57 protein-coding genes and 1 pseudogene (2 of these 58 running past the window's edge) are annotated in these 56,076 nt (G+C 72.9%); 40 read left to right on the top strand and 18 right to left on the bottom strand.

The genetic code is table 11. From position 1 onward, the window contains the following. Positions 1-504 carry the 3' portion of a DUF2252 domain-containing protein gene (locus M8542_RS25195; RefSeq protein ID WP_257922694.1) on the top strand. 855 nt of this gene lie to the left of the window's left edge, so 504 of the gene's 1,359 nt are visible here — the last part of the coding sequence; the start codon falls outside the window, past its left edge; it ends in the stop codon at positions 502-504. Between the two features lie 85 nt (positions 505-589). Continuing rightward, positions 590-1,888, top strand: a complete 1,299-nt coding sequence (locus tag M8542_RS25190; RefSeq protein WP_257922693.1) for a glycoside hydrolase 5 family protein — start codon at positions 590-592, stop codon at positions 1,886-1,888. Here M8542_RS25190 and M8542_RS25185 read toward each other — a convergent pair. Beyond that, the gene (locus M8542_RS25185) at positions 1,875-2,753 is read right to left on the bottom strand and encodes an FAD-dependent oxidoreductase (protein ID WP_257922692.1); all 879 of its coding nucleotides are present in this window, start codon (positions 2,751-2,753) and stop codon (positions 1,875-1,877) included. The genes M8542_RS25190 and M8542_RS25185 overlap by 14 nt on opposite strands. A gap of 80 nt (positions 2,754-2,833) precedes the next feature. On the opposite strand from M8542_RS25185, the gene M8542_RS25180 reads away from it, so the two are divergent. Beyond that, complete coding sequence (locus M8542_RS25180) at positions 2,834-3,385, top strand: phosphatase PAP2 family protein (protein ID WP_257922720.1); 552 nt, start codon at positions 2,834-2,836, stop codon at positions 3,383-3,385. Here M8542_RS25180 and zapE read toward each other — a convergent pair. Beyond that, a complete protein-coding gene (gene zapE / locus M8542_RS25175) occupies positions 3,339-4,358 on the bottom strand; it encodes a cell division protein ZapE (RefSeq protein WP_257922691.1) in 1,020 nt (339 codons plus the stop codon). The genes M8542_RS25180 and zapE overlap by 47 nt on opposite strands. Before the next feature lie 89 nt (positions 4,359-4,447). Between zapE and M8542_RS25170 the strand changes: the two genes are divergently transcribed. The 10 genes from M8542_RS25170 (at position 4,448) to M8542_RS25125 (ending at position 11,102) form a co-directional block, all read left to right on the top strand. Next, positions 4,448-5,185 (top strand): pyrimidine reductase family protein, encoded by a 738-nt coding sequence (locus M8542_RS25170; protein ID WP_257922690.1) that lies wholly within the window; start codon positions 4,448-4,450, stop codon positions 5,183-5,185. After that, positions 5,182-5,736 carry an RNA polymerase sigma factor gene (locus M8542_RS25165; RefSeq protein WP_257922689.1) on the top strand — a complete coding sequence of 185 codons (555 nt, stop codon included), beginning with the start codon at positions 5,182-5,184 and terminating at the stop codon, positions 5,734-5,736. The genes M8542_RS25170 and M8542_RS25165 overlap by 4 nt, the downstream gene beginning before the upstream one ends. Beyond that, the gene (locus tag M8542_RS25160) at positions 5,736-6,149 is read left to right on the top strand and encodes an Asp23/Gls24 family envelope stress response protein (protein ID WP_257922688.1); all 414 of its coding nucleotides are present in this window, start codon (positions 5,736-5,738) and stop codon (positions 6,147-6,149) included. Before M8542_RS25165 ends, M8542_RS25160 begins: the two co-directional genes overlap by 1 nt. Before the next feature lie 89 nt (positions 6,150-6,238). After that, positions 6,239-6,676 carry an Asp23/Gls24 family envelope stress response protein gene (locus tag M8542_RS25155; RefSeq protein WP_257922687.1) on the top strand — a complete coding sequence of 146 codons (438 nt, stop codon included), beginning with the start codon at positions 6,239-6,241 and terminating at the stop codon, positions 6,674-6,676. A 44-nt stretch (positions 6,677-6,720) separates the two neighbouring features. Beyond that, positions 6,721-6,897 carry a hypothetical protein gene (locus M8542_RS25150; protein WP_013224542.1) on the top strand — a complete coding sequence of 59 codons (177 nt, stop codon included), beginning with the start codon at positions 6,721-6,723 and terminating at the stop codon, positions 6,895-6,897. Then, entirely contained in the window at positions 6,894-7,244 is a 351-nt protein-coding gene (locus M8542_RS25145; RefSeq protein WP_257922686.1) for an Asp23/Gls24 family envelope stress response protein, read from the top strand. Before M8542_RS25150 ends, M8542_RS25145 begins: the two co-directional genes overlap by 4 nt. A 2-nt stretch (positions 7,245-7,246) precedes the next feature. Then, a complete protein-coding gene (locus tag M8542_RS25140) occupies positions 7,247-7,783 on the top strand; it encodes a DUF6286 domain-containing protein (RefSeq protein WP_257922685.1) in 537 nt (178 codons plus the stop codon). Further along, positions 7,780-8,379, top strand: coding sequence for an alkaline shock response membrane anchor protein AmaP (locus tag M8542_RS25135; protein ID WP_257922684.1), 600 nt, complete (start codon positions 7,780-7,782; stop codon positions 8,377-8,379). The genes M8542_RS25140 and M8542_RS25135 overlap by 4 nt, the downstream gene beginning before the upstream one ends. Before the next feature lie 26 nt (positions 8,380-8,405). Further along, positions 8,406-9,485: an ATP-dependent DNA ligase gene (locus M8542_RS25130; protein WP_257922683.1), complete on the top strand. Its 1,080-nt coding sequence runs from the start codon at positions 8,406-8,408 to the stop codon at positions 9,483-9,485. 69 nt (positions 9,486-9,554) lie between these two features. Continuing rightward, the gene (locus M8542_RS25125; RefSeq protein WP_257922719.1) at positions 9,555-11,102 is read left to right on the top strand and encodes an alpha/beta hydrolase; all 1,548 of its coding nucleotides are present in this window, start codon (positions 9,555-9,557) and stop codon (positions 11,100-11,102) included. Positions 11,103-11,245: 143 nt separating this feature from the next. On the opposite strand, the gene M8542_RS25120 is transcribed toward M8542_RS25125, so the two are convergent. Further along, the gene (locus tag M8542_RS25120) at positions 11,246-11,488 is read right to left on the bottom strand and encodes a DUF2630 family protein (RefSeq protein WP_003068842.1); all 243 of its coding nucleotides are present in this window, start codon (positions 11,486-11,488) and stop codon (positions 11,246-11,248) included. Positions 11,489-11,572: 84 nt separating this feature from the next. Here M8542_RS25120 and M8542_RS25115 point away from each other — a divergent pair, with 84 nt between their 5' ends. Beyond that, positions 11,573-11,944 (top strand): thioredoxin family protein, encoded by a 372-nt coding sequence (locus tag M8542_RS25115; RefSeq protein WP_257922682.1) that lies wholly within the window; start codon positions 11,573-11,575, stop codon positions 11,942-11,944. Positions 11,945-11,992: 48 nt separating this feature from the next. Here the strand turns inward: M8542_RS25115 and M8542_RS25110 are convergent, their stop codons facing one another. Then, entirely contained in the window at positions 11,993-12,922 is a 930-nt protein-coding gene (locus M8542_RS25110) for a proline dehydrogenase family protein (protein WP_257922681.1), read from the bottom strand. A 13-nt stretch (positions 12,923-12,935) separates the two neighbouring features. Then, positions 12,936-14,564, bottom strand: coding sequence for an L-glutamate gamma-semialdehyde dehydrogenase (pruA, locus tag M8542_RS25105; protein WP_257922680.1), 1,629 nt, complete (start codon positions 14,562-14,564; stop codon positions 12,936-12,938). 107 nt (positions 14,565-14,671) lie between these two features. On the opposite strand from pruA, the pseudogene M8542_RS25100 reads away from it, so the two are divergent. The 3 genes and pseudogenes from M8542_RS25100 (at position 14,672) to M8542_RS25090 (ending at position 17,433) form a co-directional block, all read left to right on the top strand. Beyond that, positions 14,672-16,224, top strand: a pseudogene (locus tag M8542_RS25100) (PucR family transcriptional regulator). 19 nt (positions 16,225-16,243) lie between these two features. Beyond that, positions 16,244-16,885 carry a maleylpyruvate isomerase N-terminal domain-containing protein gene (locus M8542_RS25095; RefSeq protein ID WP_257922679.1) on the top strand — a complete coding sequence of 214 codons (642 nt, stop codon included), beginning with the start codon at positions 16,244-16,246 and terminating at the stop codon, positions 16,883-16,885. Continuing rightward, complete coding sequence (locus M8542_RS25090; protein WP_257922678.1) at positions 16,882-17,433, top strand: ATP-binding protein; 552 nt, start codon at positions 16,882-16,884, stop codon at positions 17,431-17,433. The genes M8542_RS25095 and M8542_RS25090 overlap by 4 nt, the downstream gene beginning before the upstream one ends. Here the strand turns inward: M8542_RS25090 and M8542_RS25085 are convergent. The 3 genes from M8542_RS25085 to M8542_RS25075 all read right to left on the bottom strand — a co-directional run bounded on the left by M8542_RS25085 (position 17,414) and on the right by M8542_RS25075 (position 19,242). After that, positions 17,414-17,632 (bottom strand): S1 RNA-binding domain-containing protein, encoded by a 219-nt coding sequence (locus tag M8542_RS25085; RefSeq protein ID WP_257922677.1) that lies wholly within the window; start codon positions 17,630-17,632, stop codon positions 17,414-17,416. The genes M8542_RS25090 and M8542_RS25085 overlap by 20 nt on opposite strands. Positions 17,633-17,835: 203 nt before the next feature. Further along, on the bottom strand, positions 17,836-18,801 hold the full coding sequence (locus M8542_RS25080) for an MsnO8 family LLM class oxidoreductase (RefSeq protein ID WP_257922676.1): 966 nt from the start codon (positions 18,799-18,801) through the stop codon (positions 17,836-17,838). Between the two features lie 48 nt (positions 18,802-18,849). After that, complete coding sequence (locus tag M8542_RS25075; protein ID WP_257922675.1) at positions 18,850-19,242, bottom strand: DUF6221 family protein; 393 nt, start codon at positions 19,240-19,242, stop codon at positions 18,850-18,852. A gap of 327 nt (positions 19,243-19,569) precedes the next feature. Between M8542_RS25075 and M8542_RS25070 the strand changes: the two genes are divergently transcribed. After that, entirely contained in the window at positions 19,570-20,184 is a 615-nt protein-coding gene (locus M8542_RS25070) for a hypothetical protein (RefSeq protein WP_257922674.1), read from the top strand. A 2-nt stretch (positions 20,185-20,186) separates the two neighbouring features. Here the strand turns inward: M8542_RS25070 and M8542_RS25065 are convergent, their stop codons facing one another. Further along, positions 20,187-21,206 (bottom strand): DNA polymerase domain-containing protein, encoded by a 1,020-nt coding sequence (locus M8542_RS25065; protein ID WP_257922673.1) that lies wholly within the window; start codon positions 21,204-21,206, stop codon positions 20,187-20,189. A 65-nt stretch (positions 21,207-21,271) separates the two neighbouring features. Between M8542_RS25065 and M8542_RS25060 the strand changes: the two genes are divergently transcribed. From M8542_RS25060 to M8542_RS25025, 8 genes are all read left to right on the top strand, one after another. Continuing rightward, positions 21,272-21,946, top strand: a complete 675-nt coding sequence (locus M8542_RS25060; protein ID WP_257922672.1) for a TVP38/TMEM64 family protein — start codon at positions 21,272-21,274, stop codon at positions 21,944-21,946. Positions 21,947-22,064: 118 nt separating this feature from the next. After that, positions 22,065-23,726, top strand: coding sequence for a serine/threonine-protein kinase (locus tag M8542_RS25055; protein ID WP_257922718.1), 1,662 nt, complete (start codon positions 22,065-22,067; stop codon positions 23,724-23,726). A gap of 53 nt (positions 23,727-23,779) precedes the next feature. Next, positions 23,780-24,085 carry an aminotransferase class IV gene (locus M8542_RS25050; RefSeq protein ID WP_257922671.1) on the top strand — a complete coding sequence of 102 codons (306 nt, stop codon included), beginning with the start codon at positions 23,780-23,782 and terminating at the stop codon, positions 24,083-24,085. Positions 24,086-24,104: 19 nt separating this feature from the next. Continuing rightward, positions 24,105-24,542 carry a peptide-methionine (R)-S-oxide reductase MsrB gene (gene msrB / locus M8542_RS25045; protein ID WP_257922670.1) on the top strand — a complete coding sequence of 146 codons (438 nt, stop codon included), beginning with the start codon at positions 24,105-24,107 and terminating at the stop codon, positions 24,540-24,542. A gap of 74 nt (positions 24,543-24,616) precedes the next feature. Beyond that, the gene (locus M8542_RS25040; RefSeq protein WP_257922669.1) at positions 24,617-25,543 is read left to right on the top strand and encodes a TIGR04222 domain-containing membrane protein; all 927 of its coding nucleotides are present in this window, start codon (positions 24,617-24,619) and stop codon (positions 25,541-25,543) included. Positions 25,544-25,609: 66 nt separating this feature from the next. Further along, entirely contained in the window at positions 25,610-26,524 is a 915-nt protein-coding gene (locus M8542_RS25035; RefSeq protein ID WP_257922668.1) for a TIGR04222 domain-containing membrane protein, read from the top strand. Next, on the top strand, positions 26,517-27,317 hold the full coding sequence (locus M8542_RS25030; RefSeq protein ID WP_257922667.1) for an MbnB/TglH/ChrH family RiPP precursor modification enzyme: 801 nt from the start codon (positions 26,517-26,519) through the stop codon (positions 27,315-27,317). Before M8542_RS25035 ends, M8542_RS25030 begins: the two co-directional genes overlap by 8 nt. Further along, positions 27,314-27,652, top strand: coding sequence for an SCO6045 C-terminal-like domain-containing protein (locus M8542_RS25025; protein ID WP_257922666.1), 339 nt, complete (start codon positions 27,314-27,316; stop codon positions 27,650-27,652). The genes M8542_RS25030 and M8542_RS25025 overlap by 4 nt, the downstream gene beginning before the upstream one ends. Positions 27,653-27,778: 126 nt before the next feature. Here the strand turns inward: M8542_RS25025 and M8542_RS25020 are convergent, their stop codons facing one another. The 4 genes from M8542_RS25020 to hemE are packed head-to-tail and all read right to left on the bottom strand — an operon-like array spanning position 27,779 to position 32,338. Further along, positions 27,779-29,122: a CoA transferase gene (locus M8542_RS25020; RefSeq protein WP_257922665.1), complete on the bottom strand. Its 1,344-nt coding sequence runs from the start codon at positions 29,120-29,122 to the stop codon at positions 27,779-27,781. Then, the gene (gene hemQ, locus M8542_RS25015) at positions 29,122-29,814 is read right to left on the bottom strand and encodes a hydrogen peroxide-dependent heme synthase (RefSeq protein WP_257922664.1); all 693 of its coding nucleotides are present in this window, start codon (positions 29,812-29,814) and stop codon (positions 29,122-29,124) included. The genes M8542_RS25020 and hemQ overlap by 1 nt, the downstream gene beginning before the upstream one ends. Positions 29,815-29,870: 56 nt before the next feature. Beyond that, the gene (gene hemG, locus M8542_RS25010; RefSeq protein WP_257922663.1) at positions 29,871-31,271 is read right to left on the bottom strand and encodes a protoporphyrinogen oxidase; all 1,401 of its coding nucleotides are present in this window, start codon (positions 31,269-31,271) and stop codon (positions 29,871-29,873) included. Next, on the bottom strand, positions 31,268-32,338 hold the full coding sequence (hemE, locus tag M8542_RS25005) for a uroporphyrinogen decarboxylase (protein ID WP_257922662.1): 1,071 nt from the start codon (positions 32,336-32,338) through the stop codon (positions 31,268-31,270). The genes hemG and hemE overlap by 4 nt, the downstream gene beginning before the upstream one ends. Before the next feature lie 88 nt (positions 32,339-32,426). Between hemE and M8542_RS25000 the strand changes: the two genes are divergently transcribed. From M8542_RS25000 to M8542_RS24990, 3 genes are all read left to right on the top strand, one after another. Further along, positions 32,427-32,990: a DUF3000 domain-containing protein gene (locus tag M8542_RS25000; protein ID WP_257922661.1), complete on the top strand. Its 564-nt coding sequence runs from the start codon at positions 32,427-32,429 to the stop codon at positions 32,988-32,990. A gap of 745 nt (positions 32,991-33,735) precedes the next feature. Beyond that, complete coding sequence (locus M8542_RS24995; protein ID WP_033261886.1) at positions 33,736-34,452, top strand: response regulator; 717 nt, start codon at positions 33,736-33,738, stop codon at positions 34,450-34,452. Between the two features lie 98 nt (positions 34,453-34,550). After that, the gene (locus tag M8542_RS24990) at positions 34,551-35,774 is read left to right on the top strand and encodes a ribonuclease D (protein WP_257922717.1); all 1,224 of its coding nucleotides are present in this window, start codon (positions 34,551-34,553) and stop codon (positions 35,772-35,774) included. A gap of 94 nt (positions 35,775-35,868) precedes the next feature. Here the strand turns inward: M8542_RS24990 and M8542_RS24985 are convergent, their stop codons facing one another. Continuing rightward, positions 35,869-36,531, bottom strand: coding sequence for a TetR/AcrR family transcriptional regulator (locus M8542_RS24985; RefSeq protein ID WP_257922660.1), 663 nt, complete (start codon positions 36,529-36,531; stop codon positions 35,869-35,871). A 238-nt stretch (positions 36,532-36,769) separates the two neighbouring features. On the opposite strand from M8542_RS24985, the gene M8542_RS24980 reads away from it, so the two are divergent. The 8 genes from M8542_RS24980 (at position 36,770) to M8542_RS24945 (ending at position 48,683) form a co-directional block, all read left to right on the top strand. Next, a complete protein-coding gene (locus M8542_RS24980; protein WP_257922659.1) occupies positions 36,770-37,603 on the top strand; it encodes an urea amidolyase associated protein UAAP1 in 834 nt (277 codons plus the stop codon). Continuing rightward, on the top strand, positions 37,600-38,235 hold the full coding sequence (locus M8542_RS24975) for an urea amidolyase associated protein UAAP2 (RefSeq protein WP_257922658.1): 636 nt from the start codon (positions 37,600-37,602) through the stop codon (positions 38,233-38,235). Before M8542_RS24980 ends, M8542_RS24975 begins: the two co-directional genes overlap by 4 nt. Beyond that, on the top strand, positions 38,232-41,759 hold the full coding sequence (uca, locus tag M8542_RS24970) for an urea carboxylase (protein WP_257922657.1): 3,528 nt from the start codon (positions 38,232-38,234) through the stop codon (positions 41,757-41,759). The genes M8542_RS24975 and uca overlap by 4 nt, the downstream gene beginning before the upstream one ends. After that, positions 41,756-43,345, top strand: coding sequence for an allophanate hydrolase (locus M8542_RS24965; protein WP_257922656.1), 1,590 nt, complete (start codon positions 41,756-41,758; stop codon positions 43,343-43,345). Before uca ends, M8542_RS24965 begins: the two co-directional genes overlap by 4 nt. Positions 43,346-43,375: 30 nt before the next feature. Next, positions 43,376-44,572, top strand: coding sequence for a hypothetical protein (locus M8542_RS24960; protein ID WP_257922655.1), 1,197 nt, complete (start codon positions 43,376-43,378; stop codon positions 44,570-44,572). Between the two features lie 59 nt (positions 44,573-44,631). Further along, positions 44,632-45,252, top strand: a complete 621-nt coding sequence (locus M8542_RS24955; protein ID WP_257922654.1) for a DUF998 domain-containing protein — start codon at positions 44,632-44,634, stop codon at positions 45,250-45,252. 129 nt (positions 45,253-45,381) lie between these two features. Beyond that, on the top strand, positions 45,382-46,572 hold the full coding sequence (locus tag M8542_RS24950; RefSeq protein WP_257922716.1) for a thiolase family protein: 1,191 nt from the start codon (positions 45,382-45,384) through the stop codon (positions 46,570-46,572). Continuing rightward, positions 46,572-48,683, top strand: a complete 2,112-nt coding sequence (locus M8542_RS24945) for a 3-hydroxyacyl-CoA dehydrogenase NAD-binding domain-containing protein (protein ID WP_257922653.1) — start codon at positions 46,572-46,574, stop codon at positions 48,681-48,683. The genes M8542_RS24950 and M8542_RS24945 overlap by 1 nt, the downstream gene beginning before the upstream one ends. Here the strand turns inward: M8542_RS24945 and M8542_RS24940 are convergent. Then, positions 48,680-49,108 (bottom strand): hypothetical protein, encoded by a 429-nt coding sequence (locus M8542_RS24940; protein WP_257922652.1) that lies wholly within the window; start codon positions 49,106-49,108, stop codon positions 48,680-48,682. The two genes, M8542_RS24945 and M8542_RS24940, sit on opposite strands and share 4 nt — an antisense overlap. A gap of 68 nt (positions 49,109-49,176) precedes the next feature. On the opposite strand from M8542_RS24940, the gene M8542_RS24935 reads away from it, so the two are divergent. Beyond that, positions 49,177-50,703 carry a twin-arginine translocation signal domain-containing protein gene (locus tag M8542_RS24935; RefSeq protein WP_257922651.1) on the top strand — a complete coding sequence of 509 codons (1,527 nt, stop codon included), beginning with the start codon at positions 49,177-49,179 and terminating at the stop codon, positions 50,701-50,703. Further along, positions 50,697-51,764: an alpha/beta hydrolase gene (locus tag M8542_RS24930; protein ID WP_257922650.1), complete on the top strand. Its 1,068-nt coding sequence runs from the start codon at positions 50,697-50,699 to the stop codon at positions 51,762-51,764. The genes M8542_RS24935 and M8542_RS24930 overlap by 7 nt, the downstream gene beginning before the upstream one ends. A 56-nt stretch (positions 51,765-51,820) precedes the next feature. Here the strand turns inward: M8542_RS24930 and M8542_RS24925 are convergent, their stop codons facing one another. Genes M8542_RS24925 through M8542_RS24915 form a run of 3 tightly spaced genes read right to left on the bottom strand, consistent with a single transcriptional unit; the run spans position 51,821 to position 55,169 of the window. Then, entirely contained in the window at positions 51,821-52,945 is a 1,125-nt protein-coding gene (locus M8542_RS24925) for a sensor histidine kinase (protein ID WP_257922649.1), read from the bottom strand. Further along, the gene (locus tag M8542_RS24920) at positions 52,942-53,619 is read right to left on the bottom strand and encodes a response regulator transcription factor (RefSeq protein WP_257922648.1); all 678 of its coding nucleotides are present in this window, start codon (positions 53,617-53,619) and stop codon (positions 52,942-52,944) included. Before M8542_RS24920 ends, M8542_RS24925 begins: the two co-directional genes overlap by 4 nt. Before the next feature lie 35 nt (positions 53,620-53,654). Continuing rightward, the gene (locus tag M8542_RS24915; RefSeq protein WP_257922647.1) at positions 53,655-55,169 is read right to left on the bottom strand and encodes a PucR family transcriptional regulator; all 1,515 of its coding nucleotides are present in this window, start codon (positions 55,167-55,169) and stop codon (positions 53,655-53,657) included. Between the two features lie 102 nt (positions 55,170-55,271). Between M8542_RS24915 and M8542_RS24910 the strand changes: the two genes are divergently transcribed. Continuing rightward, a protein-coding gene (locus tag M8542_RS24910) for a sodium:solute symporter family protein (RefSeq protein WP_257922646.1) crosses the window boundary here: on the top strand, positions 55,272-56,076 show its 5' portion. 641 nt of this gene lie beyond the right edge of the window; only the first 805 of its 1,446 coding nucleotides appear in the window; it begins with the start codon at positions 55,272-55,274; its stop codon lies beyond the right edge, outside the window.

Here is a 56,076-nt window from a genome sequence, read left to right as displayed (position 1 = left end):
TACCGGATCGCCGACGTCGCCTTCCGGGTCGTCGGCACCGGCAGCGTCGGGCTGCGCAGCTACGTCGCCCTCCTGCACGGCAACGACGACGAAGACCTGGTGCTGCAGGTGAAACAGGCGGCGAGGCCGGCCCTCGCGCCGTACCTCGACCTGCCGGAAGCCGAGCACGAAGGCCGGCGGATCGTCGAGGGCGCCCGGCTCGTCCAGGCCGAGACCGACATCCTGCTCGGCTGGACCACGATCGACGGCGTCGGCTTCATCGTCCGCCAGTTCCGCAACCTCAAGGGCGACATCGACCCCGCGGAGCTGGAGAAGGACCACCTCGACGACTACGGCCGGCTGGCCGGCGCCCTGCTCGCCCGCGCCCACACGCGGTCGCTGCACCCGAAGCTCCTCGCGGGCTACTTCGCCGACGACGAAGACCTCGACGAGGCCATCGGCGCGTACGCCGTCCGCTACGCCGACCGGACCGAAGCCGACCACGCCGCCTTCGCCGCGGGCTGAGGCGGACAGAAAGCACGTCAAGCCTGGTGAACGACTTCCCCGCCGTGCTAGATCTTCGTGAACGGGTGACGGCGAGGGAGGCGGCGTGGCGGATCTCAAACGGCGGTCGGTGCTCACCGGGACGGTCGCGGCGGCCCTCGTGGGCGCGGCCGCCCCGGCCCTGGCGGCCCCGAAACGGCGGGCGTTCCGCCTGGGCGTCAACTACACGCCGTCGACGCGCTGGTTCCACATGTGGGAGGACTGGCGCGAGGCCGACCTGCGCCGCGACCTCGGCGACATCGCCGCCCTCGGCCTCGACCACATCCGGATCATGCTGCTCTGGTCGGCGTTCCAGCCGGAGCCGCACCTGGTCAGCGGCGAGAAGCTCGACCGCCTGCACCGCTTCCTCGACCTGGCCGGCGCGGCCGGGCTCGACGTCGAGGTGACGGTGTTCAACGGCCACATCTCGGCCCGCTACTGGACGCCGAACTGGCTGCAGACCACCCCGGAGCCGGTCAACTGGTTCACCGACCCGGCGGCCCTCGACGCGCAGCACGCGCTCCTGCGGGCCCTGGCCGAAAAGATCGGGAAGCACCCGCGGTTCCTCGGCTTCGACCTGTCCAACGAGCCGTACTACTACTGGGACTCCTACGCCGGTTTGAGCGTCACGCCCGAGCAGGCCGACGCGTGGGCCCGCTCGCTCTGCGCGACCGCCGATGAGGTGGCGCCGGGCAAGGCGCACACGGTCGGCTGCGATCGCGCGCCGTGGGACAACGGCCGCTACTTCACGCGGACCGGCCTGGCGAACGCCGGCACCGTGGTGGCGATCCACCCGTGGACGTCGTTCTTCGGCACGCTCAAGACGGATCCGCTGAGCGCGTTCGCCACGCACAACGCGGAGCGCCTGATCCAGGTGGCGCAGGCGTACGCGGACGACCCGGCCCGCGAGGTCTGGATCCAGGAAGACGGCGCGGCGCCGTCGATCCACTTCAGCGACGCGACCCGCCCGCAGTACGCGGAGTGGCTGTCCCGCTCGATCCGCAACGCGGCTTCGTGCGCCCACACGCTCGGCTTCACCTGGTGGTGCTCCCACGACGTGAACCCGGCCCTGGTGCCCAACCTCAACCCGCTCGAGTACGACCTGGGCCTATACACGAACGACCGCCGGCTGAAGCCCGCCGGCCAGGCCCTGAAGGACCTGGTCCGCGCATTCGACCGCACCCCGCCGCAACCCGAACCCCGCACGAGCGCGATCGTCATCCCGGACGCCGACCCGACCCGGGGCAACGACCGGTTCTTCGCCTTGGCGGACGCGGGAAAGCGCGTCGCGTTCGTGCTGCGCAGCCGCGCCGGTGACGCGGCCTACCTGAAGCAGCGCGGGATCACCGAGCTCATCCAGCCCTGAACAGCTCGACGACGTCCGCGGCGCACCCCCAGGCCAAGGTGATCCCCGAGCCACCGTGCCCGTAGCAGTGCACGACCTCCCCGGACCGCTCCAGCCGCACCACCGGCCGGAACGGGCGCAGCCCCACCACCGACCGCAGCACCCGCGCCCCCGCCAGGGCGGGGACCAGCTCGCGGCAGCGGCGCACGATGTCCGCCGTCACGCCCGGGTTCGGCTCGACGTCGCCGCGGCCCGGCTCCACCGTGCCGCCGCAGACCACGTGGTCGCCGTGCGGGATGACGTATGTGACGCCCGGGCCCGTCTCGTCGACCACGAACTCCGGCAGGCCCGGGTCGCTCAGGTGCACGACCTGGCCGCCGATCGGGACCATCGAGCCGTCGCCCGCGAGGCGGCCCGCGCCCAGGCCCGCCGCGTTGACCACCGGGCCGAGGCCCGACAGCGACGTCAGGGACCGGTACTCGACGCGCACGCCCAGCGAAACCACCTGCGCGAGCAGCCAGTCCAGGTACACCGGCGTGTCGACCAGGGCCGTCGTGAACTCCAGGTGACCGTCGGGACGCGTCGGGTCGATCATCGCCGGCAGCCACTGCGGCTCCGGCTCGCCCGGGGCCAGCAGGACCCGCCCACGGCGGAACCGGACGCCGGGCGCCTCCTGCTCGCGCAGCACCGCCAGCGTCTCGGCGGTCCACCGCACGATCCGCTTGTCCGGGCGGCGCACCGGCGGGTACAGCACCCCGCCCGCCACCGCCGACGTCGACTCCCCCGGGCCGGCCGCCGCGACGACCGTCACCTCGTGTCCCGCACCGGCCAGCCGGTACGCGCAGCTCAGGCCGATGATCCCGGCCCCCGCCACCGTGATGCGCATCCGTTCCTCCTTCCCCGCATCGTGGCAGACGGGCTTCCGGCGGGGTCGCGACTACCCTCGCGCGGGTGAGGACGATGTGGGTGCCGGCCGCGGTGTGCGGCCTGCTCGCGGTGGTGCTGGGGCTGCCGTTCGCCGGCGGGACGACGCCCGGCGCCGTGGACGCGGTGGCCGCCGGCTGGACGGCGCACCTGAGCCCCGGCGTGCTGCGGGTGCTGGTCTTCCCGACCGAGCCCTACGTCGTGATCACCCTCGGCGTGCTCGCCGCGGTGCTCTGCCTGCGGGCGGGCCGGAAGCCGGAGGCCGCGCTCGCGATCGCCGCGCCGCTGCTGGCCGTCGCGCTGACCGCCTTCGTGCTGAAGCCGCTCTACGACCGGTGGAAGAACGACACCCTCGTCTACCCGAGCGGCCACACCGTGAGCCTGGTCGCGGTGCTGACGGTGCTCGTCCTCGTGACGCGCAAGACGATCGTCGTCGTGCTGAGCGCCGTCGCGCTGCTGGCCGCCACGGCCGGGCTGGTCGGCCTCGGCTACCACTACCTGACCGACGTCGCGGGCGGGACGCTCTTCGCGGTCGCGGTCGTCCTGTTCAGCTGGCCGGTGCCGCGTCGCGTGCCAGCGCGGTCAGCCGGCTGACCGCGCGCAGGTACTTCTTGCGGTAGCCGCCGTTCACCATCTCCTCGGGGAACAGCGACGGCAGCGGCTCGCCGGAGACGACCACCGGGATCGCCCGGTCGTAGAGCCGGTCGGCGAAGGCCACCAGCCGCAGCGCGACGTTCTGGTCCGGCGCCGGGTGGACGTCGCGCAGGTGCACGCGGGTGACGCCGTCGAGCAGCCGCCCGTAGCGGGAAGGGTGCAGTGAGGCCAGGTGCTCGACCAGCGCGTCGAAGTCGTCCACAGTGGACCCTTCGTGCGCCGCGACGGACTCTTCGAGGGCCTCGGGCGACGCGGGCGGCGGCGCGTCCGGCAGGCCGCGGTGGCGGTAGTCCGGGCCGTCGACGCGCACCACGCCGAAGCGGGCCGAGAGCGTCTGGATCTCGCGCAGGAAGTCCTCCGCGGCGAAGCGGCCTTCGCCGAGCTTCTCGGGCAGCGTGTTCGACGTCGCCGAGATGTACACGCCCGCGTCCATCAGCTCTTGCAGCAGCCGCGTGACCAGCGTGGTGTCGCCCGGGTCGTCGAGCTCGAACTCGTCGATGGCCAGGATCCGGTGTTCCGACAGCCGCCGCACGGCCTCGGCGAAGCCCAGCGCGCCGACCAGGTGGGTCAGCTCGACGAACGTCCCGTACGCCTTGGGCGAGGGCGCGGCGTGCCACGTCGAGGCGAGCAGGTGGGTCTTGCCGACGCCGAAGCCGCCGTCGAGGTAGAGCCCCATCTTCCCGGCCGGCTCGGAAGAGCCGCCGAAGAGCTTGAAGCGCTTCTTCTCCTTGCGGGCACCGACCTTGGCCGCGAACGCCGAGCAGGCTTCGACCGCGGCTGTCTGGCTCGGCTCGTCCGGGTTCGGGAGGTAGGTGCCGAACCGGACGGCGTCGAAGCGCGGCGGGGGCACCAGGGCGCCGATCAGCTCGTCGGCGGACAGCTCGGGACGGCGGTCGGTGAGGTGCGCGGGCATGGTCGCAGAGCCTAACGGCGCGGCACCCCGGGCGGATTGGCTGTGTCCCCCGGTCGAGACGCACTTCACGCCCGTGCTGGGATTGTCCCGTGCGGAGCGTGTGGCCCTCTTCGACGGGCGAGCTGACCGGGGTGGACCTCGAGCGGATCTACGGCTACCCCACGGACCTCGACCGGCCCTGGGTGCAGGTCAACTTCGTCTCCTCCGCCGACGGCGCCGTCGAGGTCGACACGACGTCCGCGGGCCTCTCGCACGCCGCCGACCGGAAGGTCTTCCTGCTCGGCCGCGACCTCGCCGACGTTATCCTGGTCGGGGCCGGGACGGCCCGCGCCGAGGACTACCGCGGGGTCGTCGCGGGCCCGAAACGCCTCGACCGCCGTCGCCGGCTGGGCTTCGCGACCGTCCCGCCGATCGCCGTCGTGACCCGCACCGCCGACCTCGACCCGGCGTCGCGGCTGTTCACCGAGACCGTCGTGCCCCCGATCGTGGTCACCACGGAGACCGCGGCCACCGGCGCCCTCGAGGCCGCCGGGGCGGAGATCCTGCGCGCCGGCGAAGACGACGTCGACGTCCGGCGCGCGCTCGACCTCCTCGCCGCGCGGGGCCTGCGCCGGGTCGCGTGCGAGGGCGGGCCGCGGCTGTTCGGCCGGCTGGTCGAGGAGGACCTCGTCGACCAGCTGTGCCTGACCGTCGCGCCGCTGCTGGTGGCCGGCCCGGCGACGCGGATCGCCGCGGGACCGGTGGCCGTGCCACGCCGCCTCGAACTGGCGTCGATCCTCCTCGAGGACGGCTTCACGCTGCTGCGTTACCGCCGGCGCGCCGGATGAGCGACGACGCCGACCTCCTCACCCGGGCCGCGGCCGGCGACGACGCCGCGTTCGGCGCCCTCGTGCGGCGGCACACCCCGCGGATGTACCGCGTGGCGCTGCGGATCACCGGGAGCGTGGCCGAGGCCGAAGACGTCGTGCAGGACTCGTGGCTGGCCGCGTGGCGCGCGCTGCCCGGCTTCCGGCACGAATCCACGGTCTCGACGTGGCTGTACCGCGTGGTCACCAACAGCGCGCTCGCCCTGCTGCGCCGCCGCCGGCCCACGGTCTCCCTCGACGAGCCCACCGACCGGTCCACTGTGGACACGGCGTTGCTCGCGGCCGCGGTCCCCGGCCCCGAAGGCCGCGTCGTGCGGGCCGAAGAGGTCGACGCGGTGCTGCGCGCGATCGGCCGGCTGGAGCTGTCCCAGCGGGTGCCGCTGGTGCTGCGCGAACTGGAGGGCCTGAGCTACGACGAGGTCGCCGAAGTGCTCGACGTCAACGTCGGCGCCTTGCGCTCGCGGCTGCACCGGGCCAGGGTGGCGCTGCTCGCCGAGTTGAGGGAGCGGTGATGGCCGAGCATTCCGACCCCGAGCGGGACCCCCGCTGGGAGGCCGTGCGCCGGGCGGCGGCCCGCCGGGTGCCGACCCCGCCCGGCCTGGTCGAACGCGTGCTTCGGGCCGTCGCGCGCGGCCGGCGGACGGCCGTGGAGGTGCCCGGCGAGACGGGCAGCCTGCGCGTCACCGGACACGTCGTCGCCCGGCTGGCCGAGCAGATCGCCGCGAGCCGGGCCCCCGAAGGGGTGCGGATTTCGGCCGTCGCCGTCGAAGACGACGCCGTGCAGGTGCTGGTGTCGGTCCGGTTCGGGACCGCCGCGGAGGAAGCCGCCGAGGCACTCCGGCGGGAGCTCACCGCGGAGCTGGCGCGCCAGCTCGACGTCGCGCCGACGGTGAACGTGCACGTCGTGGACGTCCACCCGGACTGACGTTCCCCCGATCGGGGGATCTTGCGTGAGGATCGGGCGCGCGGGGGCATCGTACGGGCGAGAGACCGCCGCGAAAGGAGTTCGCACGCATGCACCCCGAACGGACCGAAAGCCCCGGCACGGTGACCCCGCTCAACGAGGAGGGCGCCGCCGGCCGCACCACGATCTCGTCACTGGTCGTGCAGAAGGTCGCCGGCCTGGCCACCCGGGAGGTCGCCGGCGTGCACGCCCTCGGCGGTGCCGGAATGTCCCGCGCGATCGGCGCGCTGCGGGAGCGGATCCCCGGCTCCGGCACGGTCAGCACCACCGGGGTCGCGGTGGAGGTCGGCGAGAAGCAGACCGCGATCGACCTCGACGTCATCGTCGAGTACGGCGCGCGCATCACCGACGTCGCCCGCGCGGTGCGGCGCAACGTGATCACCGCCGTCGAGCAGATCACCGGCCTCGAGGTGATCGAGGTCAACATCGCCGTCAACGACATCCACCTGCCGGGCGAGGAAGAGCCCGAGTCGACCCGGGTGGAGTGACCGTCCGAAATGGACTCAACCCTGCAGCCGTCCTGGGAGGACATGTGAACGCAACGCAGACCGGGCTCCTGGCCGGGCTGATCCTCGGCCTCGCCGCGACCCAGGGGTTCACCGCGTTCCTGGTGACCCTGGCCGTCGGGATCATCGGCCTGGTCGCCGGCCGGGTCCTCGACGGCGAGCTCGACCTCGGCGAGCTCTTCGGCAAGGGCCGCGACAAGTGAGCCGCGTCCTGGACGTGCCGCGCGAGCTCGCCGAACCGGCCGAGCGCGGCACCCTGACCATCGGGCACGCGGTGGTGCGCAAGGTCGCGCAGCACGCCGCCGACCAGGTGCCGGGCACCACGCAGGACGGGAAGAAGGGCGCGAAGGCGAAGGTCGGCGGCGTCGACAACGACGTCGACCTGGCCCTCGACCTGGCGCTGCAGTACCCCGCGCCGGTCCGGAAGGTCGTCGGTGTCGTGCGCGAGAAGGTCACCGAAGAGGTCGAGCGGATCACCGCCTACCAGGTGCGGACGCTGGCCGTGACGGTGTCGGCGCTGCTGCCCGCCACGGCGCCGAGGGTGCGGTAGCCGTGCGCCTGCTCGTCCGTCTCCTGTCCACGCTGCTCGGCCTGGCGTTCGCGGCGGCCGGCGCGGTGCTCGCGCTGGAAGTCGGCTGGCACTGGTGGCGGCCGGGGTCGGCGCCGCTGCTGGTGCCGTGGCCGCGCTGGCAGGCGGAGCTCGCTTCGCTGGGCTGGGACGCCTACGCGGTGCGGGTCGGCGCCGGCGTGCTGGCCGCGGCCGGCTTGGTGCTGGTGCTGTTCGCGCTGGCCGCCGGCAACCGCGCGATCCGGCTGACCGACCCGGCCGACGAGGTGAGCGTCTCGACGTCGCCGCGTTCGCTGGCCCGGCTGGTCGGGCTCACGGTGCGGGCGCAGGACAACGTCGCGGGCGCGTCGGTCACCGCGAGCGCCCGCCGCGTCCGCGTCCGTGCGAAGAGCACGCTGGAAACCGAGGGCGAACTGCGTCCGCGGCTGCTGGCGACGGTGTCGGCGCTGCTCGACGACGTCCCCCTGGCACGACGGCCGAAGGTGTCGGTCGTGGTCGACTCGCCGAAGGACCGCCGATGAGCAAGACAGTCGCCGCGAAGGCGCTTTCCCGGTCGTACGCGGGTGAACGCTCGCTGACGTTCCTGGTCGGGCTGCTGGCCCTGCTCGGCGGGGCGCTGGCCCTGGTGGTGGGCTACGGGGTGCTGGGCGAGTTCCGCGGCCGCCGCCCCCTGCTGGACCCGATCGCGCTCGACTGGCTGGGCGGCCACGCGACCCCGGCCCGCATCGCCGCGATCGTGCTGGGCGTGCTGCTGCTCGTGCTGGGGCTGCGCTGGACGTTGCGGTCCCTGCGCCCGGAGCCGCGGCCGGACCTGGACCTGGACCGCACCGAGGGCGCGGAACTGGTGGTCACGGCGGCGGCGATCGCGGGCGCGGTCCAGGCGGACGCCGAACAGCTGGCCGGGGTGAGCCGGGCGCGGGTCCGCGCGGTCGGCTCGCGGAAGTCGCCGGCCTTGCGCGTGACGCTGTGGCTGCACGAGGGCACGGACCTCAAGGGAGTCTGGGAGCAGCTGGACACGCAGGTGCTCGCCCGGGCCCGGGAGTCGCTGGGCCTGGCGGTGCTGCCGACGGCGGTCCGGCTGGAACTCGACACGAGCGCGCCGAAACGCGTGCGCTGAGCGTCGTCCTTCCGCAGAATGCGGGCATGCCCCTACCGCTGCAGCCGCCGCTGAAGCCGATGCTCGCCAAGCCCGCGAAGACCATTCCGGACTCCGGCGGGCTGCTCTTCGAACCCAAGTGGGACGGCTTCCGCTGCCTCGTCTTCCGCGACGGCGCCGACATCCACCTGCAGTCCCGCGCCGAAAAGCCGCTCAACCGGTACTTCCCGGAGGCGGTCGAGCGGCTGCTGGAGACCCTGCCGGAGCGGGTCGTGCTCGACGGCGAGCTCGTCGTCGCGCGCGGGGGCCGGCTCGACTTCGACGCGCTCACCGAGCGGATCCACCCCGCCGAAAGCCGGATCACGCTGCTGGCCGCCGAGCAGCCCGCGGAGTTCGTCGCCTTCGACGTCCTCGCGCTCGACGACGAGTCGCTGCTCGACGAGCCGACCTCGGCCCGGCGCGAACGGCTCGTCGAGCTGGCCGGCGACCGGTTCCCGCTGACCCCGGCCACCACCGACCCCGCCACCGCGCGGCACTGGTTCGAGCTGTTCGAGGGCGCGGGCCTCGACGGCGTCATCGGCAAGCCCCTCGACGAGCCGTACACACCCGGCAAGCGCGTCCTGCACAAGTACAAGCACCTGCGCACCGCCGACTGCGTGCTCGCCGGGCTGCGCTGGCACGTCGACGGCGGTCCCGGCGAGCTGGTCGGGAGCTTCTTGCTCGGCCTGCACGACGAGCAGGGCCTGCTCCACCACGTCGGCACGGTCGGGTCCTTCCCGAAGGAGAAGCGCCGCGAACTCGCGGAAGAGCTGGCGCCGCTGGTCACCGACGGCGAGGACCACCCGTGGGGCGGGCGCGCGCAGGGCCACGGCCAGCGCATCCCCGGTGGCATCACCCGTTGGCGCGCCACCGAGCACGAGTGGGTGCCGCTGCGGCCCGAGCGCGTCGTCGAGGTGGCCTACGAGAACACCGAAGGCGGGATGCCGTCGCGGTTCCGGCACAACGCGCGGTTCGTCCGGTGGCGGCCGGACCGCGAGCCCGCGTCGTGCGACTACGAGCAGCTCGACGAGCCGGCCCGCTACGACCTCGACGCCGTGTTCCGCGGCCAGGTGGTGCGGACCCGCTAACCCTCCTCCCACACCGGGCGTGCGAAGCTCGGCCGTACCGTTCCCCTGATCGACGTGAGGATCCCGCCCGTGCGCCGCCGCCGTTCCCGTCTCCTGGTCGCGCTGCTCGCCCTGGCCTCCGCCGCGGGCTGCGCCGCCGGGCCGTCGGTCCGCCCGGCGCTGGTCGAGAACGACGGGAAGACCCCGGCCGGCACGCCTGCGGCCACGCCGTCGGTGCCGCTGCCGCCGCTGGGCGAGCCGCAGTCGCCGTCGCTGAAGTGGGCCGACTGCGACGACGACACCCGCCAGCGGATCGGCGCCCCCGGCGTCCCGGACACCCTGCACTTCACCTGCGCCCGCGTCACCGCACCGCTCGACGCGCCCGGCGAGGCCCGCCGCTCGATGGTGCGGCTGCTGGTGCTGAAGGTCGGCTCCGGCCCGGTGCCGCTGGTCGTGGTCAACGACGTCGACGGCGAGCCGGGCACGGTGTACGCGGCGCGGCTGGCCGCGACGCTGCCGCCGGCGTTCCTGGAGAAGTTCTCGCTGATCGGCGTGGACCGGCGCGGGACCGGGCTGTCCGGCTCGGTCCAGTGCGTGCCCGCCGAAATCCGGCCCGGGCTGATCGAGGCCGACCCCGCGCAGGGCGACCTGCAGGGCGTGCTCGACGCGGCCCGCAAGGCCGGCCAGCAGTGCGCGATCGAGCTCGACGACTCCCAGACCGCGCTCGACAGCTGGCGCACCGCGGGCGACCTCGACGAGGTCCGCAAGCAGCTGGGCATGGAACGGCTCGACGCGCTCGGCCGCGGCGACGGCTCGAAGGTGCTCTCGGAGTACGCGGTGCGCTACCCCGGCCAGGTCGGGCGGATGGTGCTCGACGGCGTCCCGGACCCGGGCGCGGACACCGCGGCGGTGCTCGACGCCGTCGCCGCCGGCGCCCAGTCCACGTTGGACGCCTTCGCCACGGACTGCGCGGCCCGCGGCTGCGCGCTCGGGGACCCGAAAGCGGCGCTGGCCGGTCTCGTCGACCAGCTGCGAGGGAGCGCGCCCTCGACCGACGACGGCGTCTCGTTCGGGCCGGGGGTCGCGATGTTCGCCGTCTACTCGGGGCTGACGCAGCGCTCGCGGTGGCCGGAGCTGGCCGACGCGATCGCCGCGGCCCGCTCGGGGAACACCGCCGCGCTGGCCGCGTTCGCCACGCCGGTGCTGCACGACACGCGCGCGCAGCCGTCGCGGATCGACGCGACCATCGCCACCCGCTGCAACGACAGCCAGACCCGCCTGTCGGCCGACCAGCTCGACCAGGTCGCGGCCGGGATGCGGGCGAAGTACCCGCAGTTCGGCGCGGTCGTCGCGCAGCAGCTGGCGTGGTGCGGCCCGTGGCCGGTGCGAACCGAGCCCCTGCCCGCGCCGGGCGCCCCGGGCGCCCCGCCGATCCTGGTCGCGGCCACCGCGGCCGACCCGGTCACCCCCCAGCTGGGCACCACCCGCGCGGCGGACCAGATGCCGTCCGCGGTGACGATCACGTGGCAGGGCGCGGGCCACGGCGCAGTCGGAACCTCACCCTGCGTAACCGACGCGGCCCGCGCGTTCCTGATCGACGGCAAAGTCCCCGCCGACGGCACCCTCTGCCCGGCTTGACCCCGTGATTGAAGGGTCAGCACGCGTGATTGGAGAGTCATCATTCGTGATTGAAGGGTCGACACGGCACTGACACCGTGTCGACCCTCCAATCACGCGTGTCGACTCCTCAATCACGCGGGTCGACCCTCTGATCACGCGGGTTACTGGCGGTAGGACTCCACCTCGGAGACCGGGCGGGCGGCCGCGTCGTCCGGGTTCTCGTGGAACTCCGTTTTCGCGCGGCGCTGGCGGAGCAGGTCCCAGCACTGGTCGAGCTGCTGCTCGACCGCGGTGAGGCGATCCTTGTCGCCGCCGCTCAGCCCTACGCCTACCGAGCGTGACCGGAGCTCGTGCTCCTCCGCGATCAGCTCGTCGATCCGGCCCAGGATTTCGCCGTCGGCCATGTGTTCCTCCTCTTGCGGGTCGCTCGGTGCAGACGCTACCCCGGCCCCGGGAATTCCCGCCGTGCCCGGTTCGTTGACCAGGGCATGAGCACCGTTGAGCTGACCGCCGAGAACTTCGACCAGACGCTGACCGACAACGAGTTCGTCCTGATCGACTTCTGGGCGAGCTGGTGCGGGCCGTGCCGCCAGTTCGCGCCGGTCTACGAGAAGGCGTCCGAGAAGCACGACGACATCGTGTTCGCGAGCGTCGACACCGAAGCGCAGCAGCAGCTGGCCGCCGCCTTCGACGTCCGCTCCATCCCGACGCTGGCGATCATCCGCGACAAGACGCTGATCTACGCGCAGCCGGGCGCGCTGCCCGAGCCGGCCCTCGAGGACCTCATCAAGCAGGCCCGCGAGGTCGACATGGCCGAGGTCAAGCGCAAGGCCGCCGAAGCCGAGGCCGAACAGGCCTGACCACCACCACATGACTGAGGCCGCCCCGCGGGGCGGCCTCAGTCATGTTCAGGACTTCGTCGCGAGCCCGCGCAGGAAGAACGCGAGGTTCGCCGGGCGCTCGGCCAGCCGGCGCATGAAGTAGCCGTACCATTCGTCGCCGTAGGGCACGTAGACACGCATGCGCGCGCCCGAGCCCGCGATCCGCGCCTGCTCTTCCGGCCGGATGCCGTAGAGCATCTGGAACTCGTGGTCGTCGTCGGTCCGGCCGTTCTCCTCGGCCAGCGCGGCGGCGATCTCGATCATCCGCGGGTCGTGCGAGGCCACCATCGGGTAGCCCTGACCCGCCATCAGGACGCGCAGGCAGCGGACGTAGGACTTGTCCACTTCGGACTTCTCCTGGAACGCCACCGGCTCCGGCTCGGCGTACGCGCCCTTGCAGAGCCGCACCCGGGAGCCCGGGCCCGACAACGCGCGGCAGTCCGCCTCGGTCCGGTGCAGGTAGGCCTGCAGCACCGCACCCACCCACGGGTACTCGCCGCGCAGCTCGCGCAGGATGCCGAGCGTCGAGTCCGTGGTGGTGTGGTCCTCCATGTCGAGCGTCACGGTGGCGCCGACCGCCTCGGCCGCCGCGCAGATCTTCCGCGCGTTCTCCAAGGCGACGTCCTCGCCGTTCGACGGCAGGAACTGGCCCACCGCCGACAGCTTCACCGACACGTCCGCCCCCTCGGCGAGCCCTTCGGCCGCCAGCGCCGACAGCACGGCTTCGTAGGCCGCGACCGTCGACGCCGCCTGCGCGGCGTCCGTGGTGTCCTCACCCAGGTGGTCGAGGGTGATCCGCCGGCCGTCGGCGGCCAGTTCCCTGGCCACGCGGACGGCGTCGGCGGTCTCGGACCCGGCGACGAACCGGCGCACCACGGATCGCGTGGCGGGCACGGCCTCGACGAGCCGCCGGATGCCCGTCGAGCGGGCGGCGGCGAGCAACGGGGCACGCAGCATGACGAACTCCCTCTCAGCCCTGGTGCGGGTAGCGCACGGAGGTCGGCGGCACGAACGTCTCCTTGATCGAGCGCGGGCTGGTCCAGCGCTGCAGGTTGAAGATCGACCCGGCCTTGTCGTTGGTCCCGGACGCCCGCGCGCCGCCGAACGGCTGCTGGCCCACGACGGCGCCGGTCGGCTTGTCGTTGACGTAGAAGTTGCCCGCGGCGAACTTCAGCGCCTCGGCCGCCTTCGCCACCGCGGTGCGGTCGTTGGCGATGATCGCGCCGGTCAGCGCGTACGCGGCGGTCTCGTCGACGAGCTTCAGCACGGCGTCGAAGTCGCCGTCTTCGTAGACGTGGACCGACAGGATCGGGCCGAAGTACTCGGTCGAGAAGATCTCGTGTTTCGGGTTGTCCGACACCAGGATCGTCGGCTTGACGAAGTAGCCGACGCTGTCGTCGGCGGTGCCACCGGTGAGGACCTCGACCGAGTCATCGGAAGCGACGCGCTCGAACAACGCCTGGTGCTTGGCGAACGCCCGCGCGTCGATGACCGCGCCGCCGAAGTGCGACAGGTCGGTGACGTCGCCGTAGGACAGCGCCTCGGTCTCGGAGACGAGCCCGTCCTTCAGCTTCGTCCACAGGCTGCGCGGGACGTACGCGCGCGAAGCGGCGGAGCACTTCTGGCCCTGGTACTCGAAAGCGCCGCGGACCAGCGCGGTGCGCAGGACGTCGAGGTCGGCCGACGGGTGCGCGAGCACGAAGTCCTTGCCGCCGGTCTCGCCGACCAGCCGCGGGTAGCCGCGGTAGCCCGCGATGTTCGCGCCGACCGTGCCCCACAGGTGCTGGAACGTCGCGGTCGAGCCGGTGAAGTGGATGCCGGCCAGGTCGCGGTGGGTCAGGGCGACCTCGGAGACGGCCTTGCCGTCACCCGGCAGCAGGTTGATGACGCCCGGCGGCATGCCGGCCTCTTCGAGCAGCCGCATGGTCAGGTGCGCGGCGAACGACTGCGTCGGCGACGGCTTCCACAGCACCGTGTTGCCCATCAGCGCGGGCGCGGTCGGCAGGTTGCCGGCGATCGCGGTGAAGTTGAACGGCGTGATCGCGTAGACGAACCCTTCCAGCGGGCGGTGCTCCAGCCGGTTCCACACGCCGGGCGAGCTGATCGGCTGCTCGGTGAGCACGCGGCGGCCGAACTCGACGTTGAAGCGCCAGAAGTCGGCGAGCTCGCAGGCGGAGTCGATCTCGGCCTGGGTCGCGGTCTTGGACTGGCCGAGCATGGTGGCGGCGTTGAGGGTCGCGCGCCACGGGCCGGTCAGCAGGTCGGCGGCACGCAGCAGGATCGCGGCGCGGTCGTCGTAGGACAGCGCGCGCCACTCCGGCGCGGCCTTCGCGGCCGCCGCGATGGCGTCGGTGGTGTCCTGCTGGGTGGCGCTGTGGATGGTGCCCAGCACGTGCCGGTGGTTGTGCGGCTGGACGACGTCGATCTTCTCGCCGCCACCGGGGCGCTGCTCGCCGCCCACGGTGACGGTCAGGTCGACGGGTTCCGCCTGGCCCAGCCGCTTGAGCGCACCCTCGAGCTCGGCGCGCTCAGCGCTGCCCGGCGCGTAGGTCAGCACCGGCTCGTTCTTCGGGGCGGGGGTCTGGGTCACGGCGTCCACGGCGGCTCCTCTGCTTTTACGTCCAGATGCCCCGAACGGTAACTCCGGACACGTCGTCAGGGATTGTCCGAACGGCTAAAATCGATCGAGTGACCTTGGCCGATCAGATAACTTCGCTGCGGCACGTGCTCGCCACCCTCGGCGAACCGCTGGTCGAGGTCGTCGTGGCACCGCACGGCCTGGGCGTCCCGGTCTCCGACGTCGTGATCCTCGACCCCGAAGACCCCCTGGAGGCCTCCCCCGGCGACCTCGTGCTGGTCATCGGGGCCCGCGGCGGGCGGCGGCGCCCGCCATCCGCGCGGCCGGCCGCGGCGGCGCGGCCGCGGTGGCCGTCAAGGGCGCGACGGGCGCGGACATCGCCGCCGACGCGGGTGTCGCGCTGCTGACCGTCGGCGCGGAGGCGCGCTGGGAGCAGGTCGAAGCGCTGGCCCGCGGGGTCGTCGACGCGGCGCGAGCGGGTGGCGAAGCGGCCAGCGGCGAGGTCCTCGGCGACCTGTTCGCGCTGGCCCAGACCATCGCGACGCTCACCGGCGGCCTGGTCAGCATCGAGGACACGGCGAGCCGCGTGCTCGCGTATTCGCGGGCGGGCGACGAGGTCGACGAGCTGCGGCGGCTGTCGATCCTCGGCCGCGAAGGCCCGGAACGCTACCTCGCGATGCTGCGCGAATGGGGCGTCTACCAGCGGCTTCGCGCCGGCGAGGGGATCGTCCGGATCGACGAGCGCCCCGAGCTGGGCATCCGGCGGCGCATCGCGGCGGGCATCCACGCGGGCAAGCAGCCACTGGGCACGATCTGGGTCCAGGAAGGCGCGCAGCCGCTCACCGAACGGGCCGAGACGGCGCTGCTGGGCGCCAGCCGCGCCCTGGCGCCGCAGCTGATCCGCGCCCGCACCCTGCCCAGCCCGGAGCTGCGGCTGCGGGAGGACCTCCTCGCGAGCCTGCTGGAAGGCCGGCTGGACGCGGAGTCCGTCGCGGACGACATCGGCGCGGACCCGGCCCGGCCGGCGCAGGTGCTCGCGTTTTCGTTGGAGCGATCGGACAATCGTCAGCTGCGCCGCGCCGAGCTGGTGCACCTGATCGCCGTGCACACCGCGGCGTACCGGCGCAGCGCGCTGGTGAGCGTGATCGGCGGCCGCGTCTACGCGCTGCTGCCGGACCTGCCCGAGCATTCGGACGCGGCGGTGCTGGCGCTGGCGCGCGAAATCACCGGCGCGGCCCGCCGGCACCTCGACGTCCCGGTGCGCGCGGCGCTCGGTGGCGTGGTGCCCCGGCTGTCGGACGCGGCCGCGTCCCGCGGCGACGCCGACCGCGTCCTGGCGGCGATGGCGCGCGGGCACTGGAGTGCCGACGTCGCGTCGCTGGCCGACGTCCGCGCGGAGGTGCTGCTGTCGGAGGTGCTGGCGTTCCTGGGCGCCCAGCCGCGGATCCGCGACCCGCGGCTGGTGTCGCTGGCGGCGCACGACGCCGAACACGGCGGCATCCTGGTTCCGGCGGTGCTGGCGTGGCTGGACGCGTTCGGCGACGTCCGCGCGGCGGCCCGGCGCCTGAACATCCACCCCAACACGGTCCGCTACCGCGTCCGGCGCGCGGCCGAAGTGTCCGGAGTGGACTTCGACGACCCGGCCCAGCGGATCCTTACTCAGCTGCAGCTGAGGCTCTGACCCTGCTAGCTTCGCCGGCGTGGATCTCTTCTCGAGCACGTGGGCGGCGTTGCGTCTCGCGGTCGCCGCACTTCCCGACTCCGACTTCGCGAAGCCGTCGGGCTGCCGGGGCTGGCTGGTCCGGGACCTCGTCTGCCACCTGGTGATCGACGCCCAGGACGTGCTGATCACGCTGGTCACGCCGGCTTCATCGGCGCCGACGCACGACTCGGTGACGTACTGGGCGGTGTCCTCGACGCCGCCTTCGGGCGAAGACCCGCTGGACGCGTTGATCGTGCGGCTGGCGGCGGCGTACGAGGACCCGGCCCTGCTGAAGTTCCACCTCGACGACGTCGGCGCGGCGGCGGGCCGCGCGGCGGACCTGGCGGACCAGGCCATGCGGGTGTCGACGCAGGAGATGGTGCTGACGGCGGGCGACTACCTGTCGGCGTACGTGCTGGAGTGGACGCTGCACCACCTGGACCTGCCGGTCGCTCCCCCACCGCCCGAAGGCTTGGCCGCGGCGCGGTCGATGGTGGAGAAGATCGCGGGGACGGCGTTCCCGGCGTCGTTCTCGGACACGGACGTGCTGCTGGTGGCGACCGGCCGGCGCGCGCCTTCGGAGACCGAGCGCGAGGCACTGGGCGACCTGGCGGCGCGGCTGCCGTTCGTGCTCGGGTGATCGTCTGGCTCAACGGGACGTTCGGCGCGGGCAAGACCACCACGGCGCGCGAGCTCGCGGCGCTGCTGGGCGCGCGGACGTTCGACACCGAGTTCGTCGGCTACCTGCTGCGCACGGCGTTCCCCGAGCCCGCGGGCGACTTCCAGCACCTGCCGCTGTGGCGGCCGCTGGTCGTCGAGAACACCGCCCGGGTGCACGAACACGCGGGCACGCTGGTGGTCCCGCAGACGATCCTCGTCGAGGCCTACGCCCGCGAGATCTTCGACGGCCTGGCCGATCGCGGCATCGCCGTCGAACACTTCGTGCTGCACGCCTCGCCCGGCGAACTCCGCCGCCGGATCGAAGGCTCCGAGGACACGGCGGCCCGGCGGTGGCGGCTGGACCACGTCGAACGGTACGGCGAAGCCCTGCCGTGGCTGCGCCGGTCGGCGACCTTGGTGGACACGGCGGCGAAGCTCCCCGCCGAGGTGGCCGGGGAGATCGCCGCACGGATCCGGGGCCGGGCGCCCGGCCCCGGATCCCCGGCGCCTACGCCTGCACCAGGCTGAACCGCCGGCGCTCCACGTCGATGCTCTCGATGCGGACGCTCAGCCGGCTCCCCTCGGCGGGGGCCGCGTCGGTCACCAGCAGGCCGTGGACGCCCGGCGCGACTTCGACGAACGCGCCGAAGGGCACCACCCGGGCCACGACACCGTCGAGCACCCCGCCCTCGGCGTGGGCCGCGACGAACTCTTGCCAGTCGGACATGCGATTCACCTCCTTCCCGCGCACGTTCCGATCACGGAAGACGTGCGGGAGGCGGCGGGCCACGGGCCCGCCCGGAGGTCACGGCTCGGCCGGGTACCCCGTCTGCTCACGGCTCGAGGCCGACCCGGCAGTCACGCGAAATACCCTACCGGAAAAACGAACGGTAATATTTCGACGCAGTATCGGCACAATTCGAGATCCACTCACGAAATGGCGGCGCGGAGTGCCGCGAAAGAATCGAGGCGCGCGGATTGGTCGTAGGCGGCCGTCGTGGCGAGGACTTCGTCCGCGGCCGTCGCCGCGACCAGCTCGCCCAGCCGGTCCCCCACCTCCGCCTGCGTGCCGGAGATCTGGCCGTCCAGGGTCTCTTCGAGACGCTTGCGTTCCCGGTCGGTCATCGGCAGGGCCAGGACCTCCGCGGGCGGCGAAAGCGGCGGGAAGACGCCGTGGGAGCGCGAATACACCGTCGCCCAGGCCTCCGAGACGAGCAGCCGCCGGGCAGCCGCCGCCGAGTCCGCCACGGCGATCGCCGACGACACGACGACGTAGGGCTCGCTCGCCCACCCGGACGGCCGGAAGCCGTCGCGGTAGCGCGTCACGGCTTCGACCAGGGCACGTTCGCCGCGCACGGGCGCGATCACCAGCGGCAGCCCGAGTTCCGCGGCGAGGTCGGCTCCGGAGCCGGTGGCCAGCAGGAACGGCGGCACGCGCAGCCCCTCGGCCGGGTAGGCGTGGACGCCGGGATAGGCGTGCTCACCGGTGAAGAACCCGAGCAGCTCGCGCACCTGCGCGCCGAAGTCGTCGGCGGCTTCCTTGCCGTGGCCCAGGGCGTCGCGGACGCCGCCGGTGAACCCGACGGACCGCCCCAGCCCCATGTCGATCCGGCCGGGGTACAGGGCTTCGAGCACCCCGAACTGCTCGGCGACGACCAGCGGCCGGTGGTTCGGCAGCATGACACCGCCGGTGCCGACCCGGATGCGGCTCGTCGCGGCGGCCACGGCGGCGGCCAGGACGGTCGGCGCGGACCCGGCCACGCCCGGCACGCTGTGGTGCTCGGAGACCCAGAACCGGTGGTAGCCCAGCCGTTCGACGTCCCGCGCGAAGGCGACGGTGTCCCGCAGCGCCCGCGCGGCGCCGCTGCCGGTCCGCACCGGCGAGCGGTCGAGCACGGAGATCCTCACCCCGGGTGCAACGCCGGTGGTGGACGGGGATTCCCGTCAGGGGCGCCAGCGCTCGCTGTAGTCCGGGTGGTCGGAGTAGGGCAGGGCCAGCAGGCGCAGGGTGAGGCACCAGTTGGAACCGGCCTCGTCGGCGGGCACGTGGCAGGTCTCACACCAGTATTCGCTGCCGTAGAGCGGAAACCCGGGCACCTTCTCGGAGACGGTGGTCCGGTGGGCGAGCAGGATCCGGCGCGTCGCCTCGATCTCGTTGATCATCTGGTTGACCGCGTCGAGGTCGAGATCGGTGAGCCCGCGGATCTTCTGCTCCACGGCGACCTTGGTCTCGCCGCGGTTCATCGACTCGCCGGCCTTCGACTTGTTGACGGCCTGCATGATCAACGCCTGCCGCGCGCCGACGCGCGCGGCGAGGAATGCGATCAGGTCGTCCACGAAGGGCCTCCCTTTGGACTCGACCCCGGACATGTCCCCGGAGAGTCGTCGATTCGGGACCGCACGTTACGCCGTTCGTGCCGATGGTCGAGACCACCGAGGCGGCCGTGCGAAATTTGTGACCCGAAAGGCGACAGCGGGCGGCGAACCGATCACTCCCCGTTTTCCGGGCTGCGGATTTGCTCAATCCGGGGCCTCGGAAGTGGCGCGGGGCACGGTTGTGGGTTCGGTTACAGGTGGTGCCGATCGAGGGAGTTTTGGCGCCGGTGAGTAACACCGGGCCCGTTCTCCGCGTCTGTCTCCAGCACCAGAGCCCTGGAGGCAGCCATGTCCGTTCCCGGCCCGCAGATGCCCTACTTCCCGCCGGCTCCCGCCCGGCTGAAGCGCCGGAAGTGGCCCTGGGTGGTCGGCGTGCTGGTCGCTGTCCCGGCCCTGGCGGTGGGTGTCGTGCTGGCGATCGCGGTCGGGGACATGGCGGCCGGCCCGTGCCAGGACAAGTCCCAGCACGTCCCCTGCGTCGGCCCCGGCGGCACGTGGATCTCCGCCGACGGCCAAGCGCGACCCCGTGACGCCGCCGCTCCCGCGACCACCAGCCCGTCGATCCCCGCCTTCGTCGCGCCGACCACCAGCGAACCCGCCCTGCCGGAGCCCACGGCGAAGGATTACTCCGTCGACCTGGCGGTCGTCTCCAAGCAGTGCTTCGGCTCGGCCGGGTGCAACGTCGTCGTCGAGCCGAAGCTGAACGCCCTCGGCGCCAGCACCCTGCTCTGGGAGTGCGACATCACCTACGGCATCTCGGGCGACGACTCCGGCGAGCTGATCGAGACCGCCTACGCGCAGGGCGGCTCCTCCTACCGCGTCGACCGCACGGTCATGAGCACGAAGAACACCAAGGTCGTGCCGAAGGCGAGCGTGACCGCCGTGAGCTGCCGCCGGCCCTGACCTCAGGCCTCCGGCCGCGCCTTGCTCGGCTGCACCCGCTTCGGCTCCCCCGGCATCTTCGGGTAGTCCGGCGGGTAAGGCATGTCCCCCAGCCCGTGGTCCCGCAGATCGCGCTCGTACCACTCCAGCGCCGTCTCCAACCCGAACGCCGAAGCGTCCATCCCTTCGTGCAGATCGCCGTGCGAAGCGAGGAACGACGGGATCGTCAGCACGTCGAAGTCGTCCGCGTCGACCTCGGGCAGCAGGTCCCACGTCAGGGGTGTCGACACCGTCGCGCGCGGGGTGCCGCGGACCGACCAGCTCGACGCCACCGTGCGGTCGCGGGCCGCCTGGTTGTAGTCCAGGAACACCCGGCCGCCGCGTTCCTCCTTCCACCACGCGATCGTCGCCTTCTCCGGGAGCCGCCGCGCAACCTCGCGGCCCAGCGCGATCACCGCGTGGCGGACCTGCACGAAGTCCCACTCCGGGCGGATCCGGACCAGCACGTGCACCCCGCGGCCACCCGACGTCTTCGGGTAGCCGGTCAGGCCCGCGTCGGCCAGCACGTCGCGGACCACCAGCGCCACCTCGACCGCGTCGGCGAACCCGGCGCGATCCGGCGGGTCGACGTCGATGCGCAGCTCGTCCGGGTGGTCGACGTTTGCACGGCGGACCGGCCACGGGTGGAAGTCGAACGTGCCCAGGTTGGCCGCCCACGCGAACACCGCGGGCTCGGTCGGGCAGACCTCCGCGGCCTTGCGGCCCGACGGGAAGGTGATCTCGGCCGTCTCCAGCCACGCGGGCGCGCCCTTCGGCACGCGCTTGGCGTAGAACCACTCCCCCTCGACGCCGTCGACGTAACGCTTCAACGTCGTGGGCCGCTCGCCGATGGCGCGCAGCAGCGGCCCGCCGACCGCGATGTAGTGCTCCACGACCTGCCGCTTCGTGATGCCGCGCTGGGGGAAGTATACCTTGTCCGGGCTCGAGACGCGGACCGTGCGCCCGCCCACCTCGTACTCGACCGGGTCACCGTGCTTGGGCATGCGGCCAACCTAGCGGTGCCCAGGCGGCACTTTCACGTGAAAGTGCCGCCGGTAAGCTCGGACGGGTGTCCGGCCGCACCAAGCTGATCGTCGCGCTCGGCGTGCTCGCCCTCTTCGCGGCGGCCGCGCTGCTGCTGCCGATCCCGGGTCCCGCCGACCTGCGGGCCTGGGCCGCGGCCACCGGGCCGGCCACCCCGCTCATCCTGCTCGTGGCGTATTCGCTGCTCACCGTCGCGCCGATCCCGCGGACCGTGTTCAACCTCGCCGCCGGGCTGCTCGTCGGCACCGCGGCCGGGATCGCCATCGGGCTGGTCGCCACCACCATCGCCGCCGGCCTGTCCTTCGGGCTGGCCCGGCTGCTCGGCCGCGACCTGGTCACCCGGCACCTGCACCGGTCCGCGGTGAAGACGGTCAACGACCGGCTCTCCGGCGGCGGTGTGCTCGCCGTCACCTCGCTGCGCCTGATCCCCGTGGTGCCGTTCGCGCCGTTCAGCTACCTCTGCGGCGTGTCGACCGTCCGGCTCGGCCCGTACCTGGCCGGTACGCTGCTGGGGAGCGTGCCCGGCACCGTCGCCGTGGTCGTCCTCGGCGACGCCCTCACCGGCGACACGCCGCCCGCGCTGCTCGCCTGTTACGCCGTGTTCGCGCTGGCCGGCGCGATCGGCCTGGTCCGGGTGTTCCGGAAACGGAGCCCGGCGGCCCCGGTGCCCGAACCGGAGCCCGCCGGACCGGCTGGCTGACGAGAACAGCACAGGGCCGACCGCTACACTCGTTCGGGTGCGCGAAGCGGAAACGCGCTGAGCAGGGTCACCATCACCGGGAATTTCGTCAGGAGCAGCCGCCATCGACACCGGTCAGCTGATCGCGGGGCACTACCGCCTCGTCGAGCACATTGGTAGCGGTGCCATGGGAGTCGTGTGGCGCGCCACTGACGTGCGCCTCGAGCGCACCGTCGCGATCAAGCAGATCCTCCCCCAGCCGGGCGTCTCCGAGACCGAACGCGACAACATGCGCCAGCGCGCCATGCGCGAGGCGAAGAACGCGGCCCGGTTCCAGCACCCGAACGCGATCGTGGTGTTCGACATCGCCGAGCACAACGGCGACCCGTGCCTGGTGATGGAGTACCTCAACGGGCCGAGCCTCTCCACGATCCTGGCCGAGGAGGGCACGCTGCCGCTCGGCCGGATCGCCCGGATCGGCGAGCAGGTCGCGTCCGCGCTGGTCGCGGCGCACCGCGCCGGGATCGTGCACCGCGACGTCAAGCCCGGGAACATCCTCATCGACGAGACCGGCACCGCGAAGATCACCGACTTCGGCATCTCGCGCGCGGCCGGTGACATGACGCTCACGGCCACCGGCCTGATCGGCGGCACGCCCGCCTACCTGGCGCCCGAGCTGGCGCGCGGCGCCGACCCGGTGCCCAGCTCCGACGTCTTCGCCCTCGGCGCGACCCTCTACCAGGCGATCGAGGGCACCACGCCGTACGGCAACACCACCAACCAGCTCGCACTGCTCTACGCGGCGGCGAACGGCCAGATCAACCCGCCGGTGCAGGCGGGCGGGGCCACCGCGCTGCTGATGAGCCTGCTGCGCAGCGAGCCGGGCGAGCGGCCGTCGATGGCCGAGGCCCGCGAGCGGCTGGCCGCGCTGGCCCGCACCGAACCCGGCGGCACGTCGGCGTCCCCGCAGCTGCTGGCCGGCGGCGTCGCGGGCCGCAAGCCCGCCGCGCCCGCCGACGGTGGCGAGCGCCCGCCGTGGCAGCGAACCGACCAGCCCGCGCCGCAGTCGCCGCCGGTCGGGACGCCGGTGCCCGCGAACAAGGCGGCGTCGAACCCGCCGCGCCCGACCGCGGCGTTCATGCCGATGCGGTCCCCGGCCGCGCCGCCGAACACGCCGCCCAGGCCGATGCCCGCGGCCGCGCCGTCGGCGCGGGCGCCCCAGTACTCCTCGGGCACCTCGAAGCCGGACAACAAGCGCAAGTACGCGCTGTTCGCCGGGGCGGGCGCCGCGGTCGTGGTCGTCGCGGTGATCGTGTTCCTGGTGCTGAACTCCTCCAGCGGCGGCGGCACCGGCGGCAGCACCAACGCGCAGTCGCCGGGCAACCAGTCGACGTCGGGCCCGAGCTCGCCCAGCACCGGCAAGAGCAGCAGCTCGAACCCGCCCGCCGCGCTGGGCCAGACCAAGTCCGAGGGCCGGATCACCGCGATCGGAACCACCGGCCAGCAGCTGGTCAACTTCTTCAACGCCCCGGCCGACAACTGGGCCATGCTGACCCCGGCCGCCCAAGCGGTCTACGGCGACGAACAGCAGTTCCAGCAGTACTGGGCGGAGAACAAGAAGAACGTCGGCTCGTTCAACACCGCGCGCACGGACGAAGGCGTCAACTCGGACGGCTCGGTGCAGATGTACCTCAACATCCTGAACGGCAGGCACAAGTTCCGGATGGTGATCGTCGGCGGCCAGACGCTCATCGACGCGAACACCAAGATCGAGGCCATCTCCGCCAGTTCGGGCTACTGAGACTTAACGCGCCGCTGGTGGGCGGGCGCGCTCCGATGGCTTACCGTGGGGGCATGGCCGAAAACGGAGCTTCGCTGCCGGGCCAGAATCCTCGCTTCCACGAGGACCTGGTCGGCCTGGACCCGTACGACCCGGAGGCGCGCGCGTTCGCCGAGCACCTCGACCGGATCGAGCGATCCGGGCCGAACTACACCATCGAAGCCGCGCTCGACGGCGTGGCCGACTTCGCCGACTCCAGCAACCGCCTCGGTGGCCTGCGGTACTGGGTTTCCGCCCTGATCGTCGTCCTCATCGTGCTCGGGGTGATTGTCGCCGCATGGGACATCGTGGTGCACGCCCTGGCGTGGCTCGCGGCGTAACGTGGAACGGGTGAAAGGTATGAAACCCGTTGTCGGCGCCACCCCCCGCGTCGTGAAGTCCGAGCAGGAATGGCGGGAAGAGCTGAGCCCGGAGGAGTACGCCGTGCTCCGCCAGGCCGGCACCGAACGGCCGTTCACCGGTGAGTACACCGACACGAAGACGACCGGCGTCTACGAGTGCCGCGCCTGCGGTGCGGAGCTGTTCCGCAGCGACACGAAGTTCGAGAGCCACTGCGGCTGGCCGTCGTTCTTCGACCCGGCCGACTCCGACGCCGTGCTGCTGCGCGAAGACCGGACCATGGGCATGAAGCGCATCGAGGTCCTCTGCGGCTCCTGCCACAGCCACCTCGGCCACGTCTTCGAGGGCGAGGGCTACGCCACGCCGACCGACCAGCGCTACTGCATCAACTCGATTTCGCTGAAACTGGTACCCCAGGCGTCGGAACCGACAGCCTAAATCCTCCTCAAGTCGACAACCTCCCGCCCTCTCTCGGCCGTAATCTCCGCACACGGACGAGGGAGGGCGGAGTCATGACCGACACGTGGGGCATTCCCGGACCGCTGTTCACGGGCCTCTACCTGGGCCTGCTGCTCCTGCCGGCGCTCTACGCCGGGGTGCGCGCACTCCTGCTGCGCCGCGGCCGCGCCGGCGGCGCGCCGCAGAGCGCCGAAGAACTCGCTTCGCTGACGGGCGGCCGCGTCCGCGTCGGCGAGGTCGTCGTCGCGAAGCTGCTGGAGCGGCAGATCGTGCGGATGGACGGCACCGGCCGGCTGTCCCGCGTGCGCGGCTCGGCGTCCGACGACCTGGGCCGCGCCGCGCTCCTGCGGATCGGCAAGCACGGCTCGTCGATCGACCGGGTGCGCACCGCGGTGTGGGAGCACCCGACGGCGGCCGAGCTGGAGACCGGGCTGGTCGCCCGCGGCCTGCTCGTCGACATCCGGCAGCTCCGGCGCACCTGGCTGAGCACCGCCGTCGCCTACTGGGCGCTGCTCGTGCTCGGCGTGGTCCGGCTGATCGCCGGGGCGTCGAGCGGGCACGCCGTCGGCTACCTGCTGGGCCTGCTGGTGCTGAACCTCGTCGCGGCCGGCTTCGCCACCGCGTTTGCCGCGAAAACACCCGTCGTGCAGGCCACCGCCGCCGGCCGGGCGGCCGCCGAGGAGGCGCGCCGCGCCGGGACGCTCGTGGCCGGGCCGGCCGGGGCCGTCGCGTCCGGCGGCCTTTCCGGGCACCCCGACAAGGACGTCCGCCTGGCGATCAGCCGGGCCACGCAGCAGTCGACCGCGCGGTACCACCGCACCCGGGCCCGGTCGCGGTGGGCGGGCGTCACCGGCGGCGGGGCCGTCGGCTACTACGGCGGCAGCTCGTGCGGCGGCGGCAGTTCTTGTGGTGGCGGCAGCTCCTGCAGTGGTGGGGGCGGCGGCTGCGGTGGCGGTGGCGGCGGGGGCTGCGGCGGTTGAAACGCCGACGCGAGCGTCCGCGTCTCACAGCTACGGTAACCGCAACTCACTGAGGGGAGACGGGCGATGGACGAACCCTGGGGCATCTCCGGACCGGATTTCGTGGTCCTCTACATCGCACTGCTCGGCGCGGTCCTGCTGCTGCGGCTCATCGTGGCCGGGGTCGTCGCGAGCCGCGCGCTCCGCTCGGGCCAGGAGCGGCCGGGGCCGCCGCCGACCGTCTACCAGCTCGCCTACCTGGCCGGCGGCCCGGACCGGGCGGTCGACGCGGCGATCGCGGCGCTGGTCGAGCGCGGACAGCTGCGCGTCAACAGCTACAAGCAAGTCAGCCAGGCCGGCGCGCGGCCGTCGGAACCGCTGGAGCAGGCGGTGTTCGACGCGGCCCAGCTGAAGACGACGGCGACGTTGCGCGGCCACGGCCGCCGGTCGGCCGCGATGCAGGCGCTGGAAGCGGGGCTCGACCAGCGGGGCCTGCTGGCGTCGGCGGCCGCCAAGCGCCAGTCCCGGACGTTCGGGCTCGTCCTGCAGCTCGCCGTGCTGGTGCTCGGCGTGGTGCGGCTGGTCAACGGCATCTCGCTGGGCCGCCCGGTCGGGGTCCTGGTGTTCCTGGTGCTGGTCGCGGCCGTGTTGACGATCGTCGCCGCGGTGCGGCGGTCGAAGACCGGTCCCCGGCAGCCGTCGGCGGCCGGGCAGCGGGTGCTCGGCCAGGCCCGGACCGCGGCGAGCGGACCGGTGCCGGCCGGCGCGCTGGCGGGCGGCGTCCTGCTCGGCGGCGCCGCGGCCGCGGTCGCGCTGGGTGGCTGGGCGATGTACCCGGACGAAGAGCTGAGCGCGGCGCTGATGCCGCCCACGGGCTCGTTCGGCGGCGGGGGCTCGTCGGGCGGGTCGTCGTGTTCGAGTTCGTCGTGCAGCAGTGGCTCGTCGTGCAGCAGCGGCTCCTCGTGTGGTTCGTCGTGCGGCGGGGGTGGTTGTGGTGGGTGAGCTCGGCATCGGGATCGGCTGGCGGCACGAGCTGGACCTGTCGATCGCGCGGCTGCCGGGGGTCGACTGGGTCGAGGTCGTGGCCGAGAACCTGCACCACGACCACCTCCCGGAGACGTTGGTGGCGTTGCGCAAGCGCGGGCTGCCGGTGCTGCCGCACGCGGTTTCGTTGTCGCTGGGCGGGGCCGAGCCGCTCGACACCGGGCGCGTCCAGCACCTCGCCGAGGTGGCGCGGGCCCTGGACGCGCCGCTGGTCAGCGACCACGTGTGCTTCGTGCGCGCGGGCGGGCTCGACTCGGGGCACCTGATGCCGCTCCCCCGCACGCGCGAGGCCCTCGACGTGCTGGTGGCGAACGTCCGCCTCGCTCAGTCCATTGTGGACGTCCCGCTGGCGCTGGAGAACATCGCGGCGGTGCTCGACTGGCCCGGCGCCGAGCTGACCGAGGAGCAGTTCCTGACGGAGCTGACCGAGCGAACGGACTGCCGGCTGATCATCGACGTCGCGAACCTGTACGCCAACGCCCGCAACATCGGCACGGACCCGGCGGCGTTCCTCGACGGCATCCCGTGGGAGCGGCTGGCGTACGTGCACATGGCGGGCGGCATCGAGCGCGACGGCGTCTACCACGACACGCACGCGCACCCGGTGCTGCCGGAAGTCCTCGCGCTGCTCACGGACCTGCGCCGCCGCACGGACCCACCGGGAGTCCTCCTGGAACGCGACGACGACTACCCGACCGACGACGAGCTGGCCGCGGAGCTGGCGGCGCTGCGCGCGGCGGTGACAGGGTGAGCCGCGAGGACCTGGCCGCGCAGCAAGCCGCACTGCTGCGGGCGTTGCTGGCTTCCGGCCCGGCACCGGAAGGTTTCGACCCCGCGCGGCTGCGGGTGGAGGCTTCGGTCCTGCGGCGGAAGCACGGGCGGGTGCTGGCTTATCAGCGCCCGGAGCTGGCCGAGGCGTTGGGTGAGCGGTTCGGGCCGTTGTTCGCGGAGTTCAACGCGGGGCGGCCGAAGCGGGACACCGAGCGGTCCGGGGCGTACGCCGACGAGTTCGTGACGTGGCTGATCGCGGGTGGGCACCTGCCGAAGCCTCGGCGGGGGCTGCGGGACCGCCTGCGCCGCCGCTAGTCCACAATCGGGCCAGGCTGTGGACAACTACGCCGGCTTCGCCTTTTTCGTCGGCTCCCGCCGGTAAACTGGAACAGGGACCGGCCCCCTGGGGTGGGTGGGTCGTGTTCGGGGCGGCTGCTTCGCTCAGGGCGTCCAGGTCGGCTTGTCGACACCCGGCACCCGGGTCCCGAACTCCCAGTGCGGCTCCGCTCCCGGCAGCCCGCCGGCCATCCGGACCCGCGTCAGCCGGCCGTACCCGCTGTCCACTTCCTCCAGCAGGTCGGCGAAGTCCACCGTGGCACCGGCAGGATTCTTGCGCCCCAGCGAATCCAGCCAGCGGCCGGTGCCCGCCAGTGACAGCCGGACCCGCCACGTGCCGCCCTCGGTCACCTGGCGGTGCAACGCCGTCATGATCGCCGCCGCCGTCAGCCAGCCCGTTGCGTGGTCCAGCGCCTGCACCGGCAGCGGTGACGGGTCGCCTTCGCCCGCGTACGCCATGCCGTTCGCCATCTGGACCAGGCTGTCGAACCCGCGCCGCCGCGCCCACGGGCCTTCCCAGCCGTACGCGCTCAAGTCCGCGATCACCAAGCCCGGCCGCAGCTCGGCCAGCTCCTCGGGACCGAACCCGATGCGCGCCAGCGCGCCCGGCCGGAACGACTGCACCAGCACGTCCGCACGGCTGATCAGCTTCTTCAGCCGCGCGCGGCCGCCCTCGGTGTCCAGCGCCACGAACGTCGAACGCTTGCCCTGCCCGGTGTCGCGCGCCAGGGCCTCGACCCGCGGGAGGTGCGCCGCGCCGACGTGCAGGACGTCGGCGCCGTGCGCCGCCAGCACCCGCCCGGCGACCGGGCCGGCCAGCACGTGGGTCAGCTCCAGGACCCGGACCCCGCCCAGCGGCCGGTCCGAGTAGAACAACGTCCGCTTCGGGGCGGAAGCGATCGGCGCAAGGTCCACCAGCGGCAGCGAAGCCACCGCCTCGCCCTGCGGGTGCGCCGCCCACTCGGAAGGCGAACGCAGCTCGGCCGCCGCTCCCCCGGCGGACACGACCGCGTGCTCGACCTCCCGCGCCACGCGTCCGGCGACGGCCTTGGTCACCGCGTCGCGGCTCCCGGGCACGCCGAGCCCCCAGCACACCGCCGCTTCGTGGCGCGGGTAGTTGCAGTGCAGGCGCACCCAGCCGTCGGCCGTGCGGTAGTTGCCCGACAACGGCGCCCAGACCGGCTCGGCCGCGACGCCCTCGACGCGTCCCAGCCCCTCGCTCGCGAACGCCGCCGCGGCGTGCCGCGTGTCCGCCGTGACGACGCCCGGCTCGATCCCGCGCAGCTTGAGCAGTTCCCCGGCCGCCAAGGTCGCGGCGGCCACGGAAGCGGTGGCGGCGGCCGCCACCCGGTACGGGCCCGGCAGCACGTCTTCGGCGCCGGTCAGCTCCACGGGCCCCGGCCGTGACCCGGTGAGGGCGTGCCAGACGCCCTCGACGACTTCGCGCACTACGGCAGCGCCGCGACGAGCTCGGCGGGCGGCACGCGGGTGCCGGTGTAGAACGGGACCTCTTCACGCACGTGCAGGCGGGCTTCGGTGCCGCGCAGGTGACGCATCAGGTCGACGATCCGGTGCAGCTCGTCGGCCTCGAAAGCGAGGATCCACTCGTAGTCGCCCAGCGCGAACGACGCGACGGTGTTGGCGCGCACGTCCGGGTAGTCGCGGGCTTCCTTGCCGTGGTCGGCGAGCATCTTGCGGCGGTCGGCGTCCGGCAGCAGGTACCACTCGTAGGACCGCACGAACGGGTAGACGCAGATGAACTTGCGCGCCTCTTCCCCGGCGAGGAAGGCCGGGATGTGGCTCTTGTTGAACTCGGCGGGCCGGTGCAGCGCGGTCTGGCTCCAGACCGGCGTCGACGCGCGGCCGAGCGGCGTCCGGCGGAACGCGGAGTACGCGGCCTGGACCTGCTCGATCTCCTCGGCGTGCCACCAGATCATGAAGTCGGCGTCGGCCCGCAGCGCGGAGACGTCGTAGACACCCCGGACGACGACGCCCTTGGCCTCGAGACCGTCGAAGAACTCCGCCGTCTCCCGGCCCGCGGCTCCGCGGTCCTCGCCCAGCCGGCCGGGCTCGATCCGGAAGACCGACCAGGTGGTGTAGCGGATGGTGTCGTTGAGCTCGTTGTAGTTGACCCGCGCCATGCTTCGATTCTGTCACCGCGACCACGCGACCGCTGCCACGGGTCGCGTGAGAGCACTCACGAAGAGAGGTGCGCGGCGATCCGGTGTGCGGCCGCCTCCGCGGTCGCCACGCAGGCGGGCAGCCCGACGCCGTGCAGCGTCGCGCCCGCCACCGCGAGCCCCGGCACCTCGGCGATCGCCTTCTCGATCCGCTCGACGCGCTCGAGGTGCCCGGTGCCGTACTGCGGCAGCCCGCCGCCCCAGCGCGTCACCAGCGTCTCGATCGGCGCGGCCGTGATCCCGGTCAGCCGCGCGAGGTCGTCGCGGACCACCCGGACCAGCTCGACGTCGTCGACCTGCAGCGGGCCCGGCTCGCCGAAGCGGCCGACCGACCCGCGGACCAGCACCGGGCCGGTCCCGAAGTGCGCCCACTTGCGCGAAGAGAACGTAAACGCCTTCGCCGCGTACGGAACGCCCGAAGCGTCCCGTTCGCCGTGCCCGATGAGGATCCCGGACGCCTCGGGCAGCCGGGTGCCGGGCGGCAGGGCCAGCGCCACCACGGCCATCGACGCCAGCTCGACCTCGCCGAACGCCGCCGACGCCGCGGGCACCAGCTCCGCCAGCAGCCGCCGGGCCGAGGGCGCGGGCACCGCGAGGACCACCGCGTCGGCTTCGACCGTGTTGTCCGCGGGCGCGTGGGCGGTCGGCGCGGCGCCGATCCGCAGCCGCCAGCCCGTGCCGTGCCGTTCGACGTCGCAGACGGGGAGCCCGGTGCGCAGCTCGGCGCCGGACAGTTCGGTGAGCCGGTCGATCACCGTGCCCAGGCCGCCGGGGACGGTGCCGAACACCGGCGCTGACGACGGGTTCGCCGGCAGTTGCGCCTGCGCGGCCGCGGTCAGCGAACCGGCGCCCGCGGCGACCGCGGCGGCCAGGCCGGGCATGGTCGCCCGCAGGCCGAGGCCGTCGGCCCCGCCCGCGTAGACGCCGCCGAGCAGCGGGTCGACGAGCCGGTCGACCAGCTCGTCGCCGAACCGCTCGCGCAGCAGCGGCCCGAGCGGCAGGTCCCCGCTCGGCAGCCGCAGTTCCGGCAGCGAGGTCTCGGCTTCGACGGCCCGGCGTCCGGCGTCCGACAGCACCCCGGCCACGGACTCGGCCGACGCCGGAACGCCCATGACGGTGCCCGGCGGCAGGCCGGTGACACCGCCGCCGGCGTGGATCTTCGCGCGCGCCTTGGTCGGGTTGACGACGTCGAGCCCCAGCTCCCGGACCAGCGCGAGCATCTCGGGGCGGCGGACGAGGAAGGCTTCCGCGCCGACGTCGTAGGGGACGCCGGCCAGCTCGGCCGTGCGCAGCTTGCCGCCCGGTGTCTTCGTCTTCTCGAACACGACGATCTCGGCGCTGTCGCCGAGCAGCCGCCGCAGCCGGTACGCCGCGGTCAGCCCGGACACGCCCCCGCCGACGACGGCGACGCGCTTCACAGCTCGTGCACCAGCCCGACCACGCGGGTCAGCACGTCCGGGTCGACGCCCGGCAGCACGCCGTGGCCGAGGTTGAAGATGTGGCCGTCGGCCGCGCGGCCTTCTTCGACGATCCGGCGGACCGCGGCTTCGAGGACCGGCCAATCCGCGTACAGCAGCGCCGGGTCGAGGTTGCCCTGCACCACGGCCTTGCCGCCGAGGCGCCGCACCGCTTCGTCCAGGGGGATGCGCCAGTCGACGCCGACGACGTCCGCGCCCGCGTCGCGCATCGCCGGCAGCAGTTCGCCGGTGCCGACGCCGAAGTGGATGCGCGGCACGCCGTAGGCGGCGACGCCGTCGAGGACCTTGGCCGAGTGCGGCAGGACGAACTCGCGGTAGTCCCGCTCGGACAACGCGCCGGCCCAGGAGTCGAACAGCTGGATGGCGTCGACGCCCGCGTCGAGCTGCGCGCGCAGGAACGTCAGCGCGATGTCGGCGAGCCGCCCGGCCAGCTCGTGCCAGAGCTGCGGCGACGAGTGCATCAGCGCCTTGGTGTGCTCGTGGTTGCGGCTCGGCCCGCCCTCGATGAGGTAGCTGGCCAGCGTGAACGGCGCGCCGGCGAAGCCGATCAGCGGCGTCTGGCCGAGGCGCTCGACCAGCAGCTTGACGCCGTCGGCGATCGGCTCGACCTGGGCGGTCGCCAGCTCGGGCAGCGCCTTCACGGCGGCGAGGTCGCGGATCGGCGCCGCGACCACCGGGCCGGTGCCGGGGACGATGTCGATGTCGACCCCGGCGGCCTTCAGCGGCACGACGATGTCGCTGAAGAGGATGGCCGCGTCGACGCCGTGCCGGCGCACCGGCTGCAGCGTGATCTCGGCGAGCATCTCGGGGTCGAAGCAGGCGTCGAGCATCGGGACGCCCTCGCGCAGCGCGCGGTACTCGGGCAGCGAGCGGCCGGCCTGGCGCATGAACCAGACGGGCGTGCGGGCCGGGCGTTCGCCGCGCGCGGCGGCCAGGAACGGGGCTTCGGGCAGCTCGCGGCGGCCGGACGGGGCGGCTTGCCGCGGCAGGGGCGTGGTCGATGACATCGCCGTCAATCGTGCCACGAGCCCGGGACGACCGTTCTCTCGGCGCGCCTGCGCCCGCAACGGGGCGTGGCCGCCCTAAAGTCGAAGCGTGACCGCGATGACGCCAGTGCCCGAACTCTTCCGTGAAGCAGTTGTGGCGCTGCAGTCCGTCCGGCCCCGCCGGGAGGTGCTGCTGGAGCCGATGCGGGCGCCGCAGCGGCTCGCGCCGTGGTCGTACGCGGTCAGCTGCGAGGTCTCCGGGCCCGCGGACGTGCTGGCCTCGGGCCGGCTGGTCCTGCTGCACGACCCGGACGGCCAGGAAGGCTGGGACGGCGTGCTGCGGCTGGTCATGTACGTGCGCGCGGAGCTGGACCGCGAGCTGGCGACGGACCCGTTTCTGCCGGCAGTGGGCTGGTCCTGGCTGACCGACGCGCTCGAGGTGTCCGGCGCGAGCTGGACGGCGCTGGGCGGCACGGTCACGGAGACGTCGTCGGCGCGGTTCGGCGACATCTCGGGCCCGGCCCGCACCGACGACCTGGAGCTGCGCGCGTCCTGGACGCCGTCCGACGCCGGGCTGCTGCCGCACGGCCAGGCGTTCTGCCAGGTGATGGCGAGCGTCGTGGGCCTGCCGCCGGTCGGCGTGACGCTCTTCGGGCAGCGTCAGAGCTCCTGACCCGCGGCCGTCCGGGCGATCATCGGCAACGGATCGGTAACGGCGACGCCGGCCGGCCGGGTCCCGGATCACCACCTTGTGCGGATGTGAGCAAAATTCACGTCCGCTGAACGCCGTCCAAACCAACGGGACCGCCCAGTCGGCCGCCTGAGCGCTCCGCTGGGCGTCGGAAATGGTCCGGACAACCACGGACCCCGGCGGACCACTCACAGCGTTCCTGAGGACCTTTCACGTCCGTCGGATGCCCCCGTTCGTGACGGGCCGTGGTCACGCACCGCAACAAGATCAACTTGCGGCGAGCGGCCGGATGAGCCCCTCCAGGGATACGGACAGTCACCGTTCCGGCCACCGGGAAGCCCGCGTGAAGCCGTTTCACGAAGTTGATCATGCCCCGGCCGGGGCCACATTCCGGCCCTCGGAGACCCCCATCCGGACCCTGGTCACTACGCGCACCGGAAGCTGCACACCTCATCTGCACGGCCATTTGGACGCCGGTAACTTCTTTGCATCGTGTTCGCTGGGCTATCCGTTAGCAACCGGCCGTGTACTAGCCCGATCGTGTTACTACGAACCCACTGAGTGACTGTTCGTTTGAGATAGATACCCATTCGATCCCCCCGCGAAGGGCTCAGGGCGGCTACAGTGCCTTCGACGACACCACTTTCGGTCTAAAGCTGGCGCGGCTGAACGGCCGAAGGTCCCGGTGCCGGTCGGGGGGCACGACCGACTCCAGGGAGGTAGTGACGTGGCTACCGTCGGCATTTCTCAGGCCGTCCGATCCACGCCAGCCGGCGCCTTGCCGGCGAGCATGGTTCCGCACCCGCGGGAAGAGCTTTTTTCGGTATTGGTGGTCGATGACCACCCGCTGTTGAGGGAGGCAATCGCAGCAAGACTCGCACAGATGGGTGCGGGGACCGTCCACGAGGCCGCCACGGTGGCCGAGGCGAGGGCGCGAGCACAGGCCACTGGGCCTTGTGACCTGGCGATCCTCGATCTCGGACTGCCGGACGGCAGCGGCATCGAGCTGGTTACGGAACTCCGTAGCCACGGCTGGCCGCGCGTGGTCGTACTCGCATCCTCGGACGACCCGTACGCGGTCCGCTCGGCCTTCCAGGCCGGGGCCCAGGCGTACCTGCTGAAGTCCGCGTCACCGGTCGTCGTGACCGATGGCGTGCGGCGCGTGCTCGAAGGCGGCGTTTACGCCGACCCGAGCGTGGCTCCGGTGCTGGCCACCGGGACCCGCGTCGCGGGCACCGACAACACCCCGCGCGAGCTGTCCGCTCGTGAGGTGGAGGTGCTCCAGCTGGTCGCCGACGGACAGTCCAACAAGGAGATCGGCGAGGAGCTTTCGCTCTCCGCTCTCACCGTCAAGTCCCACCTGTCCCGGATCGGGCGCAAGCTCGGCACGGGCGACCGGGCTCAGATGGTTGCGCTGGCCATGCGGGCCGGCGTCATCCGCTGACGCAGACGAACCTCCCTGCGGGGCGGGCGGACCAGGCGCGGTACGCCCGTCCCGTAGGGTCGTCGGTTATGGGAAGCACAGAGGCCGAGGACACCGGGATGGAGATCGAGTCCACGGGCGGCCCAGTGCTGCTACGCGAACCCGCCGAGGGCACGCCCCCGGTGATCACCGATTCACACGCGCTCGCCGAAGCGTGCGCGAGACTCGCCGCGGGCACCGGCGCGGTCGCCGTCGACACCGAACGAGCGTCCGGCTACCGGTACTGGCCCAAGGCCTACCTCGTGCAGCTGCGCCGCGAGGGTTCCGGCACGGTGCTGATCGACCCGATCGCACTGGCCGAAGACCTCCAGCCGCTGCGCGACGTCCTCAACGACCTGGAGTGGGTGCTGCACGCCGCCTCCCAGGACCTCCCCTGCCTCGCCGAGCTGGACCTGCGCCCGGCGGCGCTGTTCGACACCGAGCTGGCCGGCCGGCTGGCGGGCTACGAACGCGTGGCGCTGGGGACCCTCGTCGAGCTGTTGCTCGGCTACACCCTCGAGAAGGGGCACAGCGCGGCGGACTGGTCGAAGCGGCCGCTGCCGGTCGACTGGCTGAACTACGCCGCCCTCGACGTCGAGCTGCTCGTCCAGCTGCGGGAAAAGCTGGAAGCGGAGCTGGGCGCCCAGGGCAAGCTGGAGTGGGCGCAGCAGGAGTTCGAAAACGTGCGGCTGGCCCCGCCGCCCGCCCCGCGCGCCGAGCCGTGGCGCCGGACGTCGGGTGTGCACAAGATCCGCAACCCGCGGGGGCTGGCGGCGGTCCGCGAGCTGTGGCAGGCCCGCGACGAGCTGGCCCGCAAGCGCGACCGCGCGCCGAGCCGCATCCTGCCCGACAGCGCGATCATCAACGCCGTCACGGCGGACCCGAAGACGGTGGAGGACCTGCAGGCGCTCCCGGTGTTCAGCGGGCGGGTCCAGCGCAAGTACACGGCGAGCTGGCTGCGGCACCTGCAGGCGGCCCGCGCGCTCCCGGCGTCGGAGCTGCCGTCCCCGTCCCAGGCGACGGACGGCCCGCCCCCGGTGAACCGCTGGGCGGACAAGGACCCGGACGCGGCGGCTCGCCTGTCGGCGGCCCGCGCGGCCCTGACGGCGATCGCGGAGGACCGCCGGCTGCCGGTGGAGAACCTGCTGCTGCCGGACCTGGTGCGGCGCACCTGCTGGCGGCCCCCGGCGGAGACGGACGAAGAAGCGGTGGCGACGGTGCTGCGGGCGGGCGGCGCCCGGCCGTGGCAGGTGGAGCTGACGGTCACGGCACTGAGCAAAGCTCTCCAGACCACGGCTTCCTGACGGCTCGCCAGCGCCCCAATGTGGCCTTCGGTGCGTCCAACGCACCCAATGTGGCCTTCGGTGCGTCTGACGCAACCAAGGCCACATTGGGGCGCTAGTCCGTGAGCGATGCCAAAAGTGCGTGTGCCTCGTTCCGCAGCGCCTCCGAAGGCTCCACCGCCACGAGCCGGACGACGCCGTCCGCGCCCTCGCGGACGTGGGCCTCGACGTCCAGTCCCGGGTCGTCGCGGCGGATCACCGCGATGCTCTCCACCAACCCGAACACCAGATCCGTCCTGATCCCCGCGGCCGACGCCGCGATTCCCGACGCCGCCACCAGCCGGCCGTAAGCCGCCTTCAGGTCCGCGCGCTCGGCCCGGAACCGGGCGAGGTTCGGCGAGGCGACCTCCGGCAGCAGGTACAGCGCGCCCAGGTTGTGGCGGGCTCCGCCCAGCAACCCGATGTCCGCGTACGCCAGCGCCCACAACCGGACCGCCGCCGCAGCCGAACCCGCCACCAGGCGGGCCGCCACGTCCAGCGACGGGCGGACCGTCTCGGCGAGCAACGCCGCCAGGATGTCTTCCTTCGCCGGGAAGTGGTAGTACAGCGACGCCTGGCGCAGCCCCGCGCGTTCGGCGATCGCGCGGGTCGTCGTCGCCGCGTAGCCGGCTCCGGTGAACAGCTCCCCCGCCGCGTCCAGCACTGCCTGACGCGCGTCCGGCCGGTTCGCCGCCGCGCCGCTCGCCCTGGGCCTCCCGACCCCCGCCCCTTTGACCACGGCGATGATCTTGCCAGTCCCGGGCCCGGCTGTCGCCGTTCACGAGGCGGAAACGCCCGCGGAATCCGCCCGACTCACCCGCACCCTAATTTCGGTCCGGCGACAGAAAACGGTCGTCCCGGTGGTCGGTGATCCACATTCCACCCGGTCAGCGCTACTCCCGACCCCCGTTCTTGCCGGTAGAGTGCGGCGGCTGCGCTCCGCTCCCGCCCTCATCCACGTCTGAGAGAGGACGTCCATGAGCACCACCGCCACCCCCTACGGCGCCCGCGACCACGCCCGGGCCCAGGCCGGCACCGTGGTCGAAACCATGCCGTCGATCCCGGCGAGCACGTGGCCGGCACCGCCGCCCGGCGTCACCCGCGAGGCGCTGACCTGGGCCGAGACCGTCGCCGGGGGCGGGTACACGCACAAGGTGCTCGCCCGCGGCACCCGGCTGCGGCTCACCGACGTCGAGGGCGACGCCTGCGCGCACGTGCTGCTGTTCAACGCGGACCAGCCCTGGGAGCGGCTCAACGTCGCGGACACCGTGAAGGTGCAGTGGAACGCCTACCTCGGCGAGAAGGTGGCGTTGCTGTCGGACCAGGGCCGCGTGCTCGCCACGATCGTCGCGGACTCCAGCGGGCGCCACGACGCGCTGTGCGGGACGTCCACTGTGGACGCGAACACCGAGCGCTACGGCGACGGCGCTCCGCAGGGCCACTCCCCCGCCGGGCTGCCGCTGTTCACCTTGGCCGCGGCCAAGCACGGCCTCGGGCCACGGGACCTGCCGCCGAGCCTGTCGTTCTTCCAGGGCGTGCGGGTCCAGCCCGAAGGCGGCCTCGACTTCGCCGGCTCCGCGGGCGCCGGGAAGTCCGTCGACCTGCGGCTCGAGCTGCCCTCGATCGTGCTCGTCGCCAACGTGCCGCACCCGGTCGACCCGCGGCCGGACTACACCGTGACCAACCTCGAAGTCCTCGCCTGGCGCGACCAGCCATCCACTCCGGACAGTCCGGAGTGGACGCACTCGCCGGAGACCCGGCGGGCCTTCGAGAACACCGCCGACTACCTGAGCGCCCGGGGGATCGCATGAGCACGGCCTACCAGTCCGAACTGGAGCTGACCTTCGACGTGCCCGCGCGGGCGCCGTTCTCGACCGTCCTGAAGCGCGGCAGCGAGCTGGCGATCATCGACCTCGGCGGCAACCAGGCCGTCGACTTCCTCTGTTACGACGCGAAGGACACGGCCAAGCGCTACAGCGCCGCGGCGACGATCGCCGCGCAGCGCAGCATCTTCCTCACCACGGGCAGCATCCTGCGCACCCAGGAGGGCGCGCCGCTGCTGACCGTGGTCGCCGACACCTGCGGCCGCCACGACACACTCGGCGGCGCGTGCAGCAAGGAGTCCAACAGCCTCCGCTACGGCCAGCACACCCGGTTCCAGCACGCCTGTGTCGAGAACTTCCTCCTCGAGGGCGCGAAGTGGGGACTGGGCAAGCGCGACCTGGTCAGCAACGTCAACTGGTACATGAACGTGCCGGTCGAAGCGGACGGCACACTCGGCATCGTCGACGGGATCTCCGCGCCGGGCCTGGAAGTCCGGCTGCGCGCCGAGACCGACGTCCTCGTGCTCGTGTCGAACTGCCCGCAGATCAACAACCCCTGCAACGGCTTCGACCCGACGCCGGTCCGCATGGTCGTGACGTCCCCCGGAGGCGGCGAGTGAGGCTGCTCGTCGCCAACCGCGGCGAGATCGCGGTCCGGATCCTGCGCACCGCCCGGCAGCTGGGCCTCGAAACCGTCGCCGTGCACTCCGACGCCGACCGCCTCGCCCCGCACGTGCGGCTCGCCGACCGGGCCGTGCGGCTCGGCCCGGCGCCCGCCGCCGAAAGCTACCTGCGCGCCGACGCGATCGTCGCGGCCGCACTCGACACCAGCTGCGACGCCGTCCACCCCGGCTACGGGTTCCTGTCCGAAGACGCGGCGTTCGCGCGGGCCTGCGAGGACGCCGGGCTCGCGTTCGCCGGGCCGTCGCCCGAGCACCTGGCGGTGTTCGGCAGCAAGCACACCGCGCGCGAGGCGGCGGTCGCGGCCGGCGTGCCGCTGCTGGCCGGCACCGGTCTGCTGTCCGATGTGGACGAGGCGGCGGCGCGTGCCGCGGAGCTCGGTTACCCCGTGATGCTCAAGGCGACCGGGGGCGGCGGCGGGATCGGGATGCGCGCGTGCGCGACGCCACGCGAACTGAGCGAAGCGTGGGACACCGTCCGCGCCGTGGCGGCCAAGAGCTTCGCGAACTCCGGGATCTTCCTCGAACGGCTGGTGCGGCGCGCCCGGCACGTCGAGGTCCAGGTCTTCGGCGACGGCTTCGGCGAGGTGCTGGCGCTGGGCACGCGCGACTGCTCGCTGCAACGACGCCACCAGAAGGTCGTCGAGGAGTGCCCGGCGCCGGACCTGCCCGACGCCGTCCGCAAGCAGCTCGTCGACTCGGCCGTCGCGCTGTGTTCGTCGGTGCGCTACCGCTCGGCGGGCACGGTCGAGTACGTCTACGACCCCGAGCGCGAGGAGGCGGCGTTCCTCGAGGTCAACACGCGGCTGCAGGTCGAGCACCCGGTCACCGAGGCGGTCTACGGCGTCGACCTGGTCGCCTGGATGCTGCGGCTGGCCCAGGGCGACCGCGCCATGTTCCGCGCGGTGCCGGTGCCGCGCGGGCACGCCGTGGAAGCGCGGGTGTACGCCGAAGACCCGAGCGCCGGGCATCGGCCGAGCGCAGGCCTGGTCACCCGCGTGACGCTGCCCGAAGACGTCCGCGTGGACACCTGGGTCGAGCCGGGCACGACCGTCACCACGCACTACGACCCGTTGCTGGCCAAGGTGATCTGCACCGGCGCCGATCGCGAAACCGCTCTCGCACGCCTGCGGGAAGCGCTCGCGACCACCCGGGTCGACGGCGTGCGGACCAACCTCGGGCAGCTGCGCGCGGCCGCCGCCGACGCGGCGTTCGCGGCGGTCATCCACGACACGTCCACTTTGGACACGATCGAAGACGGCGAACCGCGGATCGACGTCGTCCGCGGCGGGACGATGACCACCGTGCAGGACTGGCCAGGCCGCACCGGCTTCTGGCCCGTCGGCGTCCCGCCGAGCGGCCCGATGGACGACCGCTCGCTGCGCCTGGGGAACCTCGCGCTCGGCAACCCGGAAGGCGCCGCCGGTCTGGAGTGCACTGTGGACGGCGTGACGCTGCGGTTCTCGCACGCCACCCACGTGTGCGTCACCGGCGCGCCCACGACGGCGCTCGTCAACGGCACCCAGGTTCCCTTGTGGACTCCGGTCGAAGTGCCCGCGGGAAGCACGCTCGACGTCCGCGCCTGCACGGCCGGGCTGCGCAGCTACGTCCTGGTCCGCGGCGGGGTCGACGTGCCGGAGTTCCTCGGCAGCGCGGCGACGTTCACCCTGGGCCGGTTCGGCGGGCACGGCGGCCGCGCGCTCGCCGCGGGCGACGTCCTGCAGCCCGGCCCCGAGCCCGCGGACCCCGTCGTCGGCCCGGTGCCCGACCGGCCGGCGTTTGCGCCACAGTGGACGATCGGCGCACTCGAAGGCCCGCACGCGGCGCCGGAGTTCTTCACACCTGAAGACATCGACACGTTCTACGCCACCGACTGGCAGGTGCACTTCAACTCCGCGCGCACCGGCGTCCGGCTCGTCGGCCCGCGGCCGGACTGGGCGCGGGCCGACGGCGGCGAGGCCGGTCTGCACCCGTCGAACATCCACGACACGCCGTACGCGATCGGCGCCGTCGACTACACCGGCGACCTGCCGATCCTGCTCGGTCCGGACGGACCCAGCCTCGGCGGGTTCGTCTGCCCGGCGACGGTCGCCACCGGTGAGCGGTGGAAGCTCGGGCAGCTGCGGCCGGGCGACACCGTGCGGTTCGTGCCGATCGAGGCCGACCACGCGGCCGCGCTGCGGGCCCGGCCCGCGTCGGTGGTCGAGCCGAGCCGGGCCGCGCGCGACGACGGCGGTGTCCTCGCGCGACTGTCCGCTTCGGACGACGAGCCCTCGGTCACCTACCGCCGCAGCGGGGACGACAACCTGCTCGTCGAGTACGGCGAGATGAAGCTCGACCTGGCGCTGCGGATGCGGGTGCACGCGCTCGGGGAGCGGCTGGCGGCCGAGGGGGTGCCGGGGATCGTCGACCTGACACCGGGCATCCGGTCGCTGCAGGTGCACGTCGACCCGGACGCACTGCCGGTCGGCAAGGCACTCGGCCTGGTGCGCGAGCTCGAGCGCGACCTGCCCCCGACCGCGGCGCTGGAGGTGCCGAGCCGCAGCGTGCGGCTGCCGCTGTCGTGGGACGACCCGGCGACGCGCGAGGCGATCGAGCGGTACATGACCGGCGTGCGCGACGACGCGCCGTGGTGCCCGTGGAACATCGAGTTCATCCGGCGGGTCAACGGATTGTCCTCTGTGGACGACGTCCACCGGACGGTGTTCGACGCGCAGTACCTGGTGCTGGGCCTCGGCGACGTCTACCTCGGCGCGCCGGTGGCAACCCCGCTGGACCCGCGCCACCGGCTGGTGACGACGAAGTACAACCCGGCGCGGACGTGGACCGCGGAGAACTCGGTCGGCATCGGCGGCGCCTACCTCTGCATCTACGGCATGGAGGGGCCGGGCGGCTACCAGTTCGTCGGGCGGACGGTCCAGGTGTGGAACAGCTGGCACGGCGGGGACCAGCCGTGGAACCTGCGGTTCTTCGACCGGATCTCCTGGTACCCCGTGTCGGCGGAGGAACTCCTCGAACTGCGGGCGCGCAGTTCGTCCGGGCAGCTGCCACTGGACACCACGGACGGCACCTTCAAACTGGCCGAGTACCAAAAGTTCCTGGCGGACAACGCGGACAGCATCGCCGGGTTCCGCGCGACGCAGGCGGCGGCGTTCGAGGCGGAACGGCGGGCGTGGGCCGCGGCCGGCGAGTTCGATCCCAAGCCGGAGCCGGTGACGCGGCCGCCGAAGCGGGTCGAGGCGCCGCCGGGCGGGCACGTCGTCGAGGCGCCGTTCGCGGCCACGGTGTGGCGGGTGGACGTCGCGGCGGGCGAGCGCGTCGAGGACGCGCAGTCGCTGGTGACACTGGAAGCGATGAAGACGGAGGCGCGGATCCCCGCTCCGGCCGGCGGTGAGGTGGTCGAAGTGCTCGTGTCCCCCGGTGACCAGGTCGCCCCCGGCACGCCGTTGGTGGTGCTGGGATGACCGCGATCGAAGAGCGCGTCCGGGCCGCGTACCGGCGGATCGAGCAGGTGGACCGGCCGGAGATCTGGATCGGCCTCCGGCCGGAAGCCGAGGTGCTCGCCGAAGCCGCCGCACTCCGGGAGCACGGGCTGCCGCTCTACGGAAAGGTGGTGGCGGTCAAGGGCAACATCGACGTCGCGGGCCTGCCGACGACGGCGGGCTGTCCGGCCTACGCGTACCAGCCCGAGGCGGACGCGCCGGTCGTCGCGCGGCTTCGGGCGGCCGGGGCGCTGGTGCTCGGCACGACGAACCTGGACCAGTTCGCGACCGGTCTGGTCGGGACGCGCAGCCCGTACGGCGCGGTGCGCAACGCCGTCGACCCGGCGTACGTCTCGGGCGGGTCCAGCTCGGGCTCGGCGGTGGCGGTCGCGCTGGGGATCGTGGACCTGGCGCTGGGCACCGACACCGCGGGGTCCGGGCGGGTGCCGGCGGCCTACAACGGGATCGTCGGCCTCAAGCCGACGCCCGGGCTGCTGCCGACCGAGGGGGTCGTCCCGGCTTGCGCGAGCATCGACTGCGTGTCGTTGTTCGCGCGGACGGTGGAAGAGGCGTCGTTCGCGTTGACCTGCCTGACCGAGCCGGCGCAAGTCCACACGGGACGGTTTCGCCTCGGCGTGCCGACCGAGCCGGGCCCGTTGGCGCCGGGCTGGGCCGAGGCGTTCGAATCCACCGTCGCGGCCTACGCGGCGGCCGGCGCCGAAGTGACCACTGTAGACATATCGGCTTTCCTGGAGGCGGCGCACCTGTTGTACGGCGGGGCGTTCGTCGCCGAGCGGTACACCGCGGTCGGCGAGTTCCTGGAAGCGCATCCCGACGAGGTCGACCCGGTGGTGCACGGCATCATCACCGGCGCCCGCGACATCCCCGCCCACCGGCTGTTCGCGGATCAACGGACGCTGGCCAAGCTGCGAGCCGAGGCGTTGGCCGTCCTGTCCGGCGTCGACGCGCTGCTGGTCCCGACGACGACCGAGCACCCCACCCTGGCCGAGGTCGCCGCCGACCCGGTGGCGGTCAACGCGCGGCTGGGCCGGTTCACCAACTCCACCAACCTCTTCGGGCTGCCGGCGCTGGCGGTCCCGGCGGGCACGGTGGCCGGCCGCCCGTTCGGCGTCATGCTGGTCGGTGCCCCGCACGACGACCTGAAGCTGGCCGCACTGGCCGGGCTGTGCGGCGAGCGGGTCCAGCTGGTCGTCGTCGGCGCGCACCTGCGCGGGCAACCGCTGAACCACGAGCTGACCTCGCGCGGCGGGCGGTTCGTCGCTTCGGTTTCGACGTCGACGTACTACCGGTTGTACGCGCTGGACACCGTGCCGCCGAAACCAGGGCTGGTGCGGGTCGCGGCCGGCGGTGTCGCGATCGCCGCGGAGGTGTGGGAGCTGCCGGTCCGCGGCTTCGGCGAGTTCGTGGCCCGGGTGCCGGCGCCGCTGGTGATCGGCAAGGTGCAGCTGGCCGACCGCTGGGTGTCCGGCTTCCTGTGCGAACCGGCGGCGATCGAAGGCGCGGAAGACATTTCGGCGAAGGGCGGCTGGCTGGCGCACTTGGGATAAATCGGGTGCGTGGGCCCGGATACTGGGCAGGTGAACGTTTCTCCGTGCGGCCATCTCGCCCCGGCCGCCGGGGCGCGCGTCTGCGCCCACCTCACCACCGACAACGGACCGGCCTGCTTCCGCGTGTTCACCGGCCGCGGGGCCCGGTTCGACCTGCTGTGCCAGGAGTGTGCCGATACGAAGGAGCCCGAGCTGCTCGACGCGTGCGTCGGCTGCTTCGACCGGGCCGAGGAGCTGGCGCACCTCGGCCGGCGTGGCACAACCGAAGTCCTCCTGCGGGACCGGGAGCTGCCCGGCACCTGGACGACCCGGCCCTGCCCCGTGACCCCGCTGAACGACCGGTGCCTCGTCCCCGTGCCCGGGGGCTGGCTCGCGCTCACCCAGGCGGGCTTCGTCCGGATAGACGACGAAGACCAGTGGCTCCTCGGGCCGGTCGAGCCGGCCGAGGAACGCGACGTCGAACGGTTCGACCGCCCGGACCGGCCCCGCGGTCCCGCGCTGCACGCCTCGGCCGACGGCCGGTTCGCGGCGGTCGTCTCGGACTACGGGCAGTACGGAACCGTCGTGGACCTGACCGAGTGGGTCACCGTGCTCGACCTCGACCGGGACTGGGACGACAACGAATGGACGCGCTACCCGTTCGCGTTCCTCGACGGGGGCAGGTTCGCCGCAGCCACCGCGTGCGACCGGCTCGACGTCTTCGACGCGGCCACCGGGCGCCTGCTCACCGAGCACGCGGACGATTCCGGCTACTTCTTCGGCGCACTGCTGCCGAGCCCGTCCGGCCGGTCGCTGCTCGTCGACGGCTGGGCCTGGCACCCGGTCGGGATCCCGCTCGTCATCGACTGCGCCGCGTGGCTCGCGGGCGACCGGAACCTGCCTCAGCTGGCCGATCGCGGGGACGTCTGGGACGAGCCGATGGCCTGGCTGGACGAGGAAACCATTGCGCTGCAAGGCCTCGGCACCGAACGACCGCCGCTCGACGGCGTCGAGCTGCGCGCGGCGGCGTCCGGCCGGCTGATCGGGCAGTTCGCCGGGCCGAAGGGCCGCATGTGGGCCCACGGCGGTCTGCTGTACGTCGCCGCCGAAGCCGGGCTCGAGGTCTGGGACCCCGCCGAAGGCGCCCGGGCCGGGCTCCTCGAAGGCTTCGCGCCGATCGCCCACCACGACGGCGCCTTCGCGGAACTCCGTAACGATCAGCTGAGGATCTGGGCGACCGTCGGGTAACAACGCTCCTCCCGGGGCACCAAACCGCCGATGACCCTGGTGAGACCCCGGAGGCAGCCATGACGACGGCGACCCAGACCCCACTCGTGCATTCGTACCTGTTCCTCCGGCGCGCCATCGGGCTGATCGGGCTGGCCTTGCCGTTCGTGCTGATCTTCGGCAAGCAGCTGGTCGACGGCGGCGACCTCGCCGGCTCGCTCAGCGCGTACTACTACACCGATCTCCGCAACGTCTTCGTCGGCGCGATGTGCGCGGCCGGGGTGTTCCTGCTCGCGTACTACGGCCACGACTACGTCGACAACATCGTGAGCACGCTGGCCGGTCTGGGCGCGATCGGGCTCGCGCTCTTCCCGACGACGCCGGACCACGACGTGAGTGCGTGGGACCGGACCTCGGGCGTGCTGCACCTGGCGTTCGCGGCGGTGTTCTTCCTGTCCCTCGCCTACTTCTGCCTGCGCCTGTTCCCCCACGACGGCGAGCAGCCGCCGGGCGTCGGGGTCATCTACCGGGTCTGCGGCGCGGTGATCCTGGCCGCGCTGGTGCTGATCGCGCTGACGAGCTGGCTGCGGCTGGTGCCGGAGTGGCACCCGGCGCTGTGGCTGGAGGCGGCCGCGGTGTGGGCGTTCGGTGTCGCGTGGCTCGTGAAGGGGCAGACCCTGACGCCCAAGAGTGTGCCGTAGCCCACTCGACCGGGCCACTCCACTGGTTACCCGTGGGTAACAAGGGCTATCGTGCGGCTAACAGACGTCTACTTCCATGGAGCATTCGTGGCCGCACCAGCAACGCCGCTCGCGCCGAACGCGCGGGGCGTGCGAAACGTCGCCTTCGTCGAGGGGGTACGCACCCCCTTCGGCAAGGCCGGCGACAAGGGCATCTACGCCGGGACCCGCGCCGACGACCTCGTCGTCAACGCCATCCGTGAGCTGCTGCGGCGGCACCCCGAACTGCCGCCCGAGCGCGTCGACGAGGTGGCCATCGCCGCCACCACCCAGATCGGCGACCAGGGCCTGACCATCGGCCGCACCGCCGCGCTGCTCGCCGGCCTGCCGAAGTCGGTGCCCGGCTTCGCCATCGACCGCATGTGCGCCGGCGCGATGACCGCCGTCACCACCGCCGCGTCCGGCATCGGCTTCGGCGCCTACGACATCGCCATCGCCGGTGGCGTCGAGCACATGGGCCGCCACCCGATGGGCGAGGGTGTCGATCCGAACCCGCGGATCATCGCCGACAAGCTCGTCGACCCGACCGCGCTGGTCATGGGCCAGACCGCCGAGAACCTGCACGACCGCTTCCCGGCGATCACCAAGCAGCGCACCGACGCCTACGCCGCGCGCAGCCAGGAGCGTTACGCCGAGGCGGTCAAGACCGGCAAGATCGGCCCCGAGCTGGTCCCCGTCGCCACCCGCTCGAAGGAACTGGGCTGGGGCCTGGCCACCGAGGACGAGCCGCCGCGTCCGGGCACCACGCTGGAAACCCTCGCGAACCTCAAGACGCCGTTCCGCCCGCACGGCCGGATCACCGCGGGCAACGCGGCCGGCCTGAACGACGGCGCGACCGCCTCGATCCTCGCCGACGAGGAGACCGCCCGCGAGCTGGGCCTGCCGGTCGCCATGCGGCTGGTCGGCTACTCCTTCGCCGGCGTCGAGCCGGAGGTCATGGGCATCGGCCCGGTCCCGGCCACCGAGAAGCTGTTCAAGCGCACCGGCCTGTCGATCGACGACATCGGCCTGTTCGAGATCAACGAGGCCTTCGCCGTGCAGGTGCTGGCCTTCCTCGACCACTTCGGCATCGACGACGAAGACCCGCGCGTCAACCAGTGGGGCGGCGCGATCGCGTGCGGCCACCCGCTGGCCTCGTCCGGCGTCCGGCTCATGACGCAGCTGGCCCGCCAGTTCGCCGAGCGGCCCGACGTTCAGTACGGCATGACCACGATGTGCATCGGCATCGGCATGGGCGGCACCGTGATCTGGGAGAACCCGGCCTTCGAGGGGGCGAAGTAATGACTTTCACCGTAGAAGAGGCGAAGGGCGCGTTCCCGGACGAGGTCGTCACGGTCGCGACGACCCGGCTCGTGAAGGTGCCCGGGCTCGAGAGGCCCGTCGCGCTGATCACGCTCGACAACGGCCACGACCACACCCGGCCGAACACCTTCGGCCCGCAGGGTCTGGTGTCCCTCAACGCCGCGCTGGACAAGGCCTTCGAGGCCGCGCCGGCCGCGATCGCCGTCACCGGCAAGCCGTTCATCTTCGCCGTCGGCGCGGATCTGTCCGGTGTGGAATCGGTGAGTGACCCGAAGCTGGCGCGCGAGATCGCCCAGACCGGGCACGACGTGTTCCGCCGCCTCACCGAAACCGAGATCCCGACGTTCGGGTTCATCAACGGCGCGGTCATGGGCGGCGGCCTCGAGCTGGCGCTGTCCTGCCACTACCGGACGCTCTCGGAGAACACCGCCGCGATCGCGTTCCCCGAGGTCTTCCTCGGCCTGTTCCCGGGCTGGGGCGGCACGCAGCTGCTGCCGAACCTCATCGGCCCGGACGCCGCCGTCACCGTGATCATCGAGAACGCGTTGGCGCAGAACAAGATGCTCAACGTCAAGAAGACCGCGGAACTCGGCATCGTCGACGCGGTCTTCGACTCGGCGGACTACCTGGAGCAGTCGCTGCTGTGGCTGGCTCGCGTGGTGAACGGCGAGATCACCCCGGAGCGCCGGGAAATCAACCGCGGCTCCGAGTGGGACGCCGCCATCGCCCGGGCCAAGTCTATTGTGGACGGCCGCACGCACGGCGCCTCGCCGGGCGCCACGAAGGCCGTCGAGCTGCTGGAGCTGGCCCGCGAGAACGACCTGGACCGCGGGTACGCGGCCGAGACCGACGGCCTCGCCGAGCTGCTCATGTCCGACGTCCTGCGTGCCGGGCTGTACTCGTTCAACCTGGTCAACAAGCGCGCCAAGCGCCCGGCCGGCGCGCCGGACAAGTCGCTGGCCCGCAAGGTGAACAAGGTCGGCATCGTCGGCGCCGGCCTGATGGCCAGCCAGCTCGCGCTGCTGTTCGTGCGCCGCCTCAAGGTGCCGGTCGTGCTGACCGACGTCGACCAGGCCCGCGTCGACAAGGGCGTCGGCTACGTCCACGACGAGATCGACAAGCTCCTGGCCAAGAAGCGCGTCTCCCCGGACGGCGCCAACCGGCTCAAGGCGCTGGTCTCCGGCTCGCTCGACAAGGCCGCGTTCTCCGACGCCGACTTCGTCATCGAAGCCGTGTTCGAGGAGCTGGGTGTCAAGCAGCAGGTGTTCGCCGAGCTGGAGCAGCACGTCTCCCCCGAGGCGATCCTCGCGACGAACACCTCGTCGCTGTCGATCACCGCGATGGCCTCGAAGCTGCAGCACCCCGAGCGCGTGGTCGGCTTCCACTTCTTCAACCCGGTCGCCGTGCTGCCGCTGCTGGAGATCGTCCGCGGCGAGCGGACCGACGACGCGTCGCTGGCGACGGCGTTCTCGGTCGGCAAGCAGCTGAAGAAGTCCAGCGTGCTGGTGAAGGACGCGTCCGCGTTCGTCGTCAACCGGCTGCTGCTGCGCTTCCTCGGCGAGGTGCTGGTCACCGTCGACGAGGGCACGCCGTTCGACGTCGCGGACCAGGCCCTGGAACCGCTGGGCCTGCCGATGACACCGCTGACGCTGATGCAGCTCGTCGGCCCGGCCATCGCGCTGCACGTCGGCGAGACGCTGCACGAGGCGTTCCCGGACCGGTTCACCGTGTCGGACAACCTCGCGAAGTTCGTCAAGGCGGGCAAGAAGGGCGTCTGGATCTGGGACGCCCAGGGCAACCAGTCGGCCGACCCCGAGGTCGTCGAGCTGTGGACGCAGGGCGACCGGCCGTCCACTTCGGAGCAGGTGCGCGACCGGGCGCTGTCGGCCATCGCCGAGGAGATCCGGATCATGCTCGACGAGGGCGTGGTCGCCGAGGCGCAGGACATCGACCTGTGCCTGATCCTCGGCGCGGGCTGGCCGTTCTGGAACGGCGGCATCACGCCGTACCTGGACCGCTCCGGCGTGTCCGAGCGCGTGAACGGCAAGCCGTTCCTCGCCCCGGGCGTCGCTTCGGTCCCGGCGAGCTAGTACTCGCCCTCACGAGGGCACTTCGGCGGCGGCGCGGTGAGGTTCAGCTGCGCCGCCGTCGCGTCCGCGTCGATGACCGTCACGCGCTCGGCCGTCCGGAAGCGGGCGTGCAGTTCCCGGGCCCAGGCCTTCAGGTCGGTGCCCGGGACGGCGAGCAGCGAGACCGACGGCGGGTCGACGAACACCCGCCGCGCCTTCGGGTCGTCGTGCAGGGCCTGCGCCCCGGCCCGCATTTCGGCGTCGGAGGCGAAGACCACGACGACCGCCGCGCACAGCGTGTGCCCGGCCAGGGGCGCCGGGTTCGTGTCGACCGGCAGGTCCGGTGGGCGCTGCAAGGCCGCGATCCCGAACGCGAGCCCCACGCCGGCGGCCAGCGCCAGCGCGACGGCCGGCACGACCACGCGGACCAGCGGTTTCTCCTCCACGTCGAAGATCACAGCACAGTTGGCCGCCGGGACACCGTCCGTTCACTCCAGCGGCTTAGCGTCCGCGCGTGACCACCGACAGACGCCGGTTCCTCAAGGGCGCCGGGCTCGCGGCCGCCGCCGCGGGCATCCCCATCCCCGATTCCGACATCGACGTGAGCCGGTTGTGCGGCCGCTACCAGTGGCTGGTGGGCGACCACCACACGCACAGCCAGTACTCCTACGACGCGATGTACCGGATCGACCAGATCGCCCGCGGCGGGCGGGCACACGGCACCGACTGGATCGTCTTCACCGACCACGGCCACGCCGAGCACGAGAAGGTGTCCGTCGAGCCGACGGAGGCCGACTTCCGCGCCGCCCGGCGGAAGTACCCGGACCTGCTGCTGTGGCACGGCATGGAGTGGAACGTCCCGGGCGCCGAGCACGCGACGGTGTTCTTCCAGGCCGGTTCGGAACAGGCGGCGAAGCTGCGTGAGTTCGAGCGGACCTTCGACTGGCGGCTGACGAACTCCGAGGCGTCGAGCCCGGCGAACGAGGCCCTCGCGCTGCGGGCGTTGCGCTGGCTCGCCGACGAAGAACGCGCCCGGCGGATCCACGCGCCGGTGGTGCTGATCAACCACCCGCTGCGCAACGGCCGCGTCGCGCCGCACGAGCTGCGGGCCTACCGCGACGCCGCGCCGGACATCGTCATCGGCATGGAGGGCGCGCCCGGCGCGCAGGCCGACGGCTTCCCGAAGCCGCTCGGCAACGGCGGCGCGCGGGGCGGCTACGCGAACGGCCCCGGCGCGAACTCCTGGCCCGGTTTCCCGGCCGAGGCGTACCGGACGTTCGGCGGCTGGGACTGGGCGACGGCGAAGGTCGGCGGCCTCTGGGACTCGCTGCTCGCCGAGGGCAAGCCGTGGTCGGTCACCACCAACTCCGACTCGCACTACAACCGCGGAGACACGCTGGTGCGACCCCCGGTGGCCGACGACTGGTACGACACGCACGGCAAGTACCCGGACCCGGTCGACAGCGGCGTCCCGCAGCTGGTTCCGCCGTACGCGGACTTCTACCCCGGCGAGTTCAGCCGCACGTACGTCGGCGCGAAGCGGCGAAGCCTCGAAGGCGTCCTCGAGGGTCTGCGAGCCGGGCGGGTCTGGGGCGTGCACGGCGGGCTGGTCCAGTCGCTCGAAGTCGGCGCGTACGGCAGCGGTGCGGCGGCGACCTTGGGTGGTCGGCTGCGGGTGCGCCGCGGTTCGGACGTCACGCTGGTGGTTTCCGCGCGGCTGGCTTCGCGGCCCAACGGCGGTGGTTCGGTGCCGAGGCTGGCGCGGTTGGACGTCGTGGCGGGCCCGGTGACCGGCCCGGTGACCGATCCCGACACGATGACGGCGCCGGGCACGAAGGTCGCCGAGTCGTTCGAGCCGCGGTGGGCGCCCGGGCGGCAGGTGGTCTTCCGGCACACCGTCCGGAACGTGCGCTCGCCGTTCTACTTGCGGGTACGCGGGACGAACGGCACTTCGGAGCCCACTCCGGACGTAATCGGGCAGGCGAACCCGTTCGAAGACTTGTGGATGTACGCGAACCCGATTTTCGTGGACGTGTGCTGAACGGGAGAGTGCTGCTCGTCCGGTCGATCATGACCGGGTTGCGGTGGCTGCTGCGGTTGCCGTCGCCGGTGTTGCGCGTGCTCGCGGGCCGGCCGGTGGTGGTCGACGGGCGGCAGCCGGTGCTTTCGGCCCAGGTGCTGATGCGGGTGTCGCGGTTCGCGCCGTTCGACGCGCCGCACCAGAACGGGGAGCTCGCGCGCGCCCGGACGGAGCTGAACCTGGCGGGCGCGCTCGCCGGCGCCGGGATCAGCCCGGGGGTGCGCACGCGCGACTCGTCGTGGCCGGGGCCCGGCGGCCGGTTGCCGCTGCGGCTGTACCAACCCGCCGGCCTCCCGGCGCCGGGGCCGGCGATCGTGTACTTCCACGGCGGCGGGTTCGTGCTCGGCAGCCTGGACACACACGAGGGCGCGTGCCGGTTGCTCGCCGAGGAAGCCGGCGTGCGGGTGGTGTCGATCGGCTACCGGCTGGCGCCGGAGCACCCGTTCCCGGCGGCGGCTTCGGACGCGGTCGCGGCGTTCGCTCACGTGGTCGCGCACGCGGCGGAGTTCGGCGTCGACCCGGCGCGGCTGGCGGTGGGCGGCGACAGCAGCGGCGGCAACCTGGCGGCGGTGGTGGCACACGCGTCGGCCCGCGGCGAGCTGCCGCCCCCGGCGTTCAGCCTGCTGCTGACCCCGGCGACGGACGCGCTCGGGGAGTCGGAGTCGCATCGGCAGTTCGGCTCGGGCTTCCGGCTGGACCGCGACGAATGGGCTTGGTATCGCGACCAATACCTGCGAGATCCGGCTTCCTACACCGATCCGCGCGCTTCGGTGGCCTATGACGAGACTCTCGACGGCCTCCCGCCGACGTACGTGGCCACATGCGGCTTCGACCTGCTCCGCGACGAAGGCGAGGCGTACGCTCGCCGGCTCGCTTCAGCCGGAGTCCCGTTGGTCCACCGACGTCACGAAGGTCAGCTCCACGGCTTCGCGAACCGCGTCGGCATCGACCCGGACGCCCGCGCGGCCATGATCCACGCGGCGGGCGTCCTCCGCGCCGGCCTCGCCCCCCCCCGGTCGTGAGTTTTTAGGGCGGTTAGAACCGCCCTAAACACTCACGACCAGCCGCGGCAGACTGCTTACCGGACGGGGAGGTGGACTGTCACGCCGAGGCCGCCGCCCACGATCGGCTCCGCGGTCACGCTGCCGCCGTGGGCCGCGACTGCCGCGCGGACGATCGACAAGCCCAAGCCCGCGCCGTGCCGGGCCGTGCGGGCCACCCCGGCTCGGCGGAACGGCTCGAACAGCTCCGTCACCGTTGCCGGGTCCACCAGCCCGCCCGAGGACCGCACCCGCAGCGTCGACCACTGCGGTCCCGGCTGCGTCGTGACCTCCAGCCAGCCGCCCTCGACGTTGTGGCGGACCGCGTTCTCCAGGAGGTTGCCCGCGATCCGCTCCAGCAGCGCCGGGTCGCCGAACGCGGGCGCCGGCGCCGTCGCGAACGACGCCCGGATCCCGTGCTTCTCCGCTTCGACGCGCGCCGCGCGCCAGGCCCGGTCGACGACCACCACCAGGTCGACCGGCTCGCGCACGCCGAGGCCTGCGCCGTCCGTCCGGGCCAACAGCAGCAGCGAGTTGACCAGCTGCCCGGCCCGTTCGGTGGCGTCGCGGACCACGCCGCCCATCCGCCGCAGCTCGGCCTCGTCGGCGTCGTCGTCGGCGAGGGTGACGTCGAGCTCCGTGCGGATCACCGACAACGGCGTCCGCAGCTCGTGGCTCGCGTTCGCGACGAAGTGGCGTTGCGCGTCGAACGCGGCCTGGAGCCGGTCGAGCATGTCGTCGAACGTCTCGGCCAGCACGGCCAGCTCGTCGCGCGGGCGCACCTGCCCGATCCGCTCCCCCAGCGACTCGACCGACAGCCGCCGCGCGGTGCCGGTGATTTCGCGCAGGGGCAGCAGGACGCGGGAGGTGAACGTCCAGGCGAGGATCGCCGCGGCCGCGACCACCAGCAGGAACGAGATCGACCCGAAGAGCAGCATCTGGTTGCGGGCGTGCACGCGCAGGTGCTCGGCCAGCGTCGAGGCGTCGACCGTGACGCCGTCGACGACCACGGTGCTGCCCGGCGGCATCTGCGGGACGGCGTCGAGCGAGTCGCGCACCAGCGTCCAGGCCAGCCAGAGCAGCAGCAGGCTGACCGCGGCGACCAGGACGGTCGCCAGCAGGGTGATCCGGGCGCGGAGGCTGCGGGTGCCCGGCAGGTTCACGCGCGCTGTGCGCCGGGCTCCGGAACGCGGTAGCCCGAGCCGACGACGGTCTCGATGATCCCCGGCTCGCCGAGCTTCTTGCGCAGCGTCATGACGGTGACCCGGACGGTCGTGGTGAAGGGATCGGCGTTCTCGTCCCAGACGCGCTCGAGGAGCTCCTCGCTGCTGACCACGGATCCGGAGGCCTGCAGGAGGACCTCGAGGACCCCGAACTCCTTGCGGGTCAGCTCGACCGGCCCGCTCGCCCGCCGCACGGTGCGCTTGGCGGGGTCCAGCTCGACGTCCCCGGCCGTGAGCAGCGGCGGCGCGGCCGGCGTGGCCCGGCGGCCGAGCGCCCGCACCCGCGCGACGAGCTCGGGGAAGGCGAAGGGCTTGGCGAGGTAGTCGTCGGCGCCCAGCGACAGCCCGTCCACCCGATCGGACACCGAGCTGCTCGCGGTGAGCATCAGCACCCGGGTGAGCTCCCCGGACGCGACGATCTCCCGGCACAGCTCGTCGCCGGACATCCCGGGCAGATCCCGATCGAGCAGCACGACGTCGTACCGCGTGACGGCGGCCTTCTCGTGTCCGTCGTCGCCCGTGAGCGCGACGTCCACGGCCATCCCTTCCCGGCGCAGCCCGCGAGCGATCGCGTCGGCCAGGGGTTCTTCGTCCTCGACTACCAAAACTCGCACGAGCCCACAATCCCATATTTTCCTGAGAGTGCCCTTTAAGGACTTTGTGTTTCCGGTGTGGCCCAGCGCAGCGCGAACCACAGCCGCATCCGCACCTCCGGATCCGCCAGATCCACCTCCAGCGCCCGCTCCACCTGCGTGATCCGATGCCGGACGCTGTTGCGGTGCACCCCCAGCTCCACCGCGGTCGGCTCCCACGCGCCGTGGTGGGACAGCCACACGCGCAGCGTGCGCACGAGCGAGCGGTCACCCGCCGCGTCCAGCGCGACCAGCGGATCCAACGCCCGGGCCGCGAACCCCGCCGCCGCGTCCGGGGCCAGCAGCGCGTCGAAGTCCCACGGCCCACCGCCCGCCACCACCGGACGCCCGAGCGCCTGCGCCCGCGCGAGCAGCAGCTCCACCTCCGCGGCCGAGCCGGCGAGCCGGACCGCCGGCACCGGTGGGCCGACCGCCGTCAGCCACCCGGCAGCACGCAGGTCTTCCAGCAACGACGGCGAAGGCGCCGAACCCGCGATCGCCGCGAACGACGGCCCCGGGCGCATCGACACCAGCGGCGTGTCCAGCCGGGCCCGCAACCAGTCCGGGCGCAGGGCCACCTCGTCCGGACCCCGCCGGTGGGCCGCCCCGGCCACCAGGCACGCGACGCCGGAGCCCAGCACCGCCCGCGCCACACCCTGGGCCGACGTGCGGCCCAGCAGCAGGTCCGTCGCCGCCGCGCCCAGCTCCGCCGCGTCCGACCCCGCGCGGCCGACCAAGCCCAGCAGGGCCGCGCCGACCGCGAGGATCGCCCGGTCCGCGCCGTCGAACCGCCGGGACCGGCCGACCACCACCAGGTGCGACGCCGTCGCCTGCGGGTACACCGGCTGGACCACCACGAAGCTGCCGCCCACCTCGGTCGTCGCGCTGCGGATGCCGCTGCCCGCCCGGACCGTCGCCATCAGCTCCCGCACCTCCGGCGGCAGCGGCGCCGGCGCGTCGTGCGCCGAGGCCAGGACGTCCCCCGCGCCCACCAGCGCCACCCACGACCGCAGCCGCGCCGCCAGTGCCGACGTCAGCTCGCTCAGCCCGTTCCCGGCGGCCCGCGTCAACGCCTCCCGCGCCGCGGTGATCCGCCGCTGCTCCCGCTGGCCCGCCTCGGTCAGCGCGACCGAAACCGCCCGGTTGACCGCCAGGAACGGCGTCCGCGACGGCACCACCAGCAGCGGCAGCCCGTGCCGCGCGCACGCCCGGCGCAGCGGCTCCGGCAGCGTCTCGAACACCGTCGGGGTGAGCCCGAACCCCAGCGCCGTCACCCCGGCGTCGCGCAGCCCGCGCACGTACCGGTCGACCTCCGCCGGCAGGTTCACCCCCGCGGTGAGGATCAGCTCGCCGCCCACCAGGTAGGGCGCGGGGTCCTGCAGCTCGCTGACGTGGGCCCAGCGCACCGGCGCGTCCAGCGCACCCGGCCGCAGCGTCTCCCGGACGACCTCGAGCGCGAGCTCCCGGTTGCCGACCACGTCCCGTAACGGGACATTCACTTCCGTGGACAGCGACTCCAGAAAATGGGTCATCTCATCCCCGATCGTGTCGACATGGAGACGAATCATCCCATGCCGACGGGGTGGCGGGCGAACCTACGGTGACCCGAACAGCACCGAAGCAAGGAGGACGCCGTGACCGGGGACTACGCCGTGATCGCGTTGTACATCGCGGGCATGCTCGGGGTCGGCTGGTACGGGCTCCGGCTCGCGAAGACCAAGTCCGACTACCTCGTCGCCGGGCGGCGGCTCGGCTGGTTCATGTACTCCGGCACGATGTCGGCCGTCGTCCTGGGCGGCGCGTCGACCGTCGGCGGCGTGAAGCTCGGCTACACCTACGGCATCTCCGGCATGTGGCTGGTCGTCAGCATCGGCGTCGGCATCCTGGTGCTGCACGCCGTGTTCGCGCGGCGGCTGGTGCGCCTGAAGGTCTACACCGTCGGCGAGATGCTCGACCTGCGCTACGGCGGCCGCACCAGCGCGGTGTCCGGCGTCGTCATGTGGGGCTACACCCTGATGCTGACGGTCACCTCGACGCTCGCCTTCGCCTCCATCTTCAAGGTGTTGTTCAACCTGCCCAACTGGGCCGGCATCGCGATCGGCGGCTCGATCGTGGTCCTCTACTCGGTGCTCGGCGGCATGTGGTCGATCACGCTCACCGACATCGCCCAGTTCGTCATCAAGACCATCGGCATCCTGGCGATCCTGCTGCCGGTCGCGATCAGCTCGGCCGGCGGCTTCAGCGGGATGAGCGAGAAGCTCGACGCGAGCTTCTTCAGCTTCACCTCGATCGGCACCGACACGATCATCACCTACTTCGTCATCTACACCTTCGGCCTGCTGATCGGCCAGGACATCTGGCAGCGCGTGTTCACCGCCCGCACCCCGGCGATCGCGACGTCCGGCGGCATCACCTCCGGCGTCTACTGCCTGGTCTACG

Origin of the sequence: Amycolatopsis iheyensis, assembly GCF_024703995.1 — a bacterium.
Lineage (GTDB): Bacteria > Actinomycetota > Actinomycetes > Mycobacteriales > Pseudonocardiaceae > Amycolatopsis > Amycolatopsis iheyensis.
The sequence above is the reverse complement of the archived record's forward strand: the minus strand, read 5'-3'. Positions and strand labels throughout refer to the sequence as shown.

Bases quoted from the DNA above. Each gene is read 5' to 3' on its own strand.
- M8542_RS25185 (WP_257922692.1), bottom strand. From the start codon at position 2,753: ATGCGCATCACGGTGGCGGGGGCCGGGATCATCGGCCTGAGCTGCGCG.
- zapE (WP_257922691.1), bottom strand. From the start codon at position 4,358: ATGCCCGCGCACCTCACCGACCGCCGTCCCGAGCTGTCCGCCGACGAG.
- M8542_RS25165 (WP_257922689.1), top strand. From the start codon at position 5,182: ATGAGCGACGACGCCGACCTCCTCACCCGGGCCGCGGCCGGCGACGAC.
- M8542_RS25160 (WP_257922688.1), top strand. From the start codon at position 5,736: ATGGCCGAGCATTCCGACCCCGAGCGGGACCCCCGCTGGGAGGCCGTG.
- M8542_RS25155 (WP_257922687.1), top strand. From the start codon at position 6,239: ATGCACCCCGAACGGACCGAAAGCCCCGGCACGGTGACCCCGCTCAAC.
- M8542_RS25135 (WP_257922684.1), top strand. From the start codon at position 7,780: ATGAGCAAGACAGTCGCCGCGAAGGCGCTTTCCCGGTCGTACGCGGGT.
- M8542_RS25130 (WP_257922683.1), top strand. From the start codon at position 8,406: ATGCCCCTACCGCTGCAGCCGCCGCTGAAGCCGATGCTCGCCAAGCCC.
- M8542_RS25120 (WP_003068842.1), bottom strand. From the start codon at position 11,488: ATGGCCGACGGCGAAATCCTGGGCCGGATCGACGAGCTGATCGCGGAG.
- M8542_RS25115 (WP_257922682.1), top strand. From the start codon at position 11,573: ATGAGCACCGTTGAGCTGACCGCCGAGAACTTCGACCAGACGCTGACC.
- M8542_RS25110 (WP_257922681.1), bottom strand. From the start codon at position 12,922: ATGCTGCGTGCCCCGTTGCTCGCCGCCGCCCGCTCGACGGGCATCCGG.
- M8542_RS25085 (WP_257922677.1), bottom strand. From the start codon at position 17,632: ATGTCCGACTGGCAAGAGTTCGTCGCGGCCCACGCCGAGGGCGGGGTG.
- M8542_RS25070 (WP_257922674.1), top strand. From the start codon at position 19,570: ATGTCCGTTCCCGGCCCGCAGATGCCCTACTTCCCGCCGGCTCCCGCC.
- M8542_RS25065 (WP_257922673.1), bottom strand. From the start codon at position 21,206: ATGCCCAAGCACGGTGACCCGGTCGAGTACGAGGTGGGCGGGCGCACG.
- M8542_RS25050 (WP_257922671.1), top strand. From the start codon at position 23,780: ATGGCCGAAAACGGAGCTTCGCTGCCGGGCCAGAATCCTCGCTTCCAC.
- msrB (WP_257922670.1), top strand. From the start codon at position 24,105: ATGAAACCCGTTGTCGGCGCCACCCCCCGCGTCGTGAAGTCCGAGCAG.
- M8542_RS25040 (WP_257922669.1), top strand. From the start codon at position 24,617: ATGACCGACACGTGGGGCATTCCCGGACCGCTGTTCACGGGCCTCTAC.
- M8542_RS25035 (WP_257922668.1), top strand. From the start codon at position 25,610: ATGGACGAACCCTGGGGCATCTCCGGACCGGATTTCGTGGTCCTCTAC.
- hemQ (WP_257922664.1), bottom strand. From the start codon at position 29,814: ATGGCGCGGGTCAACTACAACGAGCTCAACGACACCATCCGCTACACC.
- hemE (WP_257922662.1), bottom strand. From the start codon at position 32,338: ATGTCATCGACCACGCCCCTGCCGCGGCAAGCCGCCCCGTCCGGCCGC.
- M8542_RS24990 (WP_257922717.1), top strand. From the start codon at position 34,551: ATGGAGATCGAGTCCACGGGCGGCCCAGTGCTGCTACGCGAACCCGCC.
- M8542_RS24980 (WP_257922659.1), top strand. From the start codon at position 36,770: ATGAGCACCACCGCCACCCCCTACGGCGCCCGCGACCACGCCCGGGCC.
- M8542_RS24975 (WP_257922658.1), top strand. From the start codon at position 37,600: ATGAGCACGGCCTACCAGTCCGAACTGGAGCTGACCTTCGACGTGCCC.
- M8542_RS24965 (WP_257922656.1), top strand. From the start codon at position 41,756: ATGACCGCGATCGAAGAGCGCGTCCGGGCCGCGTACCGGCGGATCGAG.
- M8542_RS24955 (WP_257922654.1), top strand. From the start codon at position 44,632: ATGACGACGGCGACCCAGACCCCACTCGTGCATTCGTACCTGTTCCTC.
- M8542_RS24945 (WP_257922653.1), top strand. From the start codon at position 46,572: ATGACTTTCACCGTAGAAGAGGCGAAGGGCGCGTTCCCGGACGAGGTC.
- M8542_RS24915 (WP_257922647.1), bottom strand. From the start codon at position 55,169: ATGACCCATTTTCTGGAGTCGCTGTCCACGGAAGTGAATGTCCCGTTA.